At 35.4% G+C, this 57671-nt stretch carries 43 protein-coding genes (1 of these 43 running past the window's edge); 28 read left to right on the forward strand and 15 right to left on the reverse strand.

All coding sequences use genetic code 11. The features are described from left to right. The first annotated feature begins 297 nt into the window (after nucleotides 1-297). Nucleotides 298-2376, forward strand: coding sequence for a sensor domain-containing protein (locus ACE1OF_RS10755; protein ID WP_448894427.1), 2079 nt, complete (start codon nucleotides 298-300; stop codon nucleotides 2374-2376). On the opposite strand, the gene ybaK is transcribed toward ACE1OF_RS10755, so the two are convergent. After that, on the reverse strand, nucleotides 2377-2856 hold the full coding sequence (gene ybaK / locus ACE1OF_RS10760; RefSeq protein ID WP_448894429.1) for a Cys-tRNA(Pro) deacylase: 480 nt from the start codon (nucleotides 2854-2856) through the stop codon (nucleotides 2377-2379). It lies immediately after the preceding gene. A 101-nt stretch (nucleotides 2857-2957) separates the two neighbouring features. On the opposite strand from ybaK, the gene sbcD reads away from it, so the two are divergent. The 8 genes from sbcD (at nucleotide 2958) to ACE1OF_RS10800 (ending at nucleotide 19396) form a co-directional block, all read left to right on the forward strand. Next, on the forward strand, nucleotides 2958-4262 hold the full coding sequence (gene sbcD, locus ACE1OF_RS10765; RefSeq protein ID WP_448894431.1) for an exonuclease subunit SbcD: 1305 nt from the start codon (nucleotides 2958-2960) through the stop codon (nucleotides 4260-4262). Then, nucleotides 4259-7744, forward strand: coding sequence for an SbcC/MukB-like Walker B domain-containing protein (locus tag ACE1OF_RS10770; protein WP_448894433.1), 3486 nt, complete (start codon nucleotides 4259-4261; stop codon nucleotides 7742-7744). The genes sbcD and ACE1OF_RS10770 overlap by 4 nt, the downstream gene beginning before the upstream one ends. A 55-nt stretch (nucleotides 7745-7799) precedes the next feature. After that, nucleotides 7800-8714 (forward strand): EamA family transporter, encoded by a 915-nt coding sequence (locus ACE1OF_RS10775; RefSeq protein WP_448894435.1) that lies wholly within the window; start codon nucleotides 7800-7802, stop codon nucleotides 8712-8714. A gap of 143 nt (nucleotides 8715-8857) precedes the next feature. Beyond that, the gene (locus ACE1OF_RS10780) at nucleotides 8858-9352 is read left to right on the forward strand and encodes an FKBP-type peptidyl-prolyl cis-trans isomerase (RefSeq protein ID WP_448894437.1); all 495 of its coding nucleotides are present in this window, start codon (nucleotides 8858-8860) and stop codon (nucleotides 9350-9352) included. A 231-nt stretch (nucleotides 9353-9583) separates the two neighbouring features. Next, nucleotides 9584-13168 carry an exodeoxyribonuclease V subunit gamma gene (gene recC / locus ACE1OF_RS10785; RefSeq protein ID WP_448894439.1) on the forward strand — a complete coding sequence of 1195 codons (3585 nt, stop codon included), beginning with the start codon at nucleotides 9584-9586 and terminating at the stop codon, nucleotides 13166-13168. Then, nucleotides 13168-16863: an exodeoxyribonuclease V subunit beta gene (recB, locus tag ACE1OF_RS10790; RefSeq protein WP_448894441.1), complete on the forward strand. Its 3696-nt coding sequence runs from the start codon at nucleotides 13168-13170 to the stop codon at nucleotides 16861-16863. Before recC ends, recB begins: the two co-directional genes overlap by 1 nt. After that, entirely contained in the window at nucleotides 16860-18830 is a 1971-nt protein-coding gene (gene recD, locus ACE1OF_RS10795; RefSeq protein WP_448894443.1) for an exodeoxyribonuclease V subunit alpha, read from the forward strand. Before recB ends, recD begins: the two co-directional genes overlap by 4 nt. 56 nt (nucleotides 18831-18886) lie before the next feature. Continuing rightward, on the forward strand, nucleotides 18887-19396 hold the full coding sequence (locus ACE1OF_RS10800) for a DUF3087 family protein (protein ID WP_448894445.1): 510 nt from the start codon (nucleotides 18887-18889) through the stop codon (nucleotides 19394-19396). Between the two features lie 266 nt (nucleotides 19397-19662). On the opposite strand, the gene infA is transcribed toward ACE1OF_RS10800, so the two are convergent. From infA to ald, 5 genes are all read right to left on the reverse strand, one after another. Beyond that, nucleotides 19663-19881 carry a translation initiation factor IF-1 gene (infA, locus tag ACE1OF_RS10805; RefSeq protein ID WP_011043571.1) on the reverse strand — a complete coding sequence of 73 codons (219 nt, stop codon included), beginning with the start codon at nucleotides 19879-19881 and terminating at the stop codon, nucleotides 19663-19665. Between the two features lie 180 nt (nucleotides 19882-20061). After that, nucleotides 20062-20778: an arginyltransferase gene (locus tag ACE1OF_RS10810; RefSeq protein ID WP_448894447.1), complete on the reverse strand. Its 717-nt coding sequence runs from the start codon at nucleotides 20776-20778 to the stop codon at nucleotides 20062-20064. Next, entirely contained in the window at nucleotides 20771-21508 is a 738-nt protein-coding gene (aat, locus tag ACE1OF_RS10815; RefSeq protein WP_448894449.1) for a leucyl/phenylalanyl-tRNA--protein transferase, read from the reverse strand. The genes ACE1OF_RS10810 and aat overlap by 8 nt, the downstream gene beginning before the upstream one ends. An 85-nt stretch (nucleotides 21509-21593) precedes the next feature. Then, the gene (gene trxB, locus ACE1OF_RS10820) at nucleotides 21594-22541 is read right to left on the reverse strand and encodes a thioredoxin-disulfide reductase (protein WP_448894450.1); all 948 of its coding nucleotides are present in this window, start codon (nucleotides 22539-22541) and stop codon (nucleotides 21594-21596) included. A gap of 267 nt (nucleotides 22542-22808) precedes the next feature. After that, nucleotides 22809-23927, reverse strand: a complete 1119-nt coding sequence (gene ald / locus ACE1OF_RS10825; protein ID WP_448894451.1) for an alanine dehydrogenase — start codon at nucleotides 23925-23927, stop codon at nucleotides 22809-22811. Nucleotides 23928-24098: 171 nt separating this feature from the next. Here ald and lrp point away from each other — a divergent pair, with 171 nt between their 5' ends. From lrp to ACE1OF_RS10885, 12 genes are all read left to right on the forward strand, one after another. Continuing rightward, nucleotides 24099-24581: a leucine-responsive transcriptional regulator Lrp gene (lrp, locus tag ACE1OF_RS10830; protein WP_448894452.1), complete on the forward strand. Its 483-nt coding sequence runs from the start codon at nucleotides 24099-24101 to the stop codon at nucleotides 24579-24581. Between the two features lie 192 nt (nucleotides 24582-24773). Beyond that, nucleotides 24774-27197 carry a DNA translocase FtsK 4TM domain-containing protein gene (locus tag ACE1OF_RS10835; protein ID WP_448894494.1) on the forward strand — a complete coding sequence of 808 codons (2424 nt, stop codon included), beginning with the start codon at nucleotides 24774-24776 and terminating at the stop codon, nucleotides 27195-27197. A gap of 23 nt (nucleotides 27198-27220) precedes the next feature. Continuing rightward, on the forward strand, nucleotides 27221-27952 hold the full coding sequence (gene lolA / locus ACE1OF_RS10840) for an outer membrane lipoprotein chaperone LolA (RefSeq protein ID WP_448894453.1): 732 nt from the start codon (nucleotides 27221-27223) through the stop codon (nucleotides 27950-27952). 105 nt (nucleotides 27953-28057) lie between these two features. Next, the gene (locus ACE1OF_RS10845) at nucleotides 28058-29467 is read left to right on the forward strand and encodes a replication-associated recombination protein A (RefSeq protein WP_448894495.1); all 1410 of its coding nucleotides are present in this window, start codon (nucleotides 28058-28060) and stop codon (nucleotides 29465-29467) included. After that, nucleotides 29460-29861: a fluoride efflux transporter CrcB gene (crcB, locus tag ACE1OF_RS10850; protein ID WP_448894454.1), complete on the forward strand. Its 402-nt coding sequence runs from the start codon at nucleotides 29460-29462 to the stop codon at nucleotides 29859-29861. The genes ACE1OF_RS10845 and crcB overlap by 8 nt, the downstream gene beginning before the upstream one ends. Nucleotides 29862-29911: 50 nt before the next feature. Continuing rightward, entirely contained in the window at nucleotides 29912-31192 is a 1281-nt protein-coding gene (gene serS / locus ACE1OF_RS10855; protein WP_448894455.1) for a serine--tRNA ligase, read from the forward strand. A gap of 195 nt (nucleotides 31193-31387) precedes the next feature. After that, nucleotides 31388-31894 (forward strand): TlpA family protein disulfide reductase, encoded by a 507-nt coding sequence (locus ACE1OF_RS10860; protein ID WP_448894456.1) that lies wholly within the window; start codon nucleotides 31388-31390, stop codon nucleotides 31892-31894. Nucleotides 31895-31999: 105 nt separating this feature from the next. Next, nucleotides 32000-33142 carry a M14 family metallopeptidase gene (locus ACE1OF_RS10865; protein WP_448894457.1) on the forward strand — a complete coding sequence of 381 codons (1143 nt, stop codon included), beginning with the start codon at nucleotides 32000-32002 and terminating at the stop codon, nucleotides 33140-33142. 233 nt (nucleotides 33143-33375) lie between these two features. Next, the gene (locus ACE1OF_RS10870; protein WP_448894458.1) at nucleotides 33376-34884 is read left to right on the forward strand and encodes an alanine/glycine:cation symporter family protein; all 1509 of its coding nucleotides are present in this window, start codon (nucleotides 33376-33378) and stop codon (nucleotides 34882-34884) included. Between the two features lie 108 nt (nucleotides 34885-34992). Continuing rightward, on the forward strand, nucleotides 34993-35319 hold the full coding sequence (locus tag ACE1OF_RS10875; protein ID WP_448894459.1) for a hypothetical protein: 327 nt from the start codon (nucleotides 34993-34995) through the stop codon (nucleotides 35317-35319). Nucleotides 35320-35331: 12 nt separating this feature from the next. Further along, the gene (locus ACE1OF_RS10880; RefSeq protein ID WP_448894460.1) at nucleotides 35332-35670 is read left to right on the forward strand and encodes a YeaC family protein; all 339 of its coding nucleotides are present in this window, start codon (nucleotides 35332-35334) and stop codon (nucleotides 35668-35670) included. Nucleotides 35671-35752: 82 nt separating this feature from the next. Then, nucleotides 35753-38674, forward strand: a complete 2922-nt coding sequence (locus ACE1OF_RS10885; protein ID WP_448894461.1) for a DUF349 domain-containing protein — start codon at nucleotides 35753-35755, stop codon at nucleotides 38672-38674. A 79-nt stretch (nucleotides 38675-38753) separates the two neighbouring features. On the opposite strand, the gene ansA is transcribed toward ACE1OF_RS10885, so the two are convergent. From ansA to ACE1OF_RS10900, 3 genes are all read right to left on the reverse strand, one after another. Further along, nucleotides 38754-39773: an asparaginase gene (ansA, locus tag ACE1OF_RS10890; protein WP_448894462.1), complete on the reverse strand. Its 1020-nt coding sequence runs from the start codon at nucleotides 39771-39773 to the stop codon at nucleotides 38754-38756. 2 nt (nucleotides 39774-39775) lie between these two features. Next, a complete protein-coding gene (gene sppA / locus ACE1OF_RS10895) occupies nucleotides 39776-41680 on the reverse strand; it encodes a signal peptide peptidase SppA (RefSeq protein ID WP_448894463.1) in 1905 nt (634 codons plus the stop codon). A gap of 155 nt (nucleotides 41681-41835) precedes the next feature. Further along, on the reverse strand, nucleotides 41836-42753 hold the full coding sequence (locus tag ACE1OF_RS10900; protein ID WP_448894465.1) for a DMT family transporter: 918 nt from the start codon (nucleotides 42751-42753) through the stop codon (nucleotides 41836-41838). A 448-nt stretch (nucleotides 42754-43201) separates the two neighbouring features. On the opposite strand from ACE1OF_RS10900, the gene ACE1OF_RS10905 reads away from it, so the two are divergent. Then, complete coding sequence (locus tag ACE1OF_RS10905) at nucleotides 43202-43744, forward strand: NAD(P)H nitroreductase (RefSeq protein WP_448894466.1); 543 nt, start codon at nucleotides 43202-43204, stop codon at nucleotides 43742-43744. 93 nt (nucleotides 43745-43837) lie between these two features. Here ACE1OF_RS10905 and asnS read toward each other — a convergent pair whose 3' ends face one another. After that, a complete protein-coding gene (gene asnS / locus ACE1OF_RS10910) occupies nucleotides 43838-45238 on the reverse strand; it encodes an asparagine--tRNA ligase (RefSeq protein ID WP_448894467.1) in 1401 nt (466 codons plus the stop codon). A 155-nt stretch (nucleotides 45239-45393) separates the two neighbouring features. Between asnS and ACE1OF_RS10915 the strand changes: the two genes are divergently transcribed. Next, nucleotides 45394-45786 carry a hypothetical protein gene (locus ACE1OF_RS10915; RefSeq protein ID WP_448894469.1) on the forward strand — a complete coding sequence of 131 codons (393 nt, stop codon included), beginning with the start codon at nucleotides 45394-45396 and terminating at the stop codon, nucleotides 45784-45786. Between the two features lie 20 nt (nucleotides 45787-45806). Here ACE1OF_RS10915 and bioA read toward each other — a convergent pair whose 3' ends face one another. After that, nucleotides 45807-47120 (reverse strand): adenosylmethionine--8-amino-7-oxononanoate transaminase, encoded by a 1314-nt coding sequence (gene bioA / locus ACE1OF_RS10920; protein ID WP_448894470.1) that lies wholly within the window; start codon nucleotides 47118-47120, stop codon nucleotides 45807-45809. Between the two features lie 89 nt (nucleotides 47121-47209). Here bioA and bioB point away from each other — a divergent pair, with 89 nt between their 5' ends. The 4 genes from bioB to bioD are packed head-to-tail and all read left to right on the forward strand — an operon-like array spanning nucleotide 47210 to nucleotide 51095. After that, entirely contained in the window at nucleotides 47210-48298 is a 1089-nt protein-coding gene (gene bioB, locus ACE1OF_RS10925) for a biotin synthase BioB (protein WP_448894471.1), read from the forward strand. 55 nt (nucleotides 48299-48353) lie between these two features. Further along, nucleotides 48354-49535, forward strand: coding sequence for an aminotransferase class I/II-fold pyridoxal phosphate-dependent enzyme (locus tag ACE1OF_RS10930; protein ID WP_448894473.1), 1182 nt, complete (start codon nucleotides 48354-48356; stop codon nucleotides 49533-49535). Next, complete coding sequence (gene bioC, locus ACE1OF_RS10935) at nucleotides 49536-50339, forward strand: malonyl-ACP O-methyltransferase BioC (protein ID WP_448894475.1); 804 nt, start codon at nucleotides 49536-49538, stop codon at nucleotides 50337-50339. A 42-nt stretch (nucleotides 50340-50381) separates the two neighbouring features. Then, nucleotides 50382-51095, forward strand: a complete 714-nt coding sequence (bioD, locus tag ACE1OF_RS10940; protein ID WP_448894476.1) for a dethiobiotin synthase — start codon at nucleotides 50382-50384, stop codon at nucleotides 51093-51095. 32 nt (nucleotides 51096-51127) lie between these two features. On the opposite strand, the gene ACE1OF_RS10945 is transcribed toward bioD, so the two are convergent. Further along, a complete protein-coding gene (locus ACE1OF_RS10945; protein ID WP_448894477.1) occupies nucleotides 51128-51550 on the reverse strand; it encodes a type II toxin-antitoxin system HicB family antitoxin in 423 nt (140 codons plus the stop codon). A gap of 455 nt (nucleotides 51551-52005) precedes the next feature. Between ACE1OF_RS10945 and ACE1OF_RS10950 the strand changes: the two genes are divergently transcribed. Beyond that, entirely contained in the window at nucleotides 52006-53115 is a 1110-nt protein-coding gene (locus ACE1OF_RS10950) for a cell division protein FtsZ (RefSeq protein ID WP_448894478.1), read from the forward strand. Between the two features lie 38 nt (nucleotides 53116-53153). Here the strand turns inward: ACE1OF_RS10950 and ACE1OF_RS10955 are convergent, their stop codons facing one another. The 3 genes in view from ACE1OF_RS10955 to ACE1OF_RS10965 are tightly spaced (at most 21 nt apart) and all read right to left on the reverse strand, a layout consistent with a single transcriptional unit that may run on beyond the window. Continuing rightward, entirely contained in the window at nucleotides 53154-54782 is a 1629-nt protein-coding gene (locus ACE1OF_RS10955) for an FGGY-family carbohydrate kinase (protein WP_448894479.1), read from the reverse strand. 21 nt (nucleotides 54783-54803) lie between these two features. Further along, complete coding sequence (locus ACE1OF_RS10960; protein ID WP_448894480.1) at nucleotides 54804-56507, reverse strand: glycerol-3-phosphate dehydrogenase/oxidase; 1704 nt, start codon at nucleotides 56505-56507, stop codon at nucleotides 54804-54806. A gap of 2 nt (nucleotides 56508-56509) precedes the next feature. Next, nucleotides 56510-57671, reverse strand: the 3' portion of a protein-coding gene (locus tag ACE1OF_RS10965; protein WP_448894482.1) for an FAD-binding oxidoreductase. 455 nt of this gene lie beyond the right edge of the window; the window shows 1162 of its 1617 coding nt (coding positions 456-1617); its start codon lies off the right edge, out of view; its stop codon occupies nucleotides 56510-56512.

Below are 57671 nucleotides of genomic sequence, written 5' to 3' on the forward strand. Positions count from 1 at the left end.
CACTAGAAACATTACTTGATGGGAAATCGATTTGGGCCGAAAAGAATTTAGCTCAAATCTAAGCTGACAAGGCACCCTAAAAATCGGGTAACTGTCAGATCAGGTCTGAGCTACTACAAATAATAGCTAGTAATAAGGTCTTTGTAGTTTTTAGGTTTAAATACTTTTTAAAGAACATAAAATATATTTTTCGCTAATAACTAACGAAAAATAGCCCCTTTTTAATAAATTATAAGCAGAATCCATGTTTAAGGTCTAAAATTAACGTGTAGTTGTTATTTTGGTGGGCTTTTGAACATGGATTCAAATAATAAAAAGAATCAGTTAACCCATGCTCTTATGATCAATGACTCACTTCATCAATTATTTAATGAAGTAAGTTCTGTTGCTGTGCAGGGGTATGATGAAAATAGACGTGTGATCTACTGGAATATGGGAAGTGAATTACTTTATGGTTACAAAACCACAGAGGCGTTAGGCCAAACGTTAGAATCGTTAATTATTCCAAAAGCTATGCAAGATGTTGTAATAGCTGACATAAAAAATTGGCTTGAAAATGATATTGAAATTCCTGCAGCAGAACTCACCTTGCGCCATAAAAATGGTTATGATGTATGCGTATTTTCAAACCACGTTTTATTTACTAATACGTATAATGATAAACAGTTTTATTGTATAGATGTTGACTTAGCAGAGATAAAAAAAACTCAAGCAAAACTAGCGCTTAATGAGCATATGTTGGCGGCCGCATTTGAATCCATTCCTGATTTGTTTTTTTTAATGAATGAAGAGGGGGTTATCAATCATTATCATGCTAGTAATGAAAAAAAACTTTCTCTATCACCCAAGAAATTTATTGGCCAATCTATAGCCAAATTTTTGCCTACTGATATTGCGAGTAAATTTATAGAAAATATTAATAAAGCCATGGGTGAACGTACCATGACAAGTTTCGAATATGAATTAAACTTACCCAATGGCGCTTCTTTTTTTGAAGCGAGAATAAGCTATTTATCTAAATACAAACAACTTGTGATGATCATTCGTGATATTACTGAACAGCATAAAGCGGCAAAAATTATTCGTCATCATGCTTATTACGACACATTAACTTCATTACCTAATCGTTTTCTGGCCCTTGACCGCTTATCTCAACTGCTTAATGAAGCACAGCGTAAAAAAGAAAAAACAGCGGTTCTCTTTTTAGACCTAGATGACTTTAAAAAAGTAAATGACTCGTTAGGGCATGAGGTAGGAGACAACATACTTAAAGAATCTGCTCATCGATTAAATCAAGTTGTACGTAAAGAAGATACCGTGGGTAGGCTTGGCGGAGATGAGTTTATTGTTATATTACGGGGGTTAACTGACGGAGGAAATGCCTTAACTATTACAAAAAATTTACTTAATGCTTTTAGGGACCCCTTCAAAATAGATGGCAGAGAGCTTATTCTGACATTAAGTATTGGTATTGCTATTTATCCAGACAATGGAACCAATAGTACAGATTTACTGCGTAATGCTGATTTAGCTATGTACCAAGCAAAAGCGTTAGGGCGTAATACCTATTCATTTTTTACACAAGAAATGAATATTACCATGATAAGACGGTTAGCCATTGAAGAGCAAATGCATGGAGCAATTGAGCGAAATGAGTTTGAAGTATATTATCAACCGCAAATTGATTTGCGTAATAATTGTATTATTGGTGCAGAAGCTTTACTCCGTTGGAGAAATCCCGCTTTAGGAGATATTACACCTGATGAATTTATTCCCATAGCTGAGCATACGGGGTTAATTGTTCCCATTGGACATTTTGTTGTGAAACAGGCGCTAAACTTTTTATGTGAATGGCAAAATTCTCAACAGGCCAAGTATATTATGGCTGTTAATCTATCCCCTAGACAATTTAGAGAAACTGAATTACTTGGTTTTGTTAAAAACTCGCTTGATGAAGCAAATATTACAGCCAATTGCCTTGAGCTAGAAATAACAGAAGGCGTATTAATGGTTGGACAATCATATATTGATGATGCCTTACTTAAATTACATAAACTAGGTGTTAAATTATCTATGGATGATTTTGGAACGGGATATTCATCATTAAGTTATTTGCGTCAATACGATTTTGATGTATTAAAAATAGACAGAAGTTTTATAAAGGGTATTACAGAAAATAAGGCAGACCTTAGTTTGGTCAAGGCAACTATTTCAATGGCACATAGTTTAGGGTTAACCGTAGTAGCTGAAGGGGTCGAAACCAAAGAGCAAGTTAGGTTGTTAAGTGATCTAAAATGTGACTTTCTGCAAGGATATTATTTCAGCAAACCTGTGCCAGACAAACAATTGATTGATTATTCATTAACCTATAAATAATTAACTTGAACTGTCATCAGTAATGGGTGCAAAAGTAGCTGAGCATAATTGACTTAAGTGTTGCGGTGTTAGTTTTATTTCTAAACCGCGTTTTCCACCACTGACATAAAGATTCGTTAATAATTCAGCGCTGCTATCAATCACCGTAGGTAAACGTTTTTTTTGGCCCAAAGGGCTAACGCCTCCCAAAACATAACCCGTACTGGCTTCAACACGTTTAGCGTCAGCCATTTTTATTTTTTTTACTTTCAACGCTTTCGCCATGGATTTTAAGTTCAGCATAGTATTAACAGGTACTATAGCAACGGCGAGTTTGTCGGTGTCACAACACACTACTAGCGTTTTAAACACCTGTTCAGCTGCAAGTGATAATTTTTCTACTGCTTCAAGGCCAAAAGAACTAGCATTGGCATCGTGTTGATATTGCAGAAGTTCAAAAGGAATTTTTTTTTGTTTTAATAGTTTAGTTGCTGGGGTCATTTTCTCTCAATATATTGTATTTTTACATATCTTTAATGGTTTAATTATCCTATTCAGGTAGAATTATCAACTTATTATTTTCTGCATCAATCTTTTCTTTTATGCGTATTATACACACTTCAGATTGGCATTTAGGTCAATATTTTTATGGTAAAAGCCGAGCTAATGAACATCAACAGTTTTTGAATTGGTTATTAGTGCAAGTAAAAAACCATGGTATTAACGCCATTATTGTTGCAGGTGACATTTTTGATACCGCTACGCCACCAAGCTATGCAAGGCAAATGTATTTCAATTTTATTAGTGAATTACAAGCATTTGATTGCCAATTAGTAATACTCGCAGGGAATCATGACTCTGTCAGCATGTTAGCAGAATCTAAAGAATTACTCAGCGCTTTATCAACCAACGTGGTGGCAAATGTTACCGATATCACAATTGATAGTAATTTAGCCGAGCAAGTGTTTACCTTAAAAAACGCTGAAGGTGTGCCGCAAGCGGTTATTTGTGCTATTCCATTTATTCGCCCGCGAGATGTTATGAAAAGCCAAGCAGGACAATCTGCAATGGATAAATCTAAACAACTTCAACAAGCAATTGTTCAGCATTATCAGTGTTTGTTTGAGCAGGCAAAGCAACTTGTAAAAACCAGTGGTTGTCAATTACCAATTATTGCTACTGGGCATTTAACTGCTTTAGGTGTTACGTCATCTGATTCGGTGCGTGATATTTATATTGGTACTTTAGAAGCATTTCCAAGTAATGCTTTTCCTGATGCTGATTACATTGCTTTAGGGCATATTCATCGCGCACAAAAAGTAGGTAAAACCGAACACATACGATATTCTGGTTCACCAATAGCGTTAAGTTTTGATGAAGCTAAACAACAAAAACGTGTGCTGTTAGTTGATTTTGACAAGGAAAAACTATCTAAAATTACTGATCTTATTGTGCCATGCTTCCAACCATTAGCGATGTTAAAAACTACGTTAGATAATTTACATCAAGATATTGAAACACTTATTCCTGTGTTATTAACTGAAGAAAACAAAACAGACAAAGCAGTTAAGCTTTGGCTTGATATTGAGTTAGCCAATTCAGGTTCACTCAATGACTTACAATCTAAAATTACTGCATTAGTAAAAGACTTTCCTGTTGAAGTTTTATTGGTTAGAAGACAAAAGCAAGTAAGACAGCGGTTACTGCTTGATCAACAACAAGATCATAGTAATTTGAATGAATTAACTTTAGTCGAGGTTTTTGACTCTAGGCTACAACAAGAAGAAGCATTAAATACTAATGATCTGGACGACCCGTTACACGATGAAGGTTTAAAACGTAAAACTCAGTTGCAAACGTTATTTAATCAAACCGTTGCGCAAGTATTAAGCAAGGACGAATTATGAAAATACTACGGTTACGCTTTGAAAATATCAATGCTTTAAAAAATGCGTGGCAATTAGATTTTACTCAACCACCTTTTGACTCTAACGGGCTTTTTGCTATAACAGGCGCAACAGGCGCGGGTAAAACAACTATTCTTGATGCCATTTGTTTAGCTTTGTACCATCAAACCCCGCGTTTAACAGTGTCTAAAAAACAAAATCAGTTAATGACTCATTTTACTACGCATTGTATGGCAGAGGTTGAATTTGAGGTAAAAGGGCAAGGCTATCGCGCATTTTGGAGTCAAAAGCGTGCACGTAATAAAGTTGATGGTAACTTATTAGAACCAACAGCAGAGCTAGCATTACTTGATGGCACCATTATAGCTGAAAAACTGAAAACGGTTCGCACGAAAATAGCTGAAATTACAGGATTAGATTTTTCACGTTTTACTAAATCAATGATGTTGTCGCAAGGTGAATTTGCTGCTTTTTTAAATGCAGCAGCTAATGACAGAGCACAATTATTAGAACAGTTAACAGGAACACAAATTTATGGTGAAATATCAAAACAAGTTTTTGAAAACCATAAGCAAGCTGAAAAATCTTTACAGTTAATACAAGCCAAATCTGAAGGCGTAACTTTACTGACTGAGCAAGAATTAAATGATTTACGATCTCAAGAAGCTGATATTACCCACTTAAATCAAGTAGCTATGTTAGAACAGTCCTCTTATTTAGCGTTAAAAGACACTGTTATACTTAGTCAGGCATATAAAAAACAAGAAGCACAATTATGTGGGTTGCTAGCACAGCGTAAGCAAGCAGAAGAAAAAGTCACGGCTGGTAACCAAGTGATTAAAGAAAAATTAAAGGTTCAAGAAGAACAACAAGCTCAGCATAAAAAAATTGAAATCCAATTAATAAATACAATACTGCCCATAGAGCATGATATTTCAGCTATGTCGACACAATTAAGTCAAGTATTAGCAAATGAAGTTGAACAAACAAAAGAATCTGAGTTATTAAAAGAAAAACAAAAAACAATACAAAGTGAACACAAACAATTATCAAAAGAAGTAGATGAGCTACAACAATATATTACAGAGCATGAGCCGCTAACTAATGTTAAAGAAAAACTGCCTTTGTGGCATAACCAGGTAGATCAATTAGCAAAAATTAACATCACGCTTGTTCAAAAGACCCAACAGCTCGATTTAATAAAAAATAAGACACAGCAGTTATTAGATGAACAAAAAAATCATGCTATTGCGTTAAGTGAAAATACTGAGCGACTAACTGAGCAACAAAAACAAGAGAAAGTGTTAAACATAAGCCAACAAGAATGGGTAAATAAACACACGGCATTGTTAGACTCTGTTGGAATGACACAACAAACGCTTTCACCTGAAAGCTTAAACGTGAAAGTTAATCTATGCCAACAAAAGCAAACTCTATTTGTACAGGCACTACAACTTGCAAATCGCTATAAAGCACTACAACAAGAGCAAACTCAACTCACAAATAAAAAAGAAAGTATATCGCCAACACAAGACGGAATTAAATTACAACTTACTGATTTACGCAATAAGTTTTCAAATGCTAAGCAACAAAAGCTTGATGTTGAAACACTGATTGCTCAACAACAAACAATAATGGCTTTAAGTGATCACCGAGCTAAATTACAAGCAGATCAACCTTGCCCTCTGTGTGGCAGTCTTGAACATCCCGCCCTTTCACAATACCAAACAATAAACCTTGATGAACATCAAAATAGATTACATGCTCTGAACAATGATTTAAACCAGTTGGAAGATCAGGGGAAAGCATTGGCCCAACAAGAGAATCAACTAGACGCTGAACTTAATGCAATCTCTGATAGAATAAACAGAATAAATATTGAGAAACAGGAATTAACTCTCGCTTTTTCCAGTTTAGAGCAAGCCCAAACTCAAGCTAATTACTTTACTCAAATTGACATAACAGACGTAGCTGAAATTCAAAAAGCGCATACTGTTGTTAATAGTCAAATAATACAATTAACTGAATTTCAACAAACGTTCTCGCAATTACTTCAACAAAGGCAACAAGCAGAGCAAGACGTACAAAAAACAAAACAAATTTTAGAGCAAGCACAGTATCAAAGAAGTTTAATAGAAACTAACCTGAATCACAGTATCCAAGACAGTACAGACCAAACAAACTTAATGACACAATTAACTTTAGAACAAAGTGCCTTGCAAAAAGATCTACTTACCAGTGTTAAAACAATGCAGCTGAATAAAATTCCTCAGTTATCCATAGATTTTAATAATGAATTGGCCTTACTTAATTCCGATCATTGGTTACAACATATTGCTCAGCAAGTTAGTCTTCTAGAACAAAAATTAGTAGCGCAACAAAACCTTTTTACTCGTTTAAATACAATAGAACAAACAGACATTGTATTATCAGAACAAGTGGCCCAAGTAACAAAACAGTTAATTAGTTTAGCAAACCAAATAACAACCCTTAAAATGCAATTAGCAGATAAAAATAAGTTACGCGTTACTTTTTTTTTGCAATTAGGTTTTGTTGAAATGAATGAGCAATCGTCTGATTTTATAAGGAATTTATTAAATGACGAAGCCGGACAGCTTAAAGCAGGGTTAATACAATTACAAAGTGACCAACACAGTATAGAAGCCAACTTACAGCAACTTTTGGGACAAGAAAAAAGTGCAAAGCAACATTTAATTGAACAAGAACAAGCCATAACAAAGGCAGATGAACTACTCAATTCTATTATTAAAAAGACCCAGGGTGATCTTGAACAATTAAAAATACTGTCATTGGATGATATTGAATTAGCACTTAAAAACTATAACGATCAAATAAAAAATCAACAAATATCATTAGGGCAAATTCAACAGGCCATTTCTCATGATCAACAAAGTAGGGTGAACCAACAAACTTTATTAGCACAAATAAAAACTGAGCAGGCAAGGTTAGATGAACTGTCGTATTTAAATATGCTAATTGGTTCAGCCGACGGGGCTAAATTTAGAAAATTTGCCCAAGGTTTAACACTCAATCACCTTGTTTATTTAGCTAATGAACAACTCAATAAACTTGATGGTCGCTACCAGTTGCAATGTCAACAACGTGATAATTTAAGTTTGGAAGTATTAGATACCTGGCAAGGCGATAGCATTCGCGATACAAAAACTCTATCGGGTGGGGAAAGCTTTTTAGTTAGTTTAGCCTTAGCATTAGCGCTTTCTGATTTGGTTAGTAATAAAACCAGTATTGACTCACTCTTTTTAGATGAAGGTTTTGGTACGTTAGATAACGACACACTAGAAGTTGCCCTTGTTGCACTAGATAATCTCAACGCTAGCGGTAAAATGATTGGTATTATTAGTCATGTTGAAGCGTTAAAAGAACGAATTGATGTACAGGTTAAAGTAGAAAAACAAAGTGGTCTTGGTATTAGCACGTTAGATCATAAATTCGCATTGTAGTGCTAACTTTTGCTTAATTTATCATTGATAAGAATTAAAATAGGATAATATATTAGTGTCATTAATTTCAGAATACACTTGGATTTATTTCACCTTGCTTGCAGCGACTATGCAAGCGATAAGAACAGCAGGGCAAAAACAACTTTCAGGTAAACTTAACTCAATGGCAACCACCGCAGTGCGCTATGTTTATGCCCTACCATTTGCATGGGGTTATTTATGGTGGATGTTAGAATTTAGGGAGGTAGCGGTACCTGTTCTCAATAATCATTTTTTATATTACGCATTAATTGCTTGTGTTACTCAAATTATTGGTACGGCTTGTTTAGTTGCGGCATTTAGGTATAAAAATTTTGCTGTTGCCACGAGTTTGGCAAAAACAGAAGCGATTCAAGTGGCAATTGTTGGCGCGTTACTATTTGCAGCACCATTAAGTGTTATGGGCTGGTTTAGTGTTATTGTCGGTGTAATAGGTGTGTTTTTTGTCTCAAAGGTAAAGTTTAATACACGAGAAATGTTTGCTGGCTCTGATGCAGTATCAGGTTTGTTATTTGGTTTAGGTGCAGGGTTAGGATTAGCTATCACTACTTTACTTATTCGAGAATCAAGTTTAGCACTTAATATAGACTTATTGGTAAGCGCCGCGATAACATTGGTATTTATGGTTACAGTTCAAACAATAATATCGCTATTCTATGTTTATTTTCAGGATAAAAAACAGCTAGCTTTAATGCTAATCAATTGGCGTTTATGTTTGTTTGTTGGTGTCACCAGTGTACTCGGTTCAATAGGGTGGTTTACTGCAACTAGTTTTCAAACTGCAGCTTATGTCAAAGCACTTGGGCAAGTGGAGTTTTTTATTACTTTGGCGCTGACCTATCGTTTGTTTAAAGAAAAAATCACCTTAATTGAGTATATTGGCATGTTGTTAATTATTTTGAGTGTGGTTATTTTGCTCTTGTGGACATAAAAGTACAAAGTAAACAAAAATTAAATAATGCAAATTTTAATTCTTGCTCATTAAAATTTAATGCTAAGATGCGCTTCATTTCGTTTATTAAAGCCAAAGTGCTTTTAACCACCGATCAATTTATAAACAGTAAAGAGAATTACATGAAAATTACCGATAAAACCGTTGTTCAGTTCCATTATGTTTTAAAAGATGAAGCAGGAGAAGAGATTGAATCTTCTCAAGGTAGTGAGCCGCTTGCCTATTTACATGGTGCAAATAACACTTTGGTTGGTTTAGAAAAAGCCTTATGTGACAAAGAAGCAGGTGATAAATTTAGTGTCACCCTACAACCAGAAGAAGCTTATGGTGAACGCCAAGAAGATTTAATTCAACGAGTACCAGTAAAACATTTACAAGGTTTACCAAGTAAAAATGCTAAATGGAAGGCTGGCATGGTTGCTGTAGTTCATACAGAGCAGGGGCAACGTCAAGTCACTGTAATAAAGGCAGGTAAATTTATGATAACTGTTGATATTAATCCACCATTAGCGGGTAAAGTCATTACTTTTGACATTGAAGTAGTTGATGTACGTGCAGCAACAGATGAAGAAGTCGAACATGGCCATGCCCACGGTGTTGGCGGTCATCACCATTAATTAAGAAAACTACTTTTATTCGTAAAGGTAGTTTCAAATGGTATGTTGTCGTTATTTTATGCATATTTTTTCGTTATAAGCAAATTAAGCATGAAAATAATAAAAACAGCGTTTAGCATTACAATAGTATATTAATTTCATTTTTTATTAATATATTCATCTAAATACATGGTGTTAAATTCTTGCCTGTGGTTAAATTTGTTTATCACGATTTAACCCGTAGGCATTAAATTGATTAACCTGTATCCCGCAAATAAAATGGAAAATTTGTTACTGCTGCTTAACAAAATTTCCGAAGTATCACCATTAGGCGTATTCAATCAGGAAGTTATTGTAGTACAAAATGCGGGTATGCAGCATTGGCTTAACCTGGCTATAGCAAAAGAACGCGGTATTAGTATGAATATGCGTTACGCGTTACCCGCCCAGTATTTGTGGAGGCTAATAAGAACACTAGCTAGCGATGATAACGTACCTGAACAGTCTCCTTATTCAAGAGAAGTATTAACATGGCGTATTTATGCTTTGTTAGCGACAAAAAAGATTATCGAAGACACTGATTTTTCTCCAGCGACACAGTATTGGCAACAGAGTGAAACAGATCAAATTTTTTCAAGTCATGAGAACTTAAAACGTTATCAGTTAGCACAACAAATGGCGGACCTATACGAGCAGTATTTAATTTTTCGTCCGCAGTGGTTAGACGCATGGCAAAAAGATGACAAGTTAACAGCACTTTCTTCTGACAATAAATGGCAAGCTAAACTGTGGCGGTTATTAATTGAACAGTTACCTTATAATCCTGTTGAATTGTTAAATGATGCCATTTCAAACATTGAGTCCAAATTGCTTGCAGACCCTATGATTCTACCTAAACGCCTAAGTTTTTTTGGTATTAATAGTATGGCACCACTGTGGCTTACGTTTATTAACGCCTTAAGTGACTATATAGAGGTAAACTTTTTTCATCTTAATCCCTGCTTTTCGTATTGGGGTGATATTATTAGTGAAAAACAAGCGTTCGATAAATTATCTCATTGGTCTCATGGTGTAGACGATACTCATATCTTTATTGGTAATCCATTGTTAGCTAATTTAGGGCAACAAGGGCGAGAGTTTTTAGCTTTATTACAAGATTACAGCACCGTTGATGTTGAACTCTTTGTTGAAGCTAGCGTTGAAACAAGTTCACAAAGCGACGATTCAGAACAAAAACCAATACAACATATTTTACATCATCTTCAAAATGATATTTTAACGCTTAATGATGCAACGCAAACACCCATTAAACAAATAGATGACTCTGTTACTATTGTTAGTTGTCATAGTGCCTTACGTGAAGTTCAAGCATTACATGATTACCTGCTTCATCAATTTAATGATTCTGCTAGCAATGATGAAAATAGAAAGGGTAGGTTAACCCCAAAAGATGTTTTGGTTATGTGTCCGCAAATCGAGCAATATGCCCCTTACGTCAATGCAGTTTTTACACGCGGTTGGCAAGAGTTAAATGACGAAGTACCGCCATTACCCTGTTCAATTGCAGATAGAAGCGCCAAAGACAGTGACCCGCTTATTGCTGCTTTTAGTGAATTACTAACCTTGCCTGATTCTCGATTTCAAGTCTCGCAATTACTCAGTTTTTTACGTTTACCAGCGGTTGCCAATAAATTTTCAATTAATGATGAAGACTGCGAAAAAATTACACTTTGGTTAGAGCAAGCTACTGTTCATTGGGGCTTAGATCTATCTCACAAAGCACAACTACTTGGTAAACAGGCTAATAACAGCTTTACTTGGCAGCAAGGCTTATCCAGGTTACTGCGCGGTTTTGCGTTTTCTGACCATGAAAATATTTATCAAGAACAATTATTATTGCCAACTGTAGAAGGTGATGATGCTGTTTTATTGGGCCAATTGATGCTATTTGTAGAGCAATTGCAGCATTTTTCCCAACAATTAGCTACGCCAAGAACTGTTGTGGCTTGGCAGCAGTTTTTATTAAAGCAGTTAGATTTATTGTTTGCCACAAGCCGTGTTTTTTCTACTGATGTTAATCATCAACAAATAAACAGTCAAATTGAAAATAGCCTTGCTATTATTGAACAAGCCATTAGTTCTTTAGTTGAATATTGTACTCATGCACATTTTGATGAAAAAATTGATTTAGCTATCGTTGTTGATTTTCTAAATAACCATTTTAGTCAGGGGGATGCTAGTCGACAGTTTATGATTGGCCAAGTTACCTTTTGTTCTATGCTGCCTATGCGTAGTATTCCATTTAAAATTATTGCGGTATTAGGTTTAAATGATGGTGAATTTCCTCGCCAACGCCAACCACTAGGGTTTGATCTAATGGCGCAAAATACTGCCGTATTAGGAGACAGATCGCGCCGCGGTGATGACCGATATTTATTTTTAGAAGCTATCATCTCAGCAAGAAAAGCTTTGTATTTAAGTTATCAAGGGCGAAACATAAAAAATAACAGTGAAAAACAACCCTCTTTAGTGCTAAAAGAGTTAATGGACTACCTAGCGCAAGGGTATGGTTGGGCATTTAATCATCATGCTTTGCCAGAAAATAACAAAATACAATTACAGCAAATACCTATGCAGCCTTTTAGTGAAGAAAATTACCTTGCCGATAATGCCTTATCAACCGTGAAAGCAAGTTTTGACGCAAATTGGTTCAAGTTATCTCAAAATATGCCTGATACTGTTTTTAAAGATAATGCTCTTGCCACATTAATTATACATGCTGAAGCGCCGCCTTTAACCTTGTTAGAGGCAAATGAAATTATTCGTTTTTTCCAACATCCCAGCAAAGTTTTTGCTCAGCAAACATTAAATTTATTTTTAGATTCGTCTAAAGTAGAGCTAGATGATGTTGAACCATTTAGTGCCGATTATTTAGAAAGTTATCTGCTCAAGCAGCAATTACTTTCAGCAAGTTTACAGCGTCATCATGATGTTGATGCAAGTATTGAAAGTGCTAACGTTGAACAGGTAATACAAATGGCGAAGCTTTCAGGGAAATTTCCTGATCTTCCTACAACACAAGATCACTTTGATACTTGGCTAGACGAGACAGAACAATTTAGCCAAGCCATTATTCACCATGATTGCGACAACCCTCAATTAATTGATTGTAAAATAACGTTAGATTTATTAGGCGACAATGTAAACAAAACAGCAAAACGAAGCATAACAATAATGGCTAAAATGCCAGTAAAAATAACCAAGGAAGGAGGGCTGTTAGTTTTCTATCGTAGCTCTAGTCCTAAACCAAAAGATTTATTTACCTTATATCTGCACCAATTGATCTTGCAAATATGGCAACAGCAACATCGTGAATCTAGTGATAATACTCACCTTGAAAATGTCCCAGATGAAGTTAACACCGCAAATGTTTTATTAAATCAAATACAAAGTACCTGTGGTTTTTACTTCAATGCAAAATCACAAAAAGTAGAGCAATTTAGCCTTGCTAATATTGATAACGCACAAGCTGAGTTGATACATTTAATTAAGGTATTTGAAGAAGGTCAAAAGCAAGCGCTATTACTCAATGGGGATTTGGCTGCATTAGTGTTTAAACAGTCAAGAGGGAAAAATATCGACATGACTCAAGAGCGCTTTGAAGAATTTTGGTTGGGAAATGAAAATACTAGGGCTTTTGGCGACGATCCTTATATTCATTATTTTTGGCCACAATGCCCTGATATTTTCCAATATTTACCTGACATATATGCAATTTATCAAAATGTTTATCAATATATTGTCAAGGTGAGTAGTCGTAGTAAAGGAGAGCGTTAATGAGTAACTCTTCTCAATTTAGATTAATGAATTTAGACGCTGCCACTATTCCATTGACGGGTAGACACTTAATTGAAGCAAGTGCAGGGACAGGAAAAACCTATAACATTACCCGTATTTACTTACGTTTATTACTTGAACGAGAGTTAAAAGTAGAAGAAATTCTGCTGATGACATTTACAAAAGATGCCACTCAAGAGCTTAAAGGACGAATTGATGCTTTTATTCGCGAAGCGTTAGTGAATTGGGACGCTTTGTGCGAACAAGAGCCTTATTTCCAAGCAATCAGCGAAAGAGTGAGTGACGATAAAGTTAAGTTTTTACTAAAGCGTGCGTTACTTTTTTTAGATGAAGCGGCTATCTTTACTATTCATGGCTTTTGTCAACGAGCTTTAACGCAACATGCTTTTGCTAGCGGTTTGCCCTTTAATGCTAATATATCGAATAATAGTAATGAGTTATATTTAGAGGCAACACAAGATTGGTATCGGCAACTTGCTAAGCAAAATCCAGATGATTTCTCATTAATTGCACAGTTTTGGGCTACACCTCACGTTTTTACATCCAGTTTTTCAAAAGCAATATCTCATCGACGTGCAATTGAACTGGTTGATGTGCAGTGCTTAGTAAACTCGGTTACCCAATTAGCAAAGCAAGCATTACGCGCAATATCTGACAATAATAGCCTGATCGATGAAGGCTTGACCGCGCATAAAAAAGCTGATGAACAGGCAACACGTGTTCAAGAACTGACAAAACTGTTAGCTTGGCTAACCAGTATTAGTGAATGTGACACTGCCGACGAGTTACTCACCATAATATCACAGCCAATGCCTGACTATTTATTGAACGGAAATCGTCATCCCAAAGCTTTTAAAGTGCAATTAGGGCAAGTACTTGAAAATACCAAAGCGCTCAAAATTCAAGTTAAAGACTTAGCCAAGAATATTAATAAAGCAAAAGCATATCAGCTTGTTAGAATCGGTATTTACCAAATAAGAAAGCAAGTAAAACAAACTAAAACGCAACTAAATTGTCTTGATTTTGATGATCTTATCTATACCCTTGCTGATTCTTTAAATAAACGGGATAACAATACGTTAGCTCAAACATTATTAGCGCAATATCCTGTGGCTTTAGTGGACGAATTTCAAGATACAGATCCACATCAATTCGCTATTTTACAAGGTGTTTATTACCAAAATAACCTTAAAAATACTGCTACAAATTCAGCAACAGCACTTTATTTAATAGGTGATCCAAAACAAGCCATTTATGGTTTTCGTGGGGGGGACATTTTTGCTTACTTAAATGCGCGTAGCGAGTGTGATTTTCACTGGTTAATGGATACCAATTGGCGTTCAAGCCCTGAAATAGTTGCTGCTTATAATCAGTTGTTTTTGTCAGGTAAACAAAATCAATCTGTTTTTGGCTACGGAATTGATTATCAGGCCGTATTAGCTGGTAAAAAGTCTCAACAACATACTGAACAATTACATCCTAGTAGTCGAGCATTACAATTAATTCATTTTACTCATGAAGATAATACAAGCAAAGTTAAGCAATCAGACAGACCTTTAATGGCTGTGTGGTGCGCTAATGAAATTGTTAATTTATTAAATAGTGAACATGCATTACAACCACAAGATATTGCTATTTTAGTACGAGATGGGCGTGAAGCAAATGACATTAAAACAGCATTATTGAACGCTAATTTAGCCAGTGTGTTTCTGTCTGATCGTGCTAATTTGTTTTACAGTGAACAAGCAAAACAATTAATACAGTTACTTAAAGGTATTTTGAACCCTGAAGATGAACGTATTTATTTAAATGCGTTAGCATGTGGCTTACTTGGTATTGATAGTGTGGCGCTGTATGAGCTTCAAAAAAATGAGTCAGCTTATCAAGCACTGAAATTTCATTTTTTTAATTATCGAGAACAATGGAAACGGCAAGGTTTTATCACCATGGCTGTGAATTTAATGCATACGCATTTTGATTTTACCAAAGCAAATATTAAAGACAAAAAAGCACGTGCCTTAACTAATCTATTACACTTATTTGAAATTCTTCAATCTGCTAGTCAAAAATTTTTACAACCACAAGAATTGCTTTATTGGTTTGAACAGCAATGCAATGAGGATAATCAGGGTTCAGTCAATGATTTAGAAGCAGAGCAACGACTAGAAAGCGATGGCGATCTTATTCGTATTGTTACTCAACATGGTTCAAAAGGGCTTGAATATCCAATTGTTTTCATTCCATTTGCTACACGCCACAAAGATCCCACCAAATTTGGCAACAAAGCTATTGATTACCTTGAATATCATAACGATCAGGGAGAGTTATGTTTAAGCTTAGCAGGAGACCAACAAGCAAAAAGTGCTATGGCTGATGAAGCGTACGCAGAAAGTATTCGTCTTTTGTACGTGGCTATTACACGTGCTGAACAGCGATGTTATATTTTAACGACTGCTTTTGAGCACTATGCTTTATCTCCGTTAGGTAAAACATTGCAATGGGAAACTGAACAAAATATAGAACAAAGCCTGCAACAGCTAGTTGACCAATCCTCTGATACAATTGGTTTAACCCAGGTTTCTTTTGATGAGTTAGCCGCTGTTGATAGCTTAATATCAAAAAGCATTTCATCGCCAATTAATGAGCTGAAAGTGAGTAAATTTGTCGGTAAAATTGAGCGCGATTGGTGGTTAAGTTCTTTTTCCGCATTAAGTCGTAACCTACGACATGGTGGTGTTTCTACGCCCGATAGAGATTCAATCGCACTTTCTGATATTGGTTCTACTGCAGTTAATAGCAGTAACAATAAAAATTCATTACGTTTTCAACTGGTTAAAGGTGCACATAGCGGTAATCTATTACATGACATATTAGAACATTTTAATTTTACGCACAGTAATAATGTTGGTAGTAACCTTTTAGAATGTATTAAATGGCCTTTGGTGAAATACGGAGATTTAGCTTCGTTTTTTAATGAACAGGATTTAGTTGATTGGTTTGATGAAATAGTGAACAGCCCCTTAATAGGCAATGAAAATGCGGTTGAATGTGATCAGGATAATACTGCAAATTTTTGTCTTTCAGATATATATATGCAAAGTACGCTACGCGAAAGTGAATTTTATTTTCCGATGGAAAAAGCCAATATTAGCCATTTATCAAAATTGCTAACCGATCATCGAAATATGGGTAACCCGTCTAAATCAAATAATATTGTTAGATTACCACAATATAGAACGCTAAAGGGCATGATGCATGGCTTTATTGATTTAGTGTTTGAGCATCAAGGTAAATTTTATGTTTGTGACTATAAATCTAGCCATTTAGGCGATGATTATACTGACTATACACATGACGCAATTCGCAATAATATAGAAAAAAATTATTATGATTTACAATATCTTATTTATTGTTTAGCGCTACACCGATATTTACAACGTAATGTGATTAACTATGATGCAAAACAACATTTTGGTGGTGTGTATTACTTATATTTACGTGGAATGACAAATAACAAACAATATCATGGTGCAGGTGTATACTATCGTCAAATTACCTTAAATGAGCTTAATCAATTAGATAACCTATTTAATGGTATAGCACTAGGTTCAGAGCCTAATCATACATCTACTGTAAAACAAGGTGATGAATCAAGTAAGGATAAAACAGAATGATTCAATCATATGTTAACTTTGTTCAAGCCCAACAATACATCACCAACATAGAAGCGATAGACTACTTTTTTGCCAAAGAAATGCTTCTCGCGTTAAATACTCAATCTGAATTATTAAGTCAAGATGAATTGTCTGAAGAGAAAAGAGTTTTGATCAACCATGTTTTTATGGCATTAAGTGTTGGTTTACGGGCAGGGCACACTTGTATGCCATTTGAAGAGCTTGCTGAACAACATTGGGGGGTAGGTTTTGACGACGAAGGTCAATGCACCCATCAAGGCTTCATTTTTCCGACCATAGACGTTTTACACACTCTATTTACTGAATTGCCACTGTCATCGAGTGATATGCAACCCGTAGTATTTGATAATAATAAACTATATATACGCCGTTATTATCAATTTGAACGTCAACTCGCGCATGATATTAAAACAAGGTTAAACAGCAAAACTGATACATCAGTAAAAGAGATAAAAGCGATAATTAATCAATTATTTCCAACTGAAGTGCTTGAAAAAACCGACCAACAACATATTGATTGGCAAAAACTTGCTGTTGCTAATGCCATTAATAAAAATTTCACCGTGATTGCTGGTGGGCCTGGCACAGGGAAAACTTATACGGTAACCAAATTACTCGCGGCACTATTAATGTTGCATCAAAGTAAAAATACTAATCAAACACTAGAAATAGCGCTAGTTGCTCCAACAGGAAAGGCAGCACAACGTTTATCTGAATCTATTATTAAGGCTATTGCTGGATTTAAAGACCTTATAGACAATGACATTTTAGCAATGATGCCAACACAAGCAAAAACTATCCATCGTTTATTAGGTGTTATTCCTAACAGCCCAAATTTTAGACATAACCACGATAATTTACTCAGTTGTGATGTATTGTTAATAGATGAAGTGTCTATGGTTGATTTACCCATGATGACGCGGATTTGTAGAGCACTGAAACCGACTGCAAGAATCATTCTGTTAGGGGATGCAGATCAACTCCCTTCTGTTGCGGTTGGCAGTGTTTTAGCAGACATTGCACCAAGGCCTCACAGTGGATATAGCGATAAAAATCTAAATTATTTAACGCAAGTCTGTCAGTTAATCGAAAATCAACTACGTAATACGTTTGAAAATGCTGAACAGAAAGTTAAAGCAGATCATGATTATTTAAGCTTTTTAATGCAAAGTCGTCGTTTTGATGGTGAAGGGGGCATTGGTAAGCTAGCTGCTTATGTGATTAAAGGACAAGCGAGTGAAAGTTGGCAGTTGTTAGAGTCGTCAACAAAACAAGGGTTACTAACCAGCAAAATGTTATCTGCAAACGTGAGTCAATTAACCTTAGTTGATAGTGAACTGTCAACTTGGTTAACCCCATTGGTTAATGAATATTATCAGGGTATTGCAGAATGTAATGATATTTCAGATGCTTTTATACTCTTGTCTAAGTTCCGTGTTTTATGTGCAACACGCCAAGGAGAATTAGGGGTTGATGCATTAAATCAATGGATAAAAAACCTTCTTGTTAGCCCTGTCAGCGGCAACCAATCAAGCTATCATGGTATGCCAATAATGATTAATGAAAATGATTATCGACTCGGCCTTTTTAATGGTGATATAGGGCTATTATGGCAAACTTCAGAAGGTCACTTAATGGCATTTTTTGAAACAAGTGACCACACAAAATTACAAACAAATGAATCTGCTTATAAAATACTGTTACCGTCTCGTCTACCTAAATTTGATGCCGTTTATGCAATGACTATTCACAAAACTCAAGGTAGTGAGTTTGAACATGTGGCAATAATATTACCCAAACAAGCCGAACATCAGTTGCTCTCTCGTGAATTGCTTTATACAGGTATTACCCGCGCTAAAGAGAAACTTACTCTGTCGAGTAATAAAAAAACATGGCAGTTTGGTGTGAAAACCGCTATAAAACGATATTCTGGTTTAATACTTTAATACAGCAGATATTCTCATAAAAATTATTTGTCATTCTCTTAGGAATCAACTTTTCAATGCAGTTAATAAACATAAATAAAACACGTTACCGTAAACACTTAAATACAGTTATCGCTGGATTTATCATTACTTTACTAATCTTAGCACTCGTGTTTGGGCAGTTACTTATCGCACTTTTTGCGCAAGAAGATCTTAATAATTTTCGATACAACTTACTTGGCGTTATTTTAGCTTTACTTGCGTGTGCGGCCATTTTACATTCTTTGAAAAATTCAGCTTTTTTTGTAGAAATTTATTACGTATGGCAATTGAAACAAATACAAAATTTGATCTACAGAAAATTAAAAAAAATCAAAGCAGGTGTTGAGAATGACGAAACTAATGCGATGATTATTTTATTATTTTACTATCAAAGCTTACAACAAGTGTATCAACTTGATGATAATACGTTAACCATTGCTAATGTTGATAAACAGCTTAATGATTTACAAGAAACAATTACTAACAAATGCATAAATATAAATGCTGAACAATTTAATAAAAAGCTGTTAGATTCTTATCGTTAACTTTATTTTTAAATAAAAAGGGTTATGTCACGTTAGGTACTAATGATTTAGATGAATGATTTGGATGGTACATATGGCGATGCCAGAATAATAAAACAAGTTTATACTAAATAACCTTTTATATTAAACATGCCTAAGGACAAAAGTCAGGTTATGGCTATTGTTTTAAAATATAATTTAAGGTTTTATCTACAAATTATTTTATATCTCAGGAACAAAAAACCAGTATTTTGAACAATACTGGTTCTTGTTTTTTGCATCTGAAACTATCTAGCGCGGAAAATAATGCGACCTTTAGATAAATCGTATGGCGTTAGTTCAACAGTTACTTTATCGCCAGTTAAAATACGAATATAATTTTTACGCATTTTGCCTGAAATATGAGCAGTAACCACATGACCATTTTCTAATTCTACTCGGAACATAGTGTTAGGTAACGTGTCTAAAACCGTACCTTGCATTTCAATATTTTCTTCTTTCGCCATGGGGCGCTAAACCTCTATATGTTGTGCAAACAAGCAATAATCTTAAATAAAATTGTTATAAAATATTGCCGATAAAAAAAGCTGCGCGAATGATGCCTAATTGTGTCCCTAATGTAAAGCTTTGTAGGGGGTTATTTGCAATTGAGATGGAACTTTCTTATTAAATAAGAAGAGTAATATTTATTTTTCAACCAAAACCCATTGTTGTTCACTAAATTTTTCATAAGGAAAATAACGATTTTTATAGTTCATTTTCTGACATTCATCTATTTGGTAACCTAAATATAAATAGGGTAGTTTGTGCTTTTTACAAAATTCAATTTGAGTCAAAATTGAGAACACGCCTAATCCATAAGATTTAAAATCTGGATGATAAAATGTATAAACAGCGGATAAACCATTGATTAACACGTCTGTTACAGCAACACAAACAAGGCGTTTTATTTCATTCACTTCAATCCATGTTTCTATGAATAACTGTTTGGTTAGTTTACTTGATAAAAAGCTTTCAAACTGCTGGTAATTAGCAGGAAACATACTGCCATCTTGATGACAAGTATTAATATATTGTTCGTATAATGGGTAATATTCTTTTTTTAAACAATCTGACGTTAATATCTGACAATGAGCGTTACGTTTGATTGTGCGTTTTTGGCTTTTTGATGGAATAAATTTATCAACAATGATACGAATAGATTGGCAAGCGTTGCAAGCGGGGCAGTGAGGTCGATAGGACTGATCACCTGTACGACGAAATCCTTCCGTCATCAGTAGACTATAGCTATAATTGTTTTGTAAACGTTCATCTACAGCAATTAAAAGCCGTTCTTCTTGACCAGGCAAATAACTACAAGGAAATGTTTTTGTTATACCTACTTTATAACCTTCTTCACTCATAAATAACCAAGCTTAACTCTTTTGACATCCAAAAATTTTTCTTTATTGGCTTGTTAATCACCATTTGTTTACGTAGTATAAAATCATTTCGAGAAACTTCTACTGCACCCATGTCTGCTAAAAAAGGGTTAAGTAACTGACAGTCAATAAAATCGATCTTAATTGAATGTAATAAATTACTCAATGCAATTAACGCAAGTTTAGAGGCGTTAGCTTTACTATAAAACATGGATTCACCAGAAAAAAGGCCATTGATAGCAACACCATATAAACCACCTACTAATATTTTATTCGGTTGAGTTTTATCATCATTAATGGTTTGCCATACTTCAATTGAATGGGCAAAACCTAATTTATGTAAATTAATATAGGCTGATTGCATTTTTGGCAAGATCCACGTGCCATCATCACGAAAAGGCGCATTGGCACATTGCTTAATCACTTGTTCAAAAGCCGTGTTCAATGTAATGGTATAGGGGGCTTTTCTTATCACTTTACGTAAGGTTTTATTAATACGAAGGTCATTACGGTTAATAATTGCGCGTGGATCTGGTGACCACCACATTAAGGGATCGTCCTCGCTAAACCAAGGGAATATTCCTTGGCTATAGGCAGATATTAAACGCTTAGATTGTAAATCTCCACCTACAGCAAGTAAGCCATTTGGCTCTGTGAGAGCCAAACTAACTGGAGGGAATATAAAGTTATCCTCGTTAAGTTGATATAGCATTTTCAACCTGTAGGTGGAGCTTTGTTATCACTGACTAATTACCCAGCGTATTGCGCAATTAAAATGCCGTTGTTTTTACCAATTATCACTGTGCATCCAGATAACGCTCTGCATCTAATGCCGCCATACAACCAGCACCAGCAGAAGTAATTGCTTGTCTGTAAATATGGTCTGCAACATCACCAGCTGCGAAAATGCCTTCAACACTGGTTTGCGTTGCGTTACCTTGGCTGCCACTGTGAATTGTTAAATAACCATTTTCCATGGCTAGTTGATCTTTAAATATATCAGTATTTGGTTTGTGCCCTATAGCAATAAAAACACCTGCAATATCAATAACTTCTGTTGTTTCTGATTTGGTGTCTTTTAAACGTAAGCTAGTTACGCCCATATTATCACCTAACACTTCATCTAATGTGCGATCGGTATGTAATATAATATTGCCGTTTTTAACTTTTTCAGCTAAACGGTCGGTTAATATTTTTTCAGATCTAAAAGTATCGCGGCGGTGCACCAAATGCACTTCACTGGCAATATTTGATAAATAAAGCGCTTCTTCAACAGCCGTATTACCACCGCCAACTACCGCCACTTTTTGATTCTTATAAAAGAAACCATCACAAGTTGCACAAGCTGATACACCACGTCCCATGAAAGCTTCTTCTGAAGGTAAACCAATGTATTGTGCAGAAGCACCAGTACAAATAATTAATGCATCACAAGTGTAATTATTGCTTCCAGTTAATTTATATGGCTTTGAAGAGAAGTCGACAGATTCTATATGATCAAATACAATTTCAGTATCAAATTTTTCAGCATGTTTTTGCATACGTTCCATTAATACAGGGCCTGTTAGGTCGTCTGCATCACCAGGCCAGTTTTCCACTTCAGTTGTTGTGGTTAATTGACCCCCTTGTTGCATGCCCGTAATAATAACAGGGTTAAGGTTAGCACGTGCGGCATATACTGCTGCTGTATAACCAGCTGGACCTGAGCCTAAAATAAGTAGTGGGCAATGTCTAACGTCGCTCATAAACGAGTTCTCCAGAAATTTTGAATGATACTTTTTGGTAATGTTACCAAGTATAAAGAGATAATAACTTTATTAATTGGGATGATAAGAGGTTCTATCAAGGGTATATAGTGAGAATATTAAATTTAATAAATTTTAAAAACAAGCAGTTTTAAAAACAAAAAGAGTACAAACTTATCTTTGTACTCTTTAATTTGCTTTTTACATAACAAGATTTAACTGAGGAACACATTTAAAATCATATTATTTGCTAGGTATTGCTAGAGATTATGCGCTTAAGGCAATACTTGGGTCAACATAGTTATAACCTAAAACATCAGCGACAGGTTTATTTGTTATATTACCACTGGCTACATTTAAACCAGCAAGTAAATGGGCATCGTCAAGTAATGCTTGTTTTGCACCTTTATTGGCAATAGTTACGGCAAATGGCAGGGTAGCATTTGTCAGTGCTATTGTAGATGTACGTGCAACACCGCCAGGCATATTAGCAACACAATAATGTACTACGTCATCTACTATATAAGTGGGATCTTGATGCGTTGTTGGTTTTGATGTTTCAAAACAACCACCTTGGTCAATGGCTACATCAACTATTACAGCGCCTTTCTTCATCATTTTAATATGTTTTTTAGTAACAAGTTTTGGTGCAGTTGCGCCTGGAATAAGTACCGCACCAATAACCAAATCAGCTTTTACAATTAATTGATCCATTGCATCAGCCGTTGAATATACAGTTTTTAATCGGCCGTCAAACTCTGTATCTAACTGGCGTAAACGAGGTAAAGAACGATCTAAAACTGTTACATCTGCACCCATACCAATCGCCATACGTGCAGCTTGAGTACCAACAACACCACCGCCAACAATCAATACTTCTGCTGGAGCAACACCTGGAACACCTCCAAGTAATGCACCTAAGCCACCTTGTGCTTTTTCTAATGCATGTGCTCCTGCTTGAATTGACATACGACCAGCAACTTCAGACATTGGTGCTAGTAACGGTAAACCACCCGTTGAGGATGTGACAGTTTCATAAGCAATACATGTTGCACCTGAAGCAACGAGCAATTCTGTTTGTTGTGGGTCTGGTGCTAAATGTAAGTAAGTAAATAAAATTTGACCTGGACGTAGCATTTTACACTCTACAGGTTGCGGCTCTTTAACTTTAATAATCATATCGGCGGTAGCAAATATTTCAGCGGCCTCACTAATTATTTTAGCACCTGCTTCAATGTATTGCTCATTGTCAAAACCAATGGCCGCACCACCATTATTTTCAACAATAACTTCATGACCATTTACTGATAATTCTTTAACGCCAGCAGGGGTTAAACCAATGCGGTACTCGTGGTTTTTAATTTCTTTTGGTACACCAATAATCATAATTTCCTCTCTTAGGTTTTACATGTTGTAGTTTTATTCAGTCTTTTTAGTGAGACTGTTTGTTTTAGAGAAAACTAGTATACGAGCAACTTCGTAGAATAACCTGTCGAAATATTGCTTTAGTCGATATATAATACTAAGATTAAGTATTATTTTAGTTAAATATATCGCATGAATACTACAAAAAATAAAAATATAGATCGTATTGATAAGAATATTCTTGTTGAATTACAAAAGAAAGGGCGCTTATCAAATGTAGAATTAGCAAGACGTGTCGGTTTAAGTCCTACGCCTTGTTTAGAGCGTGTAAAACGCTTAGAAAAAGAAAATTATATTACGGGTTATCAAGCTAATCTTAATCCTGCTAAATTAAAACTTTCTCTTTTAGTTTTTGTAGAAATTACATTAACAAAAACAAGTCCTGATGTTTTTGATGATTTCTCTGCTGCTGTGCACAATTTAGATGTTATTCAAGAATGTCATTTGGTTTCAGGGAGCTTTGATTTTCTTCTTAAAACTCGTGTGAAAGATATGTTAGCTTATCGACAATTGTTAGGTGATATATTATTAAGGCTGCCTGCAGTAAGTGAAAGCAGAACCTATGTGGTAATGGATGAAATAAAATCCAGTAATATGTTACCAATTAAGCGATAATTTGTTATTTTAACACTATATCACTAATCCCCGTTTATTATGGAATTTTAATTGTCTTCAGAACTAGTGAAAAATACTGGTGAAACCAGTGATGAATTTGATAACACTCAGCGTACCGAGTCACCCAAAAAGCAATTAAGTGGTGTTCAGCGTATACTCGAAACAGGCTTGCTCTTTTTTAGCGTTTTGGCCATGTTTTTAATGTTAGCTTTATTTAGTTTTGATCCTGCTGATCCTGGTTGGGCTCAAACAGGGTATCAAACACCCGTTAGAAATCTTGGTGGGGCAGTAGGCGCCTATATTTCTGATTTATTATTAAATTTGTTTGGTTATATTGCTTATACGCTTCCGTTTGTTGTTGCTATTGTTGGCTGGTTATTATTTCAAAAATATCACCAATTAATGCAGCTGGATTATTTAACTATTGGTTTAAAGTTAATTGGTTTTATTTTATTTTATTTAGGTTTAACGTCTCTAGCGAGCATGAATTTTGATGATATCTATTATTTCTCTGCTGGCGGTATATTAGGCAATGTATTAAGCACAACATTTTTACCTTATTTTTCGTTTGTAGGCAGCACATTATTATTTTTAATGTTTACTTGTGCTGGTTTTGTTTTACTAACAGGTTTTTCGTGGGTTACTTTTGTTGACGATGTTGGTCGCTATACTATTGCAGCAATCATGTATTTAAAAAGGTTACCACAAACCATTAAAAGTCAATTTGGTACGGGTGATGCTGATTTATCTACAAAACCTGATGATAAACTAAATGACAATAAAGCCAGTAGCGCATCGTTTGAAAATTCATTCAATGATCATGATGAAGCAAACGAAAACGCCAATTTGGTTAAGAAGAAAACCTCAACATCATTTTTTAGTATTAAGTCAAATGATGTTGATGAAGAACCGCAAGAACCTTTCCTTGATATTAATGACTTAATGGGTGAGCCACTTAACATGAATGTACAAGCCCATGTTAATGATACAGAAATTACTGCTGCTTTCGCCTCGGTAGAAAAAATTAATGTTGAAGATGATAAACAACAACGCGGTGAATTAGCGACGAGTTCTGATACTAATCAAATAAATTTGGTTCCTAGCTCAGAAGAAAAATTTGAAGGCATGCCTTCAATTGATTTATTAGATCGTCCTGATAAGGCTAAAAATCCGATAAATCAAGAAGAATTAGAACAAGTTAGTCGTTTAGTTGAAGCTAAATTATTAGACTTTAAAGTAGAAGCGCGTGTCGTTGCCGTTTATCCTGGTCCTGTAATCACTCGGTTTGAACTAGATTTAGCACCCGGCATGAAAGTGAGTAAAATCAGCTCGTTATCAAAAGATTTAGCTCGTGCATTATCAGCTATTAGTGTGCGTGTGGTAGAAGTAATACCAGGTAAGTCCGTAATCGGTTTGGAATTACCCAATAAACATAGAGAAATTGTTCGTTTAAGTGAAGTTATTTCATGTGAAAAATTCGAAGAATCAAGTTCTTCCTTAACCATGGTGCTTGGTAAAGATATTGCAGGTGAACCCGTTGTAGTTGATTTGGCGAAGATGCCACATTTATTAGTGGCAGGTACTACAGGTTCAGGTAAATCTGTGGGTGTTAATACCATGATTGTCAGTTTGTTATACAAGTCAACCCCTGAAGATGTGCGCTTGATCATGATCGACCCAAAAATGCTTGAGTTAAGTGTTTATGAAGGTATTCCACACTTATTAGCTGAAGTGGTAACCGACATGAAAGACGCTGCAAATGCACTTCGCTGGTGTGTGGGTGAAATGGAACGTCGTTATAAACTCATGTCAGCACTTGGCGTCAGAAATTTAAAAGGCTACAACAAAAAGATACTTGGCGCTATAAAAGAGGGTGAGCCAATTATTGACCCATTATGGCAACCAAGTGATGGTTTGGATCAAACGCCGCCATTATTAGAAAAATTACCGAGTATTGTTGTTATTGTTGATGAATTTGCGGACATGATGATGATTGTTGGTAAAAAAGTTGAAGAATTAATAGCCCGTATTGCACAAAAAGCACGTGCCGCTGGCATTCATTTAATCCTAGCAACTCAACGCCCATCAGTTGATGTAATAACAGGGTTAATTAAAGCAAATATTCCAACACGTATGGCTTTCCAAGTGTCGTCTGGGTTAAACTCGCGCACTATATTAGACCAACAAGGAGCCGAACAGTTATTGGGTATGGGTGACATGTTGTACTTACCACCTGGGACAGGTGTACCAACACGGGTTCATGGTGCCTTTATTGATGATCATGAAGTACATGCTGTGGTTAAAGATTGGAAATCTCGCGGTGAACCTAATTATATTGAAGAGATTTTAGCTGGTGGTAATGATCCTGATATGTTGTTGCCGGGTGAACAGGCAGAAGGCAGTGAAGATGAAGAATTAGATAGTCTTTATGATGAAGCGGTAAACTTTGTTACCGAAAAGCGCCGTGTGTCAATTTCAAGTGTTCAACGACAATTCAGAATTGGTTATAACCGTTCAGCAAGAATTGTTGAACAAATGGAAATTCAAGGTGTCGTATCAACAGCAGGTAATAACGGTGCACGTGAAGTATTAGCACCGCCACCTATAAGAGATTAAACCGCTTAATTTTCGGATAATGAATGAACATCAACTATATAAAGTTATGTGCTTTAACGCTCGTATTTAATACAGCAATAAGCACGAGTGCGCAAACTATTACCAATGGTATTGCTAACAATAAAATAAGCGTACAAAAAGTAGCAAAACAAGAATTAACCGCTGATGCAACCGACGCTAAAAGTATGTTAAGGACTAAACTAGCAAATTTAGCGCATTTTACTGCTAGTTTCAGCCAAGAAGTTGAGAGCGTTTCAGGTGATAAAATAGCACAAAGTGCTGGTAAATTAGCAATTAGTAAACCTAATTTAGCAAATTGGCACACAACAGAGCCTGACGAGCTTGCTATTGTGTCTGATGGAAACAATGTTTGGTTTTATGACCCATGGATAGAACAAGTTAGTGTGTATTCTTTATCTGCCGCAATTGCCAAAACGCCGATATTATTACTCACTAGCCAAGATGAAGCTTTGTGGCAGCAATATACCGTGGTCAAAGAGCTCGAAACAGATGAAGCAATTGAGCGTTTTGTTATCATGTCTAAAGATGTTAATAGTCAAATTAAAAGTTTAACGTTAATATTTGATTTAAGTAGTGGTAAAAGTAACTTAAAGCAATTTTCATTTTTAGATGCTACAGGACAGGTAAGTCATATTACATTAACTAATTTTGAAGATGAAACTATACCCGAAGCAAGTTTATTTCAATTTAATGTACCGCAAGGTGTTCAAATTGATGATCAACGTTCTGAATAGTCTAATATAAGGTTTTTTGTAATTATTGTGGAAGATGAACAACAACAAACGAGCTTATTTGACTTAGAACCAGAAACAATAACGGCATCTGATTCTTCTTTATCTATGACCCATGTGGCGCCTTTAGCTGCACAAATGCGCCCCAAAAATTTAGATAATTATGTTGGTCAGCAACATATTCTTGCTAACGACTCCCCACTTAGACAATCTATTCTTCAAGGTCATTGCCATTCACTAATTTTTTGGGGGCCTCCAGGAACGGGTAAAACGACTTTAGCTGAAATTATTGCAACACACGCCAATGCTAAAGTGATTAGATTATCTGCGGTTACTTCAGGTATTAAAGAAATTCGGCTTGCTATTGAACAAGCTAAAATTAGGGCTCAAAATAGTGCGAATAATACTGATACTAAAGAATCAAAAACAGTTCTTTTCGTTGATGAAGTACATCGTTTCAACAAATCACAGCAAGATGCTTTTTTACCTTTTATTGAAGATGGCACCATTATTTTTATTGGAGCAACAACCGAAAACCCTGCATTTGAATTAAATCAAGCCATTTTATCTCGTGCCCGCGTATACACGTTAAAAAAGCTCAATTCTGATGAATTAACCCAAGTATTAACAAGAGCATTAGCATTTATATTTACAGAGCAGCGGGTAAATATTTTGCTCAATAATGATGCTAAACAAAGTTTAATCAATCGCAGTGATGGCGATGCGAGGCGTTTACTTAATTTATTAGAAAATTGTCTAGATAGCTTAACAAATCCGTTAATTATGGCAGCAAAAAATAGACAAACAGAACAAGAGCAAACGATCACCATTTCGGTTGAGTTAATAGCGCAAGTCGCAGGCAGTAAAATAGCCCTTTATGACAAAGGGGGCGATGCTTTTTATGACTTAATAAGTGCTTTTCATAAATCAGTACGTGGTTCAGATCCAAACGCGGCTTTGTATTGGTATGCTAGAATTTTAACAGGTGGTGGTGACGCCCTTTATGTTGCTAGGCGTTTACTCGCTATCGCAAGTGAAGATATAGGTAATGCGGATCCTCGGGCGATGCAATTGGCTATCAATGCTTGGGATACTTTTCATAGAGTAGGGCCAAGCGAAGGCGAACGTGCTATTGCCCAAGCCGCAGTTTATATGGCTTTAGCACCCAAAAGTAATGCAGTTTATACAGCATTTAAACAAGCTAAATTTTTAGCGGAACAAACGGCAACCCTAGACGTACCTGAACATTTAAAAAACTCAACCAGTGAGATCACTAAAAATTTAGGGCATGGTGTTGATTATCGTTATGCACATGATGAAGTCAATGCGTTTGCTGCGGGAGAAAACTATTTCCCCGAAGCATTGGCTCAAGCAAGTAAACAATCAAATAATCAAGTAAATGGTTTTAATACACAATTTTATCAGCCAACAGATCGTGGATTAGAAAAGCAATTAAAAGAGAAGCTTGATTATTTAACCCAATTAAACCAAAACAGTCGGGAGCAACGCTATGACTAACGCTATAAGCAACGTTACCTTGTATGCTTTTGTTGCCCTTGGCGGTGCATGTGGGGCCAGTTTGCGTTTTTATATTTCGCAATTAGTGCTAAATTGGCTTGGAAAGGGGTTTCCTTTTGCCACATTGATGGTTAATATCATCGGCTCATTTATTATGGGTATACTTTACCAATTAATAGAACATGAAATTTTAGATATTAATATCCATAGAACTTTAATAGGTATTGGTTTTTTAGGTGCATTTACCACCTTTTCCACATTTTCATTAGACTCCTTACTATTAATACAACAAGGAGACTTACTTAAAGCGGCTATTAATATTTTATTAAATGTATCACTTTGTATCGCTGCTGCTGCTTTAGGGCTTTACTTAGTTTCCACAATCGCGAAATAATAGCAACTATTGTAGATTTTATTTTTCAACTTAAAACAACGTGAATAATTATGCTTGATGCCAAACAACTTAGAACAGACTTAGATAACATTGCCATACAATTAGCAAAGCGTGGTTTCACGCTTGATACTGCGACGTTAAATGGGTTAGAAGAACAACGTAAATCGATTCAAGTTAAAACCCAAGATTTACAAAATGAACGTAATACCCGTTCTAAATCTATTGGTCAAGCAAAAGCTCGTGGAGAAGATATTGCTCCATTACTTGCTGAAGTCAGCCAATTAGGTAATGACTTAGATGCCGCAAAAGCTGAACAAGATGAAGTACTGGCAAAAATTAATGATATTGCCAGTGCCATTCCTAATTTATTAGACGAGTCGGTACCAGAAGGTAAAGATGAAGATGACAACGTAGAAATAAAACGTTGGGGTACACCACGTGAATTTGATTTTGAAGTTAAAGATCATGTTGACTTAGGTTTTGGAGTAAATAAAGGGTTAGACTTTGAAAGTGGTGCTAAACTTGCGGGAACTCGTTTTGCTGTAATGCGTGGTAAAATTGCTAAGTTACATCGTGCCTTAGCGCAATTTATGCTTGATATTCATACAGAAGAACACGGTTATCAAGAAATGTATGTACCGTATTTAGTCAATGCTAATTCGTTGTATGGCACTGGACAATTACCAAAATTTGGTGAGGATTTATTTCACACTAATTTATCAGGAAAGCAGTTTTCTTTAATACCTACCTCAGAAGTGCCATTAACGAATATGTACCGTGATGAGATTGTTGAAGAAGCTGAATTACCGATAAAAATGACGGCTCATACCCCATGTTTCCGCAGTGAAGCAGGCTCAGGCGGCCGAGATATTCGTGGTCTTATTCGTCAACATCAGTTTGACAAAGTAGAGATGGTTCAATTAGTTAAACCTGAAGATTCGTTCAAAGCATTAGATGAATTAACAGCACACGCAGAAGCAATTCTTGAAAAACTAGAGCTATCTTATCGCACAATGGCATTGTGCAGTGGTGATGTTGGCTTTAGCGCTACAAAAACTTTTGATTTGGAAGTGTGGCTACCAGCACAAAATACTTATCGTGAAATATCTTCTTGTTCAAATATGGGTGCATTCCAAGCACGTCGAATGCAAGCACGTTATCGTAGTAGTGAAACAAACAAACCAGAATTATTACATACATTAAATGGTTCAGGCTTAGCAGTAGGGCGAACTTTAGTTGCTATTTTAGAAAATTATCAGCAAGCTGATGGTAGTATTGATATTCCTACAGTATTACAACCTTATATGAATGGTTTAACTAATATTAGTTAATTAATGAAGAATGTTTAAGTCACACTGTTTTAATAACATATCTATTTTCTGCAGTATGTGAAATTGAAAGCTACTAGTATTTTGCTAGTAGCTTTTTTATTAACCTGAACTCAGGTTTATTACTATTTTGTGTAATAAAATCACACTGTTTAGGTCTTATCTTTTAGAATCTATTCATTATTTTAAGGAAAACACTTGTTATCTACAGTACGTAATCTTTTGTTTCAAGCATTGATTTTTTTCTTGATATTTCAATTAGCTTCTTATTTTCGCGAAAGTGATATGTTACCTACAGACACGAAAGTAGAAGCAGAAAATAATTTATTATTTACAAAAGTTCCAACAATCATGGATGAAACAATACCATTAAATTCGCAAGGCAAAAAAACTGTTATTTATTTTTTCGCCCCTTGGTGTAGCATTTGCCATATCAGTATTGGCAATTTACAAGCGTTGTATGAAAAAAATCCTCAGCTTGATGTGATTGCGGTTGCACTTGATTATGTTAATAAACAGGATGTAATAGATTTTACACAAGAACACGAGCTTACGTTTCCAATAGCGCTCGGTAATGAAAAAATAAAAAAGGCTTTTTCAATTTCAGCGTACCCAAGTTACTACGTAATAAGCGAAGATAATTTTGTTATTAGGAAGTCTATGGGGTTTTCTTCAGAGCTTGGCCTTTACTTGAGATCTTTATAGTGTTCATTGTGGTTTAAATAGCAATGTTTGTGTACACTGTTTTTGTATTTTTAATTTATTATGTGCCATGATTTACTTGGCACAAAAGAAACAGGTACCTTTTTCATGCAAATTTCTGACAACTTTGATAGCGGTAACATTCGTGTTATTAATGCAAGTGATGCAAGCAATATTCAACTAGAAATAAAACACGACAATCAATCTGAATTTTATCAATGGTTTCATTTTAAATTACAGACAGATGTTACGCCAATTCAAGAGCGTAAAGAACATGTACTTCATATAATAAATGCTGGTAAATCAGCCTATGTAGAAGGGTGGAAAGATTATCAAGCGGTAGCGTCTTATGATCGTGATCACTGGTTTCGTGTTCCCACGACTTACGATGGTGAAAAACTAACAATTACGTTAACACCTGAATACGACTCAGTGTATTTTGCTTATTTCTCTCCTTATAGTTATGAACGCCATCAAGACTTATTACACAATGCGCAAATGCATTTAGATTGTCAGTTACAAGTGTTAGGACAAACCTTAGATGGCCGAGATATTAGTTTACTTAAAGTTGGGGAAGAGGGCGAAGGTAAGCGTGTTATTTGGTTAACTGCACGCCAACATCCTGGCGAGACCATGGCAGAATGGTTTATTGAAGGCTTCTTAGATCGTTTACTTGACGAAGATGATGGTGTTGCCCGTTCACTTTTAAACAAAGCTGTGTTTTATATTGTGCCTAATATGAATCCTGATGGAAGTGTTCGTGGTCACTTGCGCACTAATGCGGTGGGCACCAACTTAAACCGAGAGTGGCTAGAACCAAGTATGGAGCGTAGTCCTGAAGTATTTTTGGTACGTGAAAAAATGTTTGAAACAGGCATTGATATGTTTTTAGATGTTCATGGTGACGAAGCACTCCCCGTAAATTTTTTAGCAGGTTGTGAAGGCGTTGTAAATTATAATGAACGACACAAAGCACTTGAAGATAAATTTAAAGCCATTTTATTATCATTAACGCCTGAATTTCAAGATGAACGCGGTTATGATAAAGATGAGCCTGGTAAAGCCAACCCAACTGTTGGTACAAATTGGGTTGGTAATCAATTTAAGTGTTTAGCTTATACTATCGAAATGCCATTTAAAGACAATGATTTATTGCCTGATTATAGTATGGGTTGGTCAGATATTAGAAGCAGCTTATTAGGACGTGATTTCTTAACAGGTATCTATCATATGATAGATGATTTAAGATAAAAAGTTAGTCCTAGTGCTTAAGCATTTTGTTCATCTATCTGTGACAATATAAAGGGTAATTAATTACCCTTTTTTGTCGGATTACACCCGAGCAGTATAATTGTAGTTAAGTTTTAGCATTGACTTATGAATGATTTACAAAGACATAATTAATTTAATTATTGAATACTATGTCAACACACTTAATGACAGCAAATAAAATAATATAATATAAAAATAATGAGGAAGTTTTAGTGCAAGATTTAGTCAATACAATTAACAGTTATATATGGAGCAGTGCCCTTATTTATTTGTGCTTAGGGGCTGGACTATTTTTTACAGTAGTAACTCGCTTTGTACAATTACGCCAATTTTCTGAAATGTGGCGCTTATTAATGTCAGGTAAAAGTTCAAGAAAAGGGATTTCATCTTTTCAAGCACTTGCTGTTTCATTATCAGGGCGTGTTGGCGCTGGTAATATAGCAGGTGTTGCTGCTGCCATTGGTTTTGGCGGACCTGGAGCTGTATTTTGGATGTGGATCGTTGCTTTCTTTGGTGCAGCAACAGCTTATATTGAGTCAGCTAACGCACAAATTTATAAAGAAGAGCATGATGGTAAATACTATGGTGGACCTGCTTACTATATTGAAAAAGCAATGGGGCAAAAATGGTATGCATGGATCTTTGCTATTGCCACTATTCTTGCTACTGGCATCTTATTACCCACGGTACAGTCAAACACTATCGGTACAGCAATAGAACAAGTATTTTCAAATTCAGGTACTATAAATACCACTATTGGTGTCATTAGTTATGCAAAGTTATATACGGCAACGGGTATTGTTTTGTTGCTTGGCTTTATTATTTTTGGTGGTATTAAACGTATAGCAAACTTCACACAAATAGTTGTACCCTTTATGGCCTTAGCCTATATTTTAATTTCACTAATTATTATTGGGCTAAATATCACGGCATTGCCTCATGCCTTTATGCTAATTATTGGTGATGCCTTTACCCCAATGGCGGGCTTTGGCGCGGCAATCGGGTGGGGTGTTAAACGAGGTGTTTATTCTAATGAAGCGGGTCAAGGTACAGGTCCTCATGCTGCAGCTGCAGCAGAGGTTGAACATCCAGCGCAACAAGGGTTAGTACAAGCATTTTCTGTTTATATTGATACCTTATTTGTGTGTTCTGCAACCGCTTTTATGATTATTATTACGGGCACATACAATGTACACGGCATGGGTGATACTTTTATCGTTCAAAATGTTGCTATGGATGTTGCCGCTAATGGCCCAGCATTTACTCAATTAGCCGTAGACAGTGTCTTTACTGGCGTAGGTCGACCATTTGTTGCCTTAGCATTATTCTTTTTTGCTTTCACAACTATTTTGGCCTATTACTTTATTGCTGAGAATAATATTTATTACATTAAACGCACTTTTAATATTCCAGGCGCTGTGTTTATGTTGAAAGTTGTCATAATGAGTGCCACTTTTTACGGAACAGTTAAAGCGGCTAATATTGCATGGGGACTTGGTGATATTGGTGTTGGTTTAATGGCTTGGCTAAATATTATTGGAATTATCATTCTTTTCTTTATGTCTAAACCTGCAATAAAAGCATTGCACGATTACGAAGAACAACAAAGAGCGAATGTTGAAAAATACACATTTGATCCTCAAAAATTAGGAATAAAAAATGCTGTTTTCTGGGAAAAGCGTATAGCGAAATCTAAAGGTAGTGATATTAATATGTCATAGCTTGTTTTTAATCTAAATAATACGAAAAAAACGTCTTACAAGACGTTTTTTTTTGCCTGAAAAAAGGTAGAATATTGGAAAAATATAGCACTGTAGAAGTTTATTCATATGGCAGTAATAAATTGCCCTAGTTGCAGAAAAAAAATATCAGATAAAGCCAAAGAATGTAACCATTGTGGTTTATCTCTACAAGCATTAGACGGCGATAAAATAGCCAACCTAAATCATGTTAATCGCATAAAACAAGGACAGCGATTAATGAACTATTCCTTTATTGCCATGCTACTATTTTGTGGTGGTTTCTTATTTATGTTTTGGGACAACGTTAAACAAGGGACATGGCAGCATACCTTGGCGATGGCAAGTACCATTATCGGTTTTATTATGTATATTGTTATGCGCATAAAATTACTTTTCTTTAAACGTCAAAAATAATATGAGTTTATTATGAATTTACACAGCACAATTGAACATATGCCAGAAGAAATGTATTTACGATTGAAGTGTGCGGCTGAAACTGGCAAATGGCCAGAAGGTACTCTTGTTGAACAAGCACAGCGTGATACCGCTTTGCAATTAACAATGGCTTATCAAGCAAAACATTTAAATTGTGATGAAATGCTAACGATAGGTAGTGATGGGCAAATGGTTCACAAAAATAAACGCCAATTAAAATCTGAGTTTTCATCGGCAGCGAAAGATACACCTATTACACCTTGCGTTAAACCGAGTACCGACAATGAACCGTCGGTACAGAGCGATATAGCTCACTTTACTAATTTATAATAATCACAATTAGCTTATCTCACGAATCTTCGTATTCGTAGAGTGATCGGTGTGTTTATTAACCTTCAAAATGTGACTTTCCATGATCTTCAATTTTTTTAAAAGTAAAAATAACTGGCAGCATAAAGACAGCAATATTCGAATTTCCGCTATTAATGAAGAATTAAATATTGAGAATGATGATGATAAAACCATTATATTCTCAATGCTCAATAATGATACTAATGAACTAGTGCGTAGAGCTGTATTATTAAAACTTAATAGTTTTGATGCGTATTATGAAGCAAGTATCCTTAATGATAATAAATCAGTACAAGATTTTTCTACAGGGCAAATTCAAGAGATTTTATCTGGAAAACATAATATTTCTTTATCGTTAGATAAAAAACAGGCTTTTTTAGTTCAATTAACGAATAATGAAAAAGATAAGTCATCTAATCTTTCATTGCTAAAGTTTTGGCTAGAGCATGAAGTAGACCCCGTTATGGTTGTTAAATTGTTTGAAGTGCTTGTTCATAAGAAAAATATCAGCCAATTATTGATGCAAGTTTTTACTAAAAAACAATCAGGGGAAGTACAAAAGAATTTATTATCATTGCAATTAGATGAACTAAACGATATTGCTTTGTTAACAAAACTCAATAAAAAAGCTGTTAATGATGAGGTGTGTCAGATCATTGACAACCGTCTTTCGTTAATAACAGAAGCACTTGAAAAACCGAAAAGGTTATTGAAACAAAATCAATTAATTCTTTCAAAGTTGTTAGCTTTAAAAGATCAATCAAGCTATGGCCAATATATAACAAGTAAAGCTGATTTAGAGCAGCAATGGCAAAGCTCTATAGCTGACATAAGTTGTTTGTCTGAAGATGAACAAAATATGTTGTTAAGTAAATACAACAAAATAACAACTCAACTTGAACAAATTTTTGCCCCCAAAGCAGAAGCTTATCACCAAGCAAAAATTGCAGAGAAGTTGCTTAAAGATAAACAAAATGCCCAAAAAGGTTTTAATTGTGTGCTCACATCACTAAATCAGCAAATAACTACTGCTGTTTTTGAAGGTGAAAACACTGAAAGCGAACTTATCAATCAAAACGAGTTTTCAAAGCAATTAAACCAACTTCGTGAAGATATAACTACGAGTGTTCTTAATGCGGCTGAACAAAAAGAGTTTTTACAAAAAACAACGCAATTAGAGAAAAGATTAACTCAACTGCCTGAAATTGCCGAATCAGTGAGTGAGGCAACGTATCTTATTTCTAAAATTTCGCAACTGACTTTACCGCAAAATTTGAATGAACTAAATGACCGTCAACAAACCTATTATGATTGGTTGGCCAGTTATAAAACCATTAATAAGAAAGCACAGGGCGTGTTACCTCAATCGATCATCGATGCACAAAAAGAAATTTCTACCATGTGGAAAAATGGCCTACAGCCATTACAGCAAGAACAAAGACAGTTATTTGAAAAAAACAAGAAAAAATTACATGATTTAAAACGCCTGCTTGCTAGCGGAAAATATAAAGTTTGTTTTGGTTTGTTTAAAGGTGTGAGTCAAACCATTACTTTATTGTCTGTGCAACAACAGCAACAATTACAACGTGATTTTGATAATGTAAGTAATAAAATCGCTGAAATTAGCGACTGGGAACATTACATAGCAACGCCACGTAAACAAGAATTATTAATAGAAGTTAATGCTTTGGTAAATACACCGCTAGATGATCCAAATGCGCAAGCTGATAAAGTTAAATATTACCGCAAAGTATGGAATTCATTAGGGCATGCAGATGAAACCATTGATAAAGACTTAAATGAACAATTTAACTTAGCTTGCGAACAAGCATTTGCGCCTTGTCGATTATTTTATGCAGAGCAAGAAAAGCTACGTGCTTTGCATTTAGTTACACGAAATAATATTGTTAACGATGCAATGAAGTTAGCAGAGTCATTTACTGAGACCCATAGCAATGAGTTAAACAACTTATCTATTGATTATAAAGCGCTAGACGGTAAGTTAAATAAGTTACAGCAGAGATGGCAACAAGCTGGAGAAGTTGATAGACATGAATATCAAAAATTATTAAAAGCATTTAAAAATGCAATACAACCAATTAAAAAAGCAATTAAAGCATTTCATGATGCCAATGGTATGAACAAACAAGCGCTAATAGTGGAGGCTGAACAACAATTAGCCTCTGACGATATTTATAAAGCAATTGAAAATATTAAACAGCTACAGCTGCAATGGCGTGATATTGGTTTTGCTGGTTCTCATCAAGAATCTAAATTATGGCAAAAATTTAGGTCGATAAACGATCAAGTATTTGCTAAACGTGACCTAGCTAAATCAGAGCAACAAGCCGAATTATCACAAGCATCAGAGAATTTTCTTTTATCACTTGCAGTGATTGAAGCGAGTATTAATGATGTGTCAGTAACTAACCATGAAAAATCTAGCTTTATTCATGCTAAAGAGCAAGCCAATGTGCTATTAAATCAAGTTATTGCTAATAAACCAGTGATTAAATCTGTGGCCTCAAAAGTTGAAGGTTTTATTGAGCAGATCAATCAGAAAATAAAACAAATAAACGCAGAACAAGAAAATAAGAGTTGGCAGAGTATTTTTAAATTACTTGACAAAATAGCTCAACAAGACAGCGAAATAACGGCAGATAATATTGTAAATGACCCTGAATACAAAAATCTAACGAGCTTTTGGCAAAAGCGTTTGGTAGAACAGTGTTCTGTTACAACGCAAGCAACAATTTCATCACGCGTTGAAAAAACTTTAGCGCTTGAAATTCTAGCACAAGTGCCATCACCAGATGAATATGCTAAGCAAAGAATGGCAGTGCAGGTTAGTTTAATGCAAGAACAAATGCAGACGTCAGACGCTATTGATTTAGAGCAAGGCTTTATTGATTGGCTAAGTTTAGGTAAGTTAGAAATTACCGACGTAGCATTACTTGCAAGATTAAAAAGAATATATATTTAATAAGTATTAGCAAAAGTGTATTTGTTTTAAAAAGGGGTAATTTATTACCCCTTTTTATTACCAAGCAATACAAGCCAAGTTATACCGTTAATTCACCGCGTAAATTTTCTTCCATCAAATGACAAATCTCATGGTAACTTAGGTTTTGACTCAGCAGGTAATGTAATTTTGTCAATGTTGCTTCCAGTGTCATGTCATGTCCACTAATAACACCTGCTAGACTTAGAGCATTGCCAGTTGCATAACCTGACATATTCACTTTACCTTTAATACACTGACTACAATTAATTACAATAATTTCTTGTTCTTTAGCTTTACTTAAACAAGTGAGTAATGCGGAATCTTGAGGTGCATTGCCAACACCATAACTTCGTAAAATTAAGGCTTTTACTGGTTGTCTAATAACATTTTCTACTACGTCACTGCTAATACCTGGATATAAATGAACAACGCCAATAGGTTGCGGTGTTATGCTGCGCACAATAACGCTTGGTGCAGATTCTGTATTATTTGATACTTCGCCAGCAATCACACTTATGTTAATACCCGCTTCAAGTAATGGTGACATATTGGGGGAATCAAAAGCATTAAAACCATCGGCGTAGGCTTTAATTGAACGATTACCTCGATAAAGTTTATTATTAAAAAATAACCCTACTTCATTAATAGGGTAGTTGGCTGCAATATATAGTGAATTAAGAACATTCACTTGACCATCAGATCGCAACTGACTTAGTGGAATTTGTGAACCTGTAACAATAATAGGTTTATTTAAATTCTCAAACATAAATGATAACGCAGAACTGGTATATGCCATGGTATCTGTACCATGTAATACAACAAAACCATCGTAGTCATCGTAATGTTGTTTAATATCATCAGCAATATGTTGCCAATCACTTGGTGTCATGTTTGATGAGTCAATTAAAGGTTGGTATTCATTAATCGTGAACGTGGGCATTTCATCACGATGAAATTCAGGCAAAGCATTAATTGATTCTGTTAAGTGACCGTCAACAGGTATATAGCCATGGTCACTTTTTTTCATACCAATAGTGCCGCCAGTATAGGCAACATAAATTCTTTTCCTATTATTCACCTCTACTTAACTCCACAGGCTAAACAAAGGGTATATATACCTTGGGGATCATTAAATTGATTCATTTTAGTTATTTCATTTTGTAGCTGTGAAATAAACTGTGTTATTGGTTTAGCATTGACGCTTGCAGGTGTCGTTAATTCGCTATTAGTATATAAACTTGTTCCAGCAGTAATAAATGATTGGGCTTCTCCCATCATTTTCTGAATGATTTTATTACGTTCAGATAGCTCTTTTTCAATTAATAAGGTGTCATATTCTTCTAATTGAGCAAGGTCTGCGGCAGCAACAATAGCATCAGTTAAATTGCCCAATTCGTCAACTAACCCTAATTCTTTCGCTTTTTTACCAGACCATACTCTGCCTTGAGCAATGGCATCTACTTGCGCTAATGTCATGTTTCTGTTTTCTGCCACTAACGTAATAAAATCTTGATAACCTTTATTAATACTCAATTGAAATAATTGCGCCATACCTTCGGTTAAAGGTTGAGTAGGGCCAAACCCTGAAATATCGGTAGTACCGACACCATCAGTATAAATACCTAATTTACTTAATGAATCTTCAAAAGTCATCATCATACCGAAAATACCAATAGAGCCTGTTATGGTAGACGGGGATGCATAAATTCTATCTGCAGGAGCTGAAATCCAATAACCGCCTGAAGCAGCGTAAGTACCCATTGAAGCAACAACAGGTTTTCCTGACGCTTTTAATAATTCAATTTCTTGACGAATAATTTCAGAAGCAAAAGCACTACCTCCTGGGCTATCAACGCGTAGTACAACAGCTTTTACATGATTGTTATGACGTGCTTTACGCAATAATTGTGCTGTAGAGTCGCCACCTATTGTGCCTGGTTTTTGTACGCCATCTAAAATAGTCCCTTTGGCAACAATGATCGCAATTTTATCTGATGGCAATTGATGTAATTGCTCAAGTTTTGTGTTTAATGTATTTACAGCTAAATAATCTTTAAAGCCAATATGGCTGTAACTGTCTTCTTTACTATTTTTACCAACCAACTTTATTAATGAATCTCTCATTTGATCGCGTGTTTTTAATTGATCTACCCAATGGTTAGCTAGGGCATATTGAGCAAAACTGCTATTTGCTTTAGTAAATTTTGAGACTAAATCATTAATGCTTTCGTCAAAGTTTTCAATATCTATGTTTCGTTGTTTAGCAACATCTTGTTTATATTGCAGCCATAAATCATTCAGCCATAACTTGTTAGCGGTTTTCGCTTCATCAGACATATCATCGCGTAAAAAGGGTTCCACGGCTGACTTAAATGTACCAACTCGAAAAATATGCTGATTAATTGCTAATTTTTCTAATGCAGATTTAAAGTACATATTATATCGACCATAACCATCAAGTAACATAAAGCCTTGAGGGTTTAACCAAATATCATCAGCATAACTAGCAAGATAATATTGATCTTGTGTGTATTGATCACCCAAAGCAATTATTTTTTTACCCGAGGTTTTAAAATCTATCAGCGCGGCACCCACATCTTGCAACTTGGACAAACCTGCAGATTTTAAGCCTTGAACTTGCAAAACTAATAATTGTACTCGATCATCAGTTTTTGCACTTGAGATAACGTCAAGCACATCGGCTAATAAAACTTCAGGATTTTCTTCCTTTTCACCAAGAGCTTCAATAAGCAATGTATCAAAAGGGTTTACTTCATGTTTTTGTTCAACTAAATCACCTGTTAGGTTTAGTACTAATGCTGTTTTATCAGGCACAATAATTCGTTCAGAATCGGCACTTATCATAGCTATAAAACCAATAATAAAGATGATAAAAATTACATTGAGAATTATCGAACGAGTCAGGGTAAATAAACGCCAAATACCTGAAAAAATAAGCTTAAATAGATTGAATAATGCATTCATAAAAAATAGTTATAACAGTTGAAAATATGAACTCTATATTACCTTAATCAAAAAGCAAATTGATCATTAGATTGTAAATAAATACGTTTTTATCTAAAAAGTTAACTATAAAAACGTAATTTATTAATGTCGATCAACTAATCAGGTTACTCGCTTTATTCTTTAGTAGAGCAAGTTGTTACACGTGCATTGATTTTTATCTTTTTAAATATCATTTCTCCCCAGTGATAAATAGCCAACCCTGATATTACCAAAATTGCCCCTAAAATTAATTGATGATGAATGATTTCATCATTAAGTACAGCCCCTAAAGTTAATGCGATTACTGGCGTGATCAGCGTAATTAGTGCAACTGTACTTGCTGTTAACCTTTGCAATACAAAAAAATAGGCAAAAAAACCAATTAATGACCCAAATACACCTAAATAGATGGTTGCCCATATGGAACGTGGTTGCCATTGGCTAATATCAATACTGCCATCAAGTATTAACCAATTAGCAATAAACAGTGGTATTGATAATGATAGTGCTCCCACTGTGGTAGCCATTGGGTGAATGGCAAGTGAAACACTCTTTACTAATACGCCGCTTAAACTAAACAAAAATACGGCAATTAATACATAACCCAACCCATAAATACTATTGTTAGCTAAAGAAAAATTGTCAGCACAAACAAAACCTAAACCAATGAAAGACAACAACATAGATAGTTTTTTTACAACTGATATTTTAGGTTCTGCAAGTATTCTACGGGCTAAAATAGCCGAAAAAACAGGTGCTAAACCAAAGATTAACGATAAAATTCCTGAAGATAAATATCCTGCTGCAAGGTAAGAAAACGACATTCCGCCAAAAATACCTAGTGCTGAAAAAGCATATAGGCGAATGGCTTGTTTATGCCATGGTAATTCTATATTACGAATAAAAATTATCATACTTCCTAATATAACGGCGATTAACATGCGTAATAAAACCGCCATAGTCGGGTTGATAGATTCGCTACTCCATACAATCCCTAATGGTGTTGTTGACCAAATTAATAGTACCGCCATATAGGCAACTGATACTTGCATTTTATACTCCTTGTTAATTGCTATTGGTTGCCGAGTCTTTGACGAAATTTTATGTTCAAAAAAAACAAAAAAGCCGCAAAAGGTGAATTCTGCGGCTTTAAATAAAGTATTGAGTTAATCGAAATTATTACATAGTTAACTTAAATGCTCCGCATACGTTGGCCACAAACGAAAGGCCAGATTTTGCCAACAATTTGTTGACATAATAAGGCGTCGTGTGAGCATTCCAGCGTGCTTAGCGATATAAACATTCATCATAAATCAGTTTTGTTTAATAAAATTTAAAAGAATTAACAGGATTAAGTTAATGTTGTTTGTAATACTTTAGTGATTAGTTAAATAATGCTGTTGAAATCTTATTAAGTCAAGTAATTCTCATATTAATTAGTGCGCAATTTAACACATCGTTATACACTGGTTTTATCTTTAATTATTAATACTATTTTCTATGACTGCTATTGAGTTACTTCTTCAACGACAATCTACACCCTTTCTTATTTCCCCAGCACCAAGCGGGGAAGCGCTTGAACAGATTTTGGCCGCGGGAATGCGTGTGCCCGATCACGCTTGCTTACAGCCTTGGTATTTTACTGTGATAACAGATAATGGTTTGCAACGATTAAGTGATTTATTCGTTGTTAGTAGTGATAAAGAAAATATTGAACTAGAAAAAATTGCTAAAAAACCATTTCGTGCACCGATGGTTATTGTTATTAGTACTCAATACTGTGCACATGAAAAAGTACCTTTGCAAGAGCAACTAATTACGGCAGGCTGTTGTGCTCATGCTATGCAAATGGCTGCATTTTGCTTAGGTTATGGCGCAGTTTGGCGCACGGGAGGATTTGCTTATAATGAACAAATAAAGCAGGGATTGGGAATAGCAGAACAAGACGATCTTGTTGGTTTTTTATACATTGGAACACCTGGCAGGGAGCAAGTGTTAAAACCCACGAAGAGTTTCGATCATAAAGTGAGTTATTGGAAATAAAAATTTATTTTTTACAATATTATAAAAACATTAAGTTGTGAGTTAATAATTACAAAGATCATTCATTAACTATTAACTCACAAAAAATCTACACTAAAATGCAGCGTTATTTGGTGTTCTTGGGAAAGGGATTACGTCACGTACGTTTTGCATGCCCGTAGCATAAGCCACTAAACGTTCAAACCCTAAACCAAAACCTGAATGAGGCACAGTACCATAACGACGAAGATCTCGATACCAACCATAATCAGCAACATCTAAACCCATTTCATCTAAACGACTATCCAAAACATCTAGACGTTCTTCACGTTGACTACCACCAATAATTTCACCAATACCTGGCGCTAAAATATCCATTGCAGCAACGGTTTTTCCGTCATCATTTAGACGCATATAGAAAGATTTAATATCTTTTGGATAGTTCTGTAAAACAACAGGACCATTAAAGTGCTCTTCAGCTAAATAACGTTCGTGTTCAGAATTTAAGTCAACGCCCCACGAAACAGGGTTTTCAAACTGTTTGTCACAGTTCTCTAAAATAGTGATTGCATCGGTGTAATCAAGGCGAACAAATTCAGTGTTAATCACTGAATTTAAACGTTCAATAACTGTTTTATCAACCCGTTGTTGGAAGAAAGCCATGTCATCAGGACGTTCTTCAAGAACGGCCGATAATACATACTTAAGCATTTCTTCAGCTAAATCTGCAGCATCAGCTAAATTAGCAAAGGCAATTTCAGGTTCAACCATCCAAAACTCAGCTAAGTGACGAGAAGTATTAGAGTTTTCAGCTCTAAAAGTTGGTCCAAAAGTGTATACTTTAGATAACGCGTTACAATATGTTTCAACGTTAAGTTGGCCAGATACCGTTAAAAAGGTTTCTTTTCCAAAAAAGTCTTGGTTGTAATCAACTTTACCTTCGTCGTTACGCGGTAAGTTTTCCATATCTAATGTACTAACACGGAACATTTCGCCAGCACCTTCACAGTCACTGCCTGTGATGAGTGGCGTACTGATCCAGAAATAACCTTTAGAATGTAAAAATCTATGAATGGCTTGTGCTAAGCAATTACGAACGCGTGTTACTGCGCCACCAATATTTGTACGTGCGCGCAAGTGCGCTTGTTCACGTAAAAACTCAATACTATGTCGTTTAGCTGCCATTGGGTAAGTATCAGGATCTTCGACAAATCCTAACACTTCTACTGTAGTTGCTTGTATTTCAAAAGACTGACCTTGACCTGGTGACTCTACTAATATGCCCGTAACTTTAACTGAACAACCCGTTGTTAACTTAAGAATATCTTCTTGATAATTAGTAAGATCACTTGGTACGATAGCTTGAATGGCATCAAAGCATGAGCCGTCGTGTATAGCTAAAAAAGAAATTCCCGCTTTCGAGTCGCGGCGTGTTCTGATCCAACCATGAACGGTAATAGTTTCATCAACAGGGAATTTACCTGCTAATACATCAGTAATTGCTATAACTGACATGTAATGACCTCTTATGTTATTTATTACTAGAAGATTTGCTGAAATTTTTAAGGTGGTTATGTTACCGTGACTATTATGTTTAACAAGTAAAACTTGCTAAATTACGAAACAATTATTGTAAATTATGAAAATAATGACTAAAAGTAGAATTTTAAATGAAAGCAGCACAAAAGTTACCCACTAAAGAACGCCGAAAATCGTTAGATTTTTGGTTTTATTTAGCAAGAATTTTAACCATCAGTAGCTGGATTGCTTTTTTGGTTGCTATTTATATCTCTTATTTTGTTGCGCCAGAAACTAATTATGGTGTTTTACGTTATTATAAAATAGAAGTACGAAAATTTTGGCTAACGCCTTTAACGGGTTACCTTTATCTTATTATTTGGTTTAGTGCTGCTGGCATTTATGCCGCAACTCTTATTGATAAATATCGTAGTAGAAGGCGCAACGATAACACAAATTATAATGCATATTTTTTACTCGCTTTTAATCTTATTTGGTTATCACTTATTTTGTATCATGTCCTTGGTGCCAGTAAAACGGCATAATGCACTTTGTTATATGGTATTTATTTAAAAAAACAATTATCTTCCATAAGTACTGTTGAAATGGCTTTAACTAAGTGTTTTATCTGCGCCTCATTAATGACTAACGGCGGAATAATATAGATTAGTGTTCCAAATGGACGTATCCAAACGCCTAATTCAACAAAACGTTTTTGAATTACCGCTATATTAACCGCTTGCGTACATTCAACCGCGCCAATAGATCCTAATACTCTAACATCTTTCACACGGCTTTGAGCTTTCAAAGGTAACAAAGATTTTTGTAATATCAGCTCAATAAAAGCAACTTGCTGTTGCCAATTATTTTCAAATAATAAATCAATACTTGCATTGGCAACGGCACAGGCTAACGCATTTCCCATATAAGTAGGGCCATGCATAAAACAACCCGCTTCACCATGACTAATCGTTTTTGCTATTTCACTAGTGCAAAGTGTTGCCGCTAAAGTAAGGTAACCGCCCGTTAATGTTTTGCCTAAACACATAATATCAGGGCTAATTTCAGACCATTCACAAGCAAAAAGTTTACCCGTACGGCCAAACCCTGTTGCTATTTCATCAACGATTAATAATACATTATATTGATCACATAAAGTTCTACAGGCTTTTAAATAGGCAGGGTGATAAAAACGCATTCCACCAGTACCTTGTACAATTGGCTCAATTATAAAAGCAGCAAGTTCATGATGGTGGTGTTTAAATAGATTTTTTAACTCATCTAGTTCATTTTCATGCCATTGTTCATGGAAACTTATGGTTGGTGCAGGGGCAAATATGTTTTTCATCAATACCTTGTCGAAAATTTGATGCATACCTGTAACAGGGTCACATACAGACATGGCAGCAAAGGTATCACCATGGTAACCATTACGAATAGTGAGTAGCTTGGTTTTATTTGGAAAGCTTTTGCTATGCCAATACTGAAATGCCATTTTTATTGCTACTTCAACACTAACTGAACCCGAATCAGACAAAAATACTTTATCTAATTCTTTGGGTGATAATTGCACAAGTTTTTTACATAATTCAATAGCGCTAGAATGTGTTAAACCACCAAACATAACATGCGACATTTTCGTTGATTGCTCAATTAATGCGGCATTTAACTTAGGGTGGTTATAACCATGTAAAACAGACCACCAAGATGACATACCGTCTATTACCGATTCACCGTTTGCCAAGTTAAGATATACCCCTTCAGCACTTTCAACTAAATAAGCAGGTAAGGGCGATGACATTGATGTATAAGGGTGCCATACGTGTTTTTTATCAAATTCGAGTAAATCTAAAGATTGTTGTGGTTGTTTATTGCTCATATGTAAGCCAATTCTATTTTTCTTTGTTGACATAAAAATTATGACCGCTAGACTACCTGCTAATTTTACCAGATGCAAACGAGTTTTCTATGTCACAAGTAGAGTCACAAGCTGTTATTTCTTCTACCACACATTCAGACAATGCTACTGTTCGTCATAATTGGACCTTAGCTGAAGTTCAGGCGTTATTTAACCTACCTTTTAATGATTTAATGTTTAAGGCGCAAACAATTCATCGTCAACATTTTAATGCTAACGAAGTACAAGTGAGTACATTGTTATCTATAAAAACAGGAGCATGTCCTGAAGACTGTAAATACTGCTCTCAAAGTGCACGTAATAAAACAAATTTAGAAAAAGAGCGATTGCTCGAAGTAGAAAAAGTATTAGAAGCGGCAGAAAAAGCAAAAGCGATGGGCTCAACACGTTTTTGTATGGGGGCAGCTTGGCGAAATCCTAAAGAACGTGATATGCCTATTGTGCTAGATATGATCAAAGGGGTAAAAGCCTTAGGTATGGAGTCTTGTATGACATTAGGCATGTTAGATGAAAATCAAGCAAAACAATTACAAGATGCAGGGTTAGACTACTATAATCATAATCTTGATACGTCGCCAGAACATTATAATCAAATCATTACTACACGTACTTATCAAGACAGATTAGATACTTTAGAGCATGTACGTAGCGCAGGCATGAAAGTGTGTAGTGGTGGTATAGTTGGTTTAGGTGAAACAGCAGTTGATCGATCGTCTTTGTTAGTGCAATTAGCCAACTTACCTAAGCAGCCTGAAAGTGTACCAATTAATATGTTAGTAAAAGTAGAAGGTACGCCATTGGCCGATGTTGACGATTTAGAAAGTTTTGACTTTATTCGTTGTATCGCTGTCGCTCGTATTATGATGCCAAAGTCTCATGTACGTTTATCAGCAGGCCGTTCAGCTATGAATGAACAAATGCAATCATTATGCTTCCTTGCAGGTGCTAATTCTATTTTTTATGGTTGTAAGCTATTGACGGCTGAAAATCCTGAAACAGATAAGGACATTCAATTATTTAATAAACTTGGCATTAATACTGAGACAATAATTGATGACAGCCAACAGCAAGATAAAATATTAAAAACAGCTTTAGTTAATGAGCAACATAAAGAGCTGTTTTACGAAGCGACTAGTTAAGCCGCATATTAAAATAAACAATCAATAACAAATAAGCCCGAAAAGAATATATTGAATGGCATTTGAATTTATCAATGACAATTTACTTGTACAAAAAAACGCATCTCGTTACAGACAGCGAGTTTGTATACAACAAGTGAATACTGACAGCCCACCACAAAATACAAAAATTGTGATGAATGGAAAAACCTACATTAATTTTTCGTCAAATGATTATTTAGGTTTAAATAATCATCCTAAAATTAATCAAGCCATGCAAGAGGGAATCGATAAATTTGGTATATGTTCAAGTTCTTCAAATTTAGTTACAGGTTTTAATTATGCTCATAAAGCATTAGAAGATAAAATTTGTGAATGGTTGAATAAACCTAGATGTTTATTGTTTTCCAGTGGTTTTGCCGCTAATGAAGCTATTTTTAAAACACTGGGGCAAACGATAAATCAGAGTAAAACACATTTTTTTCTTGATAAGCTTTCTCATGCGTCCATGATTGATGGAGCCTATGCAAGTAAAGCTAGCGTAAAACGATTTGCCCATAATAATATGGCGCAGCTCGCTCAATTATTATCTCTGAATGATTCGCCTAATAAACTTATTGCTTCTGAAGGCATTTTTAGTATGGATGGCGATCAAGCTAAATTAACGAGACTAGAAGCCTTAACCAAACAGCACAATGCTTGGCTTTACTTAGATGATGCACACAGTATTGGCTTAATAGGCAATCAAGGTCAGGGAAGTAGCAGTGTTTTAAAAGGCGATTCTGAATGCCATATTATTATGGCGACACTGGGAAAAGCAATCGCTACTAGCGGGGCTTTTTTGGCATGTAACGAAGTATTGCATGATTATTTAATTAACTTTGCTCGGCACTATATTTACTCAACAGCAATTTCTCCTGCAATTGCATGGGCGACTATTCAAAGCATTGAATTAATTCAACAAGAAAAATGGCGTCGGGATAAAATAGTTGAGTTAAGTCAGCTGTTCATTAATGAACTTAATGGTAATATTAAAATTGTTCCATCAGATTCGTCAATTCACGCTATAATTATTGGCAATGAACAAAGATCGCTTGAAGTAAGCGAAAAATTAAAAAAGCAAGGTCTTTGGCTAACAGCTATTCGTCCACCAACGGTTGCTGTAGGTACTTCTAGGTTACGCGTAACCATTTGTGCCAATCATAATGTTAATGAAATCAAACTTCTAGCACAATGCTTAAATAAGGCGCTCATATAGATGATCACCACTAAAGTACATAAAGAAAATCAGCTTAAAATAGCTGAAAGTTTTGGTTCTGCTAGTAAATCTTATGATGTTTCCGCTCGATTACAGCGATATTCAGGCAAACATTTAATGCCTTGGTTACCTAATAAAAATGATCTTCGTGTGCTTGATTTAGGATCAGGTACTGGCTTTTTTACAGATTTATTATCTACATCTTACAAGGAAGTGATCGGTTTAGACTTTTCTAAAGCTATGCTTAAATTTGCTAAAAACTGTAGAAATCACAACATTCTGTGGCTTAATGCCGACGCCCATAAAATTCCCCTACAAGATGAAAGTATTGATTTTATTTATTCTAATCTTGTTCTTCAGTGGTGTGAGCCGCTTGATAATGCAATTAAAGAAATGTTGCGGGTGTTAAAACCTGGTGGTTTAATTATATTTACCACATTAGTTGATGGAACCTTGTATGAGTTAAAATCATCATGGCGCTTGGTTGATAATGATCAACATGTTATTGATTTTAAAACAGAAAAACAGCTAGAAGGTTTTTTTAATACAGAATATTCACAAATACTTCAACATAAGTGTCAAGACATTGTACTTGAGTATAAAAATGTTATTCATTTAGCTCGAGAACTTAAAGGCTTGGGGGCTAATCATTTGGCAAATAAAAAAAATCGTGGTTTATCAGGTAAGGATAAATGGTTTGCTATGACAGATCATTATCAACAATTTGTTCAACCTGATGGTATTTATCCTGCCACTTATTGTTTATATTCAGGCTTGGTTGTTAAATTAAATAATCCAAAATAACAATTCAATAAAACTTAATCACTCTATCCGTGAAAAATATCCATGAAAAATTATTTTATTACTGCAACAGATACTGATGCTGGCAAAACCTTTATTGCTTGTGCTTTAACACAGGCACTTATTAATACAGGTAATAGAGTTGCTGTTTACAAACCGATTGCTGCGGGATGCCAACAAGTTAATGGCACATTAATAAATGAAGATGCTCAGTTACTTAGTGAATTTGCTAATTGTGATCAAAGCATCAGCGAGGTAAATCCTATTGCATTAATTGACGCAATTGCACCGCACATTGCTGCTACTCGTGTTAACTATCCATTAAGCTTAAAAGCTGTAGAGCAAGGCTTCAAACGAATGTTGTTAATAAGGGCAGATATTAATTTAACCGAAGGCGCAGGAGGGTGGCGATTACCACTTGATCTCAATGTAAGTCCCCATTTATTTTTATCTGACTTTGCTATCAACACAAAGCAAAACGTTATTCTAGTTGTAAACATGAAGCTTGGTTGTTTGAATCATGCATTATTAACTTACCAAGCAATTATTGCGGATGGTTTACGTTGTATTGCTTGGGTGGCAAACACTGCAAGTGAAAGCGTTATGTCTAACTTAAATGAAAATATAGAAAGTCTTGAGAAATTATTGCCTATACCCAAAATTGCACAAGTAAATTTTTATTCTGATCCTAAAATGAGTTTGCATAATAAAATTAGTGCCGCAGCAAAAACCATTAATTTAGCACCATTACTGACTTAGTTAGCTAACTGTAATCTAACCCTATACAATTTTTACTTTCCTAACTCAACCAAACAAGCGCTGGCAATAAACCCTGAACGGGTTTTATAAGCTGAGCTTTTACTTACTCGTTCATCTATTTGTTTAATTAACAACTCGGGCAGGGTAACGTTAATTTTGTGACTCTTACCTAAATACGCTGTTATATCAATATCAACAATTGCCCAAAAAGTTTGCATATGAGTATGCGGATTATCAATTGCATATTGTTTTCTATGCTTTTCCACGCTCATTGCTGAAGGAATTTTTTCGCCATATTCCGCCAAAATAGCCAAATGAGATTTAATACTTTGGCTTATTTTTTCTAATCCTAAATCTATCGTTTCTACCGTAACACTACAGCCAGGTAGGTCAGGCACTATAACTTGATACTGTTGCGTATTTTGAATGTTTGAAAAAACAATTGCGTATTTCATAGGTTACCTTTTGGAGTTTTTTACGTAAACCCAATGATAACCCTTGCAACTCTATACCGCAACACAACAATAACCCTAACAACTCTTTTTTATATAACATTAATAACTCTGGCAACTCTATAAAGGGTTATTTGGGTAACTCTAATAACTCCTAAAAAATAAAAGTGAATATTTACTTCTTTTAAAAGCTATTTAATTTAGTTAAAAGGAGAACTGATTAATAAAAAATGGTTAATTTTTCTGTTATGAAAAATATGAATACAGCACGAGTAATATTAATAACGCTAGAGTTATTAATTGTTGTGGAAGATCCATAAAATGATCATTATAATGAGTGATAAACCAAGGAATAAATTGACTTACAGAAGAAAAATTTTGGGTACTATCGATAAATTAATTCTTATATTCGAACGCGATAAACTCAATAAATACCTCATAATCGATTAGGAATATTTATGAAAGAACTTATCCATACTAACCCTGACTTACTTATTACCGTTGTTGGTATTGGTGGTTGTGGTTGTAATACCGTGAACATGCTTTATGAAAACAATTTATCTAGTAGTGTAAATTTAATTGCAATTAATACCGATCTTGCTGCTTTAAATTCACTACACGTTGAGAATAAAATTTTAATTGGTGAAAACCTTACTCGAGGATATGGTGCAGGCTCTAATCCACAAATTGGCTTAGAAGCAGCACAGGAAAGTGAAGAATTATTAATTAATGCAATTAGAGGCAGTGACATTGTTATTATCACTGCTGGTTTTGGAGGTGGTACTGGTACGGGAGCAAGCCCGCTAGTTGCTAGAATTGCTCGTGAACTAAATATAAACTGTTTAGCTATTGTTACACTTCCATTTGAATCAGAAGGCGAACGCCGTAAAGAATTTGCACTACAAGGCATAAACGACATAAAAGAACCCGTGCATGCATATATTACGTTATCTAATGATTTACTTTTAAAAGGTTTAGGTGAAAGTGTCAGGCTATTTTCAGCATTTAATCAAAGTAATGAGGTATTGAAAAATTTGCTTGTGTCGTTGGTGCAAATGTTAACTGAAACCGGTTATGTTAATGTAGATAAAAATGATTTTTCTAGTATTTTGTCTTATGAAGGCGAGTCAATATTAGGGGTTGGTAAAGCTGATAGCGAAGAGTTTGCTTTTGATGCATTAGACCAAGCATTAAATAATCCGCTTGTTTCTATTGCCAAGATTGATACCGCGAAAGGAATTATCTTTCAGTTGTTTTGTAAATCAGAACCGAAATTATCAACTTATAATGGGTTAATTGATCATATCAGGGAAAAAATCACTAACAAATCAGTACTTATTGTACCTGGTGTTACGTTAGACCCTAATTTAACATCAGAAATTGAAATTTTAATTATAGCTTCAGGTATTGCTTCTGACGTTATAGAGCCTATTAAACAGGAAAATGCAGGTAATCAGCAAGGTGATTATATCGATGAAGAATTAACTTTTATTGATCCTAAAGATGGCCTTTATACTGATATTCCAGCAATAACCCGAAGGTTAATGACGAATAAAAATGTAATTTGAACACCTCCTAAATAATTTTGCTTTAACAGTTCGACATTTTATTTAGGGTAGCCGGTAATTTTTCGTATCGCTTTATATAAAGGATTTAATCTGCCATACATTTTTTTGTAAACATTATGATAAAGAGCATCGTATATTTTTTTATTACTGGCTATCGGGGTAAAAACTTCACCTTGATGGGTCATCGATGCTACTGCACTTTCATAATTGTCAAACAATCCAACCCCTATTGCAGCATTAATAGCAGCACCTAAGCCTGAAGTTTCAAACGTATGTGGTCTTTGTACGGGCATGCCAAAAATATCTGCTGTGATTTGCATCGCTTCGTCACTTTGAGAACCACCACCAGACACTATTAATTGGGTTATTTTCACACCAGATTTTTTTTCAGACAACTCTTTTCCTTCACGTAAAGCATAGCCAATACCTTCAATAATAGCGCGATAGATATGTGCTCTGGTATGAACATCGCCAAAACCAATCATAGCCCCTTTTGCTTCTGGTCCGGGGGTTCGTATACCTGGATTCCAATAGGGTTGTAATACTAATCCCATGGATCCTGCAGGTACTTGCTTCAATAAATCATCAAATAAACTTTCAACTATGATGCCTTGTTGCTCTGCAATTTGTTGTTCCTTTAAACCAAATTCTCGCTTAAACCAACTAACCATCCAATAGCCACGTTGTACTATTAGTTCAGTGTTATATGTATTGGGAATAGCAGCGGGATACGCAGGTAACCGTTTTATGGCTTCAATATATTTTTTGTTGGTAGTGTTATATGTTGCCGTTGTGCCATAACTTAAGCTGCCTGTTTCTGGAGTTAAGCATCCCGAGCCCAATACTTCGCAAGCTTTGTCGGATCCTGCAGATATTAAAGGTAACCCAACTGGAATACCCGTTTCAATAGACGCTTGTTCAGAAATTTTACCTAATATATCACCACAAGGAATAAGCTCAGGTAACATTTCTTTTTTAATGGGAAGTGCTTGCCAACGCCAATCTAAGGGCTTTGACCAGCAGTGGTGTTTAAAATTAAATGGTAAATAACCTACTTGGCTTGAAATCGAATCAACATAATTGCCTGTTAATTTAAAACTATGAAAACCAGAAAGTAACATAAATTTATAGGTTTTTTTCCAAATTTCAGGTTGTTGATGCTTAATCCAATTGGCTTCAGATTGACTTCTGAAATAATCAATCGTTTGTTTTTCACCCGCTAAGGTAAATAAAGCTCGCCAATACCAACTCATCTTATCTAAATCATTTTGTTCTCGTTGATCTAACCAAACAAAGGCAGGCCTTAGTGGTTTGCCTTGTTTATCTAAATTAACCATGGTGGCGCGTTGACAGGTTAACGCTGCTGCTTTTATTTGTGATTTGTCAATGTGCAATTGTTCAAGTGCTAACCACAATTGATGACATGCCTTGATCAGCATTTGCCAATAATAGTTAGGATCTTGCTCTGCCCAACCCGGTTGTTTTGAAAAGTAGGGTTCTATATCGACTTTACTTTTTGCCACCAATTGCCCATTAAGATCAAATAACAAAGCTCTAATACTTTGTGTGCCATTATCAAGTGCCAGAACATAATTTTGTTGTTCACTATGATTAACATTATTTTTACTTTGTTTTTTATCGGTATTTAATTTATTAGTTGTGAGCATAAATTTCTACATTGTTTGCAATTAAACTAAATTACGTTTTAGTGATTGAGGCAGTGAGTAGTATGTTTGCCAGATTAATAAGTAGCGTGTTATTTCGTCTTGCCACATTGTATTGCTCCAACCAAGCTCTTGCTCAAATATAGTAAATAATCTTGAAAATAATTCTTCGCCACCATTTTTCAATAATAAACCTAACCGAGTTCGTCTTAGTAATAAGTCGTCAAGATGTATAACCGCTTCATGCTGAATAGCCCAACGACACTCAGCTAAACAAAATTGTGTATTGGCTATTCTATCCGTTTCTTCCGCCTTTGCTTGAGCAAGTAACAAAACGGCATTGTCGCCATATCGGCCTATAAGACGTGCTAACCATTTTCTTTCATATTTGTTTTGTTTTAATTCATTTTTAAAAAGCTGATTAACTGACTTTTGAGAAAAGACAGGCTGATTGTTGTCTACATTCATTTTTATATTATTGTTATGTAACGTTATCCATGGCATTGCAGCATTAATCGCTTCAATAGCTGTTAATCGAAACGTTGTTAATTTACCACCACTGGCTGTTATTAAGCCATTTTCAGCCCAAATGGCATGGTCACGTCGTTCATTTGACGCACTCTTTGAGAAAGGCTTCTTTTTTGATGATTTATTGATAAAATATTTATCAGAAGAGATAACGGGTCTAACGCCTGAAAAGGTTGAAATAATATCATTAATCGTGATGGTTTGATCTGAGAAGTTACTATTAACCGCTTCGAGCAAATAGTTAACTTCATGCTCATTTATCTTAGCTTCACTGTCTAAATTGTCTGTGTGATCTAAATCGGTTGTACCAATTATAGCTGCGCCTTCCCATGGATAAATAAAAACAGGACGTTTGTCTTTGGGGTGCAAAATTGTCAAAGCAGCATTAATACTAAGCCTTGCATGATTGATGACTAGGTGGCTGCCGCGTAGAGGTCGTACACGTTTTTCATTAATCACTTCATTGCGTAATTTGTCTGCCCATGCCCCTGTTGCATTAATTACAACAGATGATTTTACTTCAAATGTTTTGTTGTCTTGAGACGTGTTTGTTGACTCTTCAACTCTAACGCCAATTACTTGCTGTGTTTTGGGATCTTTAAGTAGGTTTAGTGCTTTGGTATAGTTCATTACTTTAGCACCCGCTTGAACAGACTCTTGTATTACACGCATGACTAAGCGAGCATCATCAACGACAGCGTCAGTATAAAAATAGGTTCCATTTAGTTTGTTCGTTAGTAATTTTGGAAATTTTTTAAGACTATTTTTAACATTAAAAAATTTGTGATCTTTTATACCTGCAAGCCAATCATAAAACCAGAGCAGGGCACCCATAATAAACCGACCTGGAAATTGCCCTTGTTTGAGCACAAAGTAATAACCCATTCGATAAATTAGTCCTGGCGCTTCTTTTAATAAACGTTCGCGTTCTTCTAAAGAATGTTTTGTTAGTTTAATATCACCTTGAGCAATATAACGAAGTCCACCATGTACCATTTTAGACGAACGACTTGAGGTACCCCAAGCAAAATCTTTTTGTTCAATAAGTAAAGTTTTTAAACCACGACGTGTTGCTTCTCGCAAAATACCTGCACCCACAATACCACCACCAATCACAATAACATCCCATTGCTTTTCACAATGAACGCTTGCTAAACTCGTACGCGCGGAAGATATTGAAGTGTTAAGTTTTGTTTTCATATTTACACCAACTTACCAGGATTCATTTGCTGATCAGGATCGAATAATTGGCATAACTCTTTAATCGCTTTTATGCCAAGTTCTCCTTTTTCTGCTGCCAAATAGGGCGCATGATCCTTACCAACACCATGTTGATGACTAATAGTACCGCCATGCCTAACTATAGCTGTTGCACCTGCTGCTTTCAATTTTAACCAACGTTGCATTGTTTTGTTGTAGTCTTCACCCATACGAAAAAGAAACGTTGTGTAAACACTACAACCCTGACCATAAAAATGAGATAAATGAGTAAATACATGTATTTTTTCATCTACATCTTTAAGCGCATTAGCAATATCTGATTCTAAAGATTCAACAGCATCAGGTACTGCAGACCAATCAAGACAAGTTTCCATGGTATCAACAATTATGCCTATGTCCCAAAATCCTTGACGTAAATAGGGGCTACGAAAACGACTATGTTGCCAGTGTTTTCCTAGCGCTGTTCCAATGTATACCCCTTCATGCTGGCGAATAAACTGCTTTGTTATATTTAAAGCAGATTTACACTGGGCTTTGTTACCCGTAATACCAAAGGTAAACATAGTTTTTTGGTCTGTGTTTGTAGCATTACATTTTGTTATACCTCGTAGGTGTAAATACTTCTCTAAAAATTTAACCGCAGTATCATGGCCTGCAAGTTTTAGATGAGATGCGGTTTCAACAGGGTTACTTAATCGCATCATTGATAGTTGAACACTGCTTTGTATTATTTCACGCGTGGCTTGTATACCTATATCCCAGCTTGGAAAAAAAGCGACATAAAAATTTTCTTGTTCAGCTATTTTAGTTACACGTACTTTAACATCAGTAATAATTCCCATACGACCTTCGCTACCTAAAATCATTTCTCGCACGTCTGGCCCTGCTGATGAGGCAGGAAAGGTTGGAATATCAAGTGTTCCTTGTAGAGTTTCAATTTTACCCCCTGCAAATATTTTTTCGATGCGGCCGTAACGTAAAGATTGTTGACCACTAGAGCGACTAGCAACCCACCCACCAATAGTTGACAACTCCCAAGATTGAGGAAAATGACCTAATGTGTAGCCATGCTCGGCCAATTGTTTTTCAACATCTGGCCCTAAAGTTCCAGCGCCAAAAGTTGCAATTTGGCTCTCTTTATCT

This window comes from Colwellia sp. E150_009 (genome assembly GCF_053543955.1).

What these genes read in the sequence shown, in the direction of transcription:
- ACE1OF_RS10755 (WP_448894427.1), top strand. Translation starts at nt 298, where the DNA reads ATGGATTCAAATAATAAAAAGAATCAGTTAACCCATGCTCTTATGATC.
- ybaK (WP_448894429.1), bottom strand. Translation starts at nt 2,856, where the DNA reads ATGACCCCAGCAACTAAACTATTAAAACAAAAAAAAATTCCTTTTGAA.
- sbcD (WP_448894431.1), top strand. Translation starts at nt 2,958, where the DNA reads ATGCGTATTATACACACTTCAGATTGGCATTTAGGTCAATATTTTTAT.
- ACE1OF_RS10770 (WP_448894433.1), top strand. Translation starts at nt 4,259, where the DNA reads ATGAAAATACTACGGTTACGCTTTGAAAATATCAATGCTTTAAAAAAT.
- ACE1OF_RS10780 (WP_448894437.1), top strand. Translation starts at nt 8,858, where the DNA reads ATGAAAATTACCGATAAAACCGTTGTTCAGTTCCATTATGTTTTAAAA.
- recB (WP_448894441.1), top strand. Translation starts at nt 13,168, where the DNA reads ATGAGTAACTCTTCTCAATTTAGATTAATGAATTTAGACGCTGCCACT.
- recD (WP_448894443.1), top strand. Translation starts at nt 16,860, where the DNA reads ATGATTCAATCATATGTTAACTTTGTTCAAGCCCAACAATACATCACC.
- ACE1OF_RS10800 (WP_448894445.1), top strand. Translation starts at nt 18,887, where the DNA reads ATGCAGTTAATAAACATAAATAAAACACGTTACCGTAAACACTTAAAT.
- infA (WP_011043571.1), bottom strand. Translation starts at nt 19,881, where the DNA reads ATGGCGAAAGAAGAAAATATTGAAATGCAAGGTACGGTTTTAGACACG.
- ACE1OF_RS10810 (WP_448894447.1), bottom strand. Translation starts at nt 20,778, where the DNA reads ATGAGTGAAGAAGGTTATAAAGTAGGTATAACAAAAACATTTCCTTGT.
- aat (WP_448894449.1), bottom strand. Translation starts at nt 21,508, where the DNA reads ATGCTATATCAACTTAACGAGGATAACTTTATATTCCCTCCAGTTAGT.
- trxB (WP_448894450.1), bottom strand. Translation starts at nt 22,541, where the DNA reads ATGAGCGACGTTAGACATTGCCCACTACTTATTTTAGGCTCAGGTCCA.
- ald (WP_448894451.1), bottom strand. Translation starts at nt 23,927, where the DNA reads ATGATTATTGGTGTACCAAAAGAAATTAAAAACCACGAGTACCGCATT.
- lrp (WP_448894452.1), top strand. Translation starts at nt 24,099, where the DNA reads ATGAATACTACAAAAAATAAAAATATAGATCGTATTGATAAGAATATT.
- ACE1OF_RS10835 (WP_448894494.1), top strand. Translation starts at nt 24,774, where the DNA reads ATGTTTTTAATGTTAGCTTTATTTAGTTTTGATCCTGCTGATCCTGGT.
- lolA (WP_448894453.1), top strand. Translation starts at nt 27,221, where the DNA reads ATGAACATCAACTATATAAAGTTATGTGCTTTAACGCTCGTATTTAAT.
- ACE1OF_RS10845 (WP_448894495.1), top strand. Translation starts at nt 28,058, where the DNA reads ATGACCCATGTGGCGCCTTTAGCTGCACAAATGCGCCCCAAAAATTTA.
- crcB (WP_448894454.1), top strand. Translation starts at nt 29,460, where the DNA reads ATGACTAACGCTATAAGCAACGTTACCTTGTATGCTTTTGTTGCCCTT.
- serS (WP_448894455.1), top strand. Translation starts at nt 29,912, where the DNA reads ATGCTTGATGCCAAACAACTTAGAACAGACTTAGATAACATTGCCATA.
- ACE1OF_RS10865 (WP_448894457.1), top strand. Translation starts at nt 32,000, where the DNA reads ATGCAAATTTCTGACAACTTTGATAGCGGTAACATTCGTGTTATTAAT.
- ACE1OF_RS10875 (WP_448894459.1), top strand. Translation starts at nt 34,993, where the DNA reads ATGGCAGTAATAAATTGCCCTAGTTGCAGAAAAAAAATATCAGATAAA.
- ACE1OF_RS10880 (WP_448894460.1), top strand. Translation starts at nt 35,332, where the DNA reads ATGAATTTACACAGCACAATTGAACATATGCCAGAAGAAATGTATTTA.
- ACE1OF_RS10885 (WP_448894461.1), top strand. Translation starts at nt 35,753, where the DNA reads ATGATCTTCAATTTTTTTAAAAGTAAAAATAACTGGCAGCATAAAGAC.
- sppA (WP_448894463.1), bottom strand. Translation starts at nt 41,680, where the DNA reads ATGAATGCATTATTCAATCTATTTAAGCTTATTTTTTCAGGTATTTGG.
- ACE1OF_RS10900 (WP_448894465.1), bottom strand. Translation starts at nt 42,753, where the DNA reads ATGCAAGTATCAGTTGCCTATATGGCGGTACTATTAATTTGGTCAACA.
- ACE1OF_RS10905 (WP_448894466.1), top strand. Translation starts at nt 43,202, where the DNA reads ATGACTGCTATTGAGTTACTTCTTCAACGACAATCTACACCCTTTCTT.
- asnS (WP_448894467.1), bottom strand. Translation starts at nt 45,238, where the DNA reads ATGTCAGTTATAGCAATTACTGATGTATTAGCAGGTAAATTCCCTGTT.
- ACE1OF_RS10915 (WP_448894469.1), top strand. Translation starts at nt 45,394, where the DNA reads ATGAAAGCAGCACAAAAGTTACCCACTAAAGAACGCCGAAAATCGTTA.
- bioA (WP_448894470.1), bottom strand. Translation starts at nt 47,120, where the DNA reads ATGAGCAATAAACAACCACAACAATCTTTAGATTTACTCGAATTTGAT.
- bioB (WP_448894471.1), top strand. Translation starts at nt 47,210, where the DNA reads ATGTCACAAGTAGAGTCACAAGCTGTTATTTCTTCTACCACACATTCA.
- ACE1OF_RS10930 (WP_448894473.1), top strand. Translation starts at nt 48,354, where the DNA reads ATGGCATTTGAATTTATCAATGACAATTTACTTGTACAAAAAAACGCA.
- bioC (WP_448894475.1), top strand. Translation starts at nt 49,536, where the DNA reads ATGATCACCACTAAAGTACATAAAGAAAATCAGCTTAAAATAGCTGAA.
- bioD (WP_448894476.1), top strand. Translation starts at nt 50,382, where the DNA reads ATGAAAAATTATTTTATTACTGCAACAGATACTGATGCTGGCAAAACC.
- ACE1OF_RS10945 (WP_448894477.1), bottom strand. Translation starts at nt 51,550, where the DNA reads ATGAAATACGCAATTGTTTTTTCAAACATTCAAAATACGCAACAGTAT.
- ACE1OF_RS10950 (WP_448894478.1), top strand. Translation starts at nt 52,006, where the DNA reads ATGAAAGAACTTATCCATACTAACCCTGACTTACTTATTACCGTTGTT.
- ACE1OF_RS10955 (WP_448894479.1), bottom strand. Translation starts at nt 54,782, where the DNA reads ATGCTCACAACTAATAAATTAAATACCGATAAAAAACAAAGTAAAAAT.
- ACE1OF_RS10960 (WP_448894480.1), bottom strand. Translation starts at nt 56,507, where the DNA reads ATGAAAACAAAACTTAACACTTCAATATCTTCCGCGCGTACGAGTTTA.